A 53512-nucleotide genomic window follows, 5' to 3' on the forward strand; every position below is an offset into this window, starting at 1 on the left:
TTCAAGCTCTTCTCCGAAGGCATGCGCGTGCCCGAGGGCGAGGCCTACGCCGCCGTCGAGCACCCCAAGGGCGAGTTCGGCATCTACATCGTGAGCGACGGCGCCAACAAGCCCTACCGCCTGAAGATCCGTCCGCCCGGCTTCGCCCACCTGTCCGCGATGGACGAGATGGCCCGCGGCCACATGCTGGCCGACGCGGTGGCCATCATCGGAACCATGGACATCGTGTTCGGGGAAATCGACCGATGAAGATGGCCCACCCCCGAAGCGCCTGCGGCGCCTGCCCCCCGAGGGGGCGCCACCAGCGGCCCGGCAAGGCCGGATCCGCGGTGGCACTGGACAAAGCCACGGAGGCCCGAATTGGCACTATCTGACGTCACCCGCGCCCGCTTCGACCGCGAAGTGGCGAAGTACCCGCCGGACCAGAAGCAGTCCGCCGTGATGGCCTGCCTGGCCATCGTGCAGCAGGAGCAGGGCTTCGTGAGCCAGGAGGCCGAGCAGGACATCGCCGAGTACCTGGGCATGCCGCAGATCGCCGTGCACGAGGTCACGACCTTCTACAACATGTACAACCAGCGCAAGCCGGGCACCTACAAGCTGAACGTCTGCACCAACCTGCCTTGCCAGTTGCGCGACGGCCAGAAGGCGCTGCAGCACCTGGAAAAGAGGCTGGGCATCGCCATGGGCGAGACCACGCCCGACGGCCTGTTCACGCTGCAGCAAAGCGAGTGCCTGGGCGCCTGCGCCGACTCGCCGGTGATGCTGGTGAACGACCGCACGATGTGCAGTTTCATGAGCAACGACAAGCTGGACCAGCTGATCGAAGGCCTCAAGGGGGCGCAACGATGAACGCCGAGCAAGTGCTGGAGCAGTTCCAGGCCACCGGCGTGCAGACCTGCTTCCACGACCGCCACATCAATCCGCAGATCTACGCCGGCCTGGACGGCACCAACTGGCGCCTGAAGGACTACGAGGCGCGCGACGGCTACAAGGCGCTGCGCAAGATCCTGTCCGAAGGCCTGACGCAGGACCAGGTGATCGCCACCGTCAAGGAAAGCGCGCTGCGCGGCCGCGGCGGCGCCGGCTTCCCCACGGGTCTGAAGTGGAGCTTCATGCCCCGCCAGTTCCCGGGCCAGAAGTTCCTGGTGTGCAACTCCGACGAAGGCGAGCCGGGCACCTGCAAGGACCGCGACATCCTGCAGTTCAACCCGCACATCGTCATCGAGGGGATGATCATCGCCGCCTACGCGATGGGCATCACCGTGGGCTACAACTACATCCACGGCGAGATCTTCCAGACCTACGAGCGCTTCGAGGAAGCGCTGGAAGAGGCGCGTGCCGCCGGCTTCCTGGGCAACAACATCCTCGGCTCGAACTTCTCGTTCCAGCTGCACGCGTTCCACGGCTTCGGCGCCTACATCTGCGGCGAAGAGACCGCGCTGCTGGAGTCGCTGGAAGGCAAGAAGGGGCAGCCGCGCTTCAAGCCGCCGTTCCCCGCGAGCTTCGGCCTGTACGGCAAGCCCACGACCATCAACAACACCGAGACCTTCGCGGCGGTGCCCTGGATCATCCGCAACGGCGGCCAGGCCTACCTCGATTGCGGCAAGCCCAACAACGGCGGCACCAAGATCTTCTCGGTGTCCGGCGACGTGGAGCTGCCCGGCAACTACGAGATCCCGCTGGGCACGCCCTTCAGCAAGCTGCTGGAGTTGTGCGGCGGGGTGCGCGGCGGGCGCAAGCTCAAAGCGGTGATTCCGGGCGGCTCCTCCGCTCCGGTGCTGCCGGCCAACATCATGATGGAGTGCACGATGGACTACGACTCCATCGCCAAGGCGGGCTCCATGCTGGGCTCGGGTGCCGTCATCGTGATGGACGAGACGCGCGACATGGTCGAGAGCCTGCTGCGCCTGTCCTACTTCTACATGCACGAGTCCTGCGGGCAGTGCACGCCCTGCCGCGAAGGCACCGGCTGGATGTGGCGCGTGATCGACCGCATCCAGAACGGCCACGGCAAGCCGAACGACCTGGACCTGCTGAATTCGGTGGCCGACAACATCCAGGGCCGCACCATCTGCGCGCTGGGTGACGCCGCCGCCATGCCGGTGCGCGCCATGATCAAGCATTTCCGCCACGAGTTCGAGGCGAAGATCACGCGGCCCACGCTGCCCACGTCCGACGACAAGCAGCCGGTGCCGGCTGGAGCCCGAGGCTGACATGAACAAAAAGAGCGCGAACCTTGCCCTCACCCCGGCCCTCTCCCAGGGGGAGAGGGTGAGAACGGACGCGCGGAGCGCGTAGTTACATGATCGAAATCACCCTCGACGGACAGAAGGTGGAGGTCGCCGAAGGCAGCATGGTGATGCATGCGGCCGAAAAGGCGGGCACCTACATCCCCCACTTCTGCTACCACAAGAAGCTTTCCATCGCCGCCAACTGCCGCATGTGCCTGGTGGACGTGGAGAAGGCGCCCAAGCCCATGCCGGCCTGCGCCACGCCCGTGACCAACGGGATGATCGTGCGCACCAAGAGCGACAAGGCGGTCAAGGCGCAGCAGTCGGTGATGGAGTTCCTGCTGATCAACCATCCGCTGGACTGCCCGATCTGCGACCAGGGCGGCGAGTGCCAGTTGCAGGACCTGGCCGTGGGCTACGGCCCCGGCGCCTCGCGCTACGAGGAAGAAAAGCGCGTCGTCCTGCACAAGGACGTGGGGCCGCTGATCTCCATGGAGGAGATGAGCCGCTGCATCCACTGCACCCGCTGCGTGCGCTTCGGCCAGGAACTGGCCGGCGTGATGGAGCTGGGCATGATCCACCGCGGCGAGCACAGCGAGATCACCACCGTGCTGAACGACACGGTCGACTCCGAACTCTCCGGCAACATGATCGACCTGTGCCCGGTCGGCGCGCTCACGAGCAAGCCCTTCCGCTACAGCGCCCGCCCCTGGGAGCTGTCGCGCCGCAGGTCCGTGAGCCCGCACGATTCCACCGGCACCAACCTGATCGTGCAGGTCAAGAACAACCGCGTGATGCGCGTCCTCCCCTTCGAGAACAGCGACGTCAACGAGTGCTGGCTGGCCGACCGCGACCGCTTCTCCTACGAAGCGCTGAACACCAGCGAACGCCTGACCGCGCCCATGCTCAAGCAGGGCGGGCAGTGGAAGACGGTGGACTGGCAGACGGCCCTCGAATACATCGCACGCGGCATGGGCGACATCCGGCGTGACCACGGCGCCAACAGCGTCGGCGCTCTGGTCAGCCCGCACAGCACGGTGGAGGAACTGTTCCTGGCGCAGAAGCTCGTGCGCGCCCTGGGCAGCGAGAACGTCGACCACCGCCTGCGCCACGCCGAGTTCCTGCCCTCCGAGGGCGTGCGCTGGCTGGGCACCTCCATTGCCTCGCTGTCCACGCTGCAGCGCGCGCTGGTGATCGGCTCCAACCTGCGCAAGGACCATCCCCTGTTCGCGCTGCGCGTGCGCACCGCGGTGCGCAATGGCGCGCAGGTCTCGGTCGTCCACGACCGCGACGACGACTGGGCGATGACCCTCGCGGGCAAGTCCATCGTCCCGGCCGGCCAATGGGTGCAGGCCCTGGCGGACATCGCCACGGCGATCGGCAACGAGAAGGGCGAGAAGGCCCCGATGAACGGCAACGCCACGGACGGCGCCCGGGCGATCGCGAAATCGCTGCTGTCCGGCGAACGCAAGGCGATCCTGCTGGGCAACGCCGCCGCGCACCACCCGACGGCGTCCTCGCTGCTGGCGCTGGCGCAGTGGATCGGCGAGCAGACCGGCGCCACCGTGGGCTTCCTCACCGAAGCCGCGAACACCGTGGGCGCGCAGCTGGTGAAAGCCGTGCCGGGCGAAGGTGGCCTCAACGCCAGCCAGATGCTCACCGGCGGCCTGAAGGCGCTGTTCCTGTTCAACACCGAGCCCGAGTTCGACTCCGCCTACGGCGCCGGCGCGCGCGGGCTGGGGCAGGGTGGCGGCATGGTCGTCACGCTCAACGCGTTCAAGGCGAACCTGGACATCAGCGACGTGCTGCTGCCCATCACGCCCTGGACCGAGACGCCCGGCACCTTCGTCAATGCCGAAGGCCGCGTGCAGAGCTTCCACGCGGTGGTCAAGCCGCTGGGCGAAGCCCGTCCCGGCTGGAAGGTGCTGCGCGTCCTGGGCAACATGCTGGGCCTGCAGGGCTTCGAGTACGAGACCTCCACCGAGGTGCTCGCGGATGCCCGCGGCGACGCGGACAAGGACCAGCCGCTGGTGCAAGGCAACCTGCTGTCCAACAGGACGGCCAAGGCCGCCTGGCTGGGCGACACGGAGGCACGCCCGGTCGCCGCTTCGATCTACCAGCTCGATGGCATCGTGCGGCGGGCGCCCTCGCTGCAGCTCACGGCGGACGCGCGCGTGGCCCAGCGCCTCGCCGGCAACCCGGAGGTGGCGGCATGATCGACACCTTCTACGGCTTCGGCAACGGCCTGATCGCCGCGCCCTGGTGGACGCAGGCGGGCTGGCCCGTGCTGTGGACGCTCATCAAGATCGTCTGCCTGGTGCTGCCGCTGTTCGGTGCGGTGGCCTACCTGACACTGTGGGAGCGCAAGGCGATCGGGTTCACGCAGATCCGCCCGGGCCCCAACCGCATCGGCCCCTTCGGCCTGCTCACGCCCATCGCGGACGCCCTGAAGCTGCTGACCAAGGAGATCATCCTCCCGACGGTCGCGCACAAGGGCCTGTTCCTGCTCGGCCCCATCATGGCCATCATGCCGGCGCTCGCCGCCTGGGTGGTGATCCCCTTCGGTCCCGAGACGGCGCTGTCCAACATCAACGCCGGCCTGCTGTTCCTGATGGCGATCACCTCGCTGGAGGTGTACGGCATCATCATTGCCGGCTGGGCCTCCAACTCGAAGTACGCCTTCCTGGGCGCGCTGCGCGCTTCGGCCCAGATGGTCAGCTACGAGATCGCCATGGGCTTCTGCCTGGTGGTGGTGCTGATGGTCTCGGGCTCGCTGAACATGACCGAGATCGTGCTGCAGCAGGACCGCGGCTGGTTCGCCGACCGCGGCATCAACATCCTGTCCTGGAACTGGCTGCCGCTGCTGCCGATCTTCTTCGTGTACTTCATCTCCGGCCTGGCCGAGACCAACCGCCACCCCTTCGACGTGGTGGAAGGCGAGTCGGAAATCGTGGCCGGCCACATGATCGAGTACTCGGGCATGTCCTTCGCCATGTTCTTCCTGGCCGAGTACGCCAACATGTGGCTGGTGTCCATCCTCGCGGTGGTCATGTTCCTGGGTGGCTGGCTGCCCCCCATCGACGCACCGCTGCTGAACTGGATCCCGGGCTGGATCTGGCTGGGCATCAAGACCTTCGTCATGGTCACGATGTTCCTGTGGATCCGCTCGACGTTCCCGCGCTACCGCTACGACCAGATCATGCGCCTGGGCTGGAAGATCTTCATCCCGGTGACGCTGGTGTGGCTGGTGGTGATCGGCGCGTGGATGCAGACCCCCTACAACGTCTTCAAGTAAAGCCAAAGCCATGTTGTCATCCAACACATTGGCGACGAGGTCCTCCGCCTTCTCGCTGAAGGACTTCCTCGGCAGCTTCATGCTGCTGGAGCTGTTCAAGGGCCTGCGCATCACGGGCAAGTACTTCTTCGCCCGCAAGATCACCGTGCAGTTCCCGGACGAGAAGACGCCGCTGTCGCCGCGCTTCCGCGGCCTGCACGCCCTGCGCCGCTACGAGAACGGCGAGGAGCGCTGCATCGCCTGCAAGCTGTGCGAGGCCGTGTGCCCGGCGCTCGCCATCACCATCGAGAGCGAGCAGCGCGACGACGGCACGCGCCGCACGACCCGCTACGACATCGACCTGACCAAGTGCATCTTCTGCGGCTTCTGCGAGGAGAGCTGCCCGGTCGACTCGATCGTCGAGACGCACGTCCTCGAATACCACGGCGAAAAGCGCGGCGACCTGTACTTCACCAAGGACATGCTGCTGGCCGTGGGCGACCGCTACGAGGCCGAGATCGCCGCCAACCGGGCGGCCGACGCCCGCTACCGCTGAAGCCGGAGCACGAGAAAACAACCATGGACATCCGGACGGGCCTCTTCTATCTCTTTTCCGCGGTGCTGCTGTTCGCGGCCTTCCGCGTGATCACGGCGCGCAACCCCGTGTACGCGGCGCTGTACCTCGTGCTGACCTTCTTCCAGGCCGCCGGCATCTGGATGCTGCTGAAGGCCGAATTCCTGGCGATCTCGCTGGTGCTGGTCTACGTCGGCGCCGTGATGGTGCTGTTCCTGTTCGTGGTGATGATGCTGGACATCGACGTCGCGGCGCTGCGGGCGGGCTTCTGGAAGCACTTCCCGGTGGCCGCCAGCATCGGCGCGCTGATCGCGCTGGAGATGGCCGCGGTGCTGATGGGGGGCTTCCGGCCCACCGAGGAGCCGCGCGTCCTGCCGGCCGCTGCCGCCGCCGCGCAAGCCGGCGTCCAGTTCTCCAACACCAAGGAGCTGGGCAAGCTGCTGTACTCCGACTACGTGTACCCGCTGGAGATCGCCGCGGTGATCCTGGTGGTGGCCATCGTCGCGGCGATCGCGCTGACGCTGCGCCAGCGCAAGGACAGCAAGGCCATCGACCCCTCGCTGGCCGTGAAGGTCAGGGCGCGCGACCGCCTGCAGGTCGTGAAGGTGCCGCCGTCGCGCCCCGCCCAGCCCGAAGCCATTCCCGCGGCCGCCACGGAGACCAAGTCATGAGCCGCCAGCCCGCTCCCAAGGCGAATGCCGCAGTCTGCAAGACGGAGGTTCACTGATGCAGCTCACGCTCGGACACTTCCTGACCCTCGGCGCGATCCTGTTCGCGCTGTCGGTGGTCGGCATCTTCCTGAACCGCCGCAACCTGATCGTGCTGCTGATGGCCATCGAGCTGATGCTGCTGGCGGTCAACATGAACTTCGTGGCGTTCTCCTACTACCTGGGCGACATGCACGGCCAGGTGTTCGTGTTCTTCATCCTCACGGTCGCCGCCGCGGAGTCCGCGATCGGGCTGGCGATCCTGGTGCTGCTGTTCCGCAACAAGAACAACATCAACGTCGAAGAACTGAACGCGCTGAAAGGCTGAGACAAGACTGCCATTGCCCTTGGCATGCCGGGTCGGGCCCGGCATGGCAGGGGCGGGCAAGCCTCGGAAAAGAAACATGGCTACAACCCTCAACGCAGCGACCCTGCTCGCCGTCCCGCTCGCGCCGCTCGCCGGCGCGGTGATCGCGGGCATCTTCGGCACGACGCTGGGCGGCAACCTGATCGGCCGCCGCCTGTCGCACACGGTCACGATCCTGGGCGTGCTGATCGCCTTCATCCTGTCGGCGATGACGCTCAAGAGCGTGGCCGTCGACGGTGCGCGCTTCAACCAGACCCTCTACGAGTGGATGGTGGTCGGCGGCCTGAAGATGGAGGTCGGCTTCCTGGTCGACGGGCTCACGGCCATGATGATGTGCGTGGTGACCTTCGTCTCCCTGATGGTGCACATCTACACCATCGGCTACATGGAGGAAGACGCCGGCTACGACCGATTCTTCGCCTACATCTCGCTCTTCACCTTCTCCATGCTGATGCTGGTGATGAGCAACAACTTCCTGCAGCTGTTCTTCGGCTGGGAAGCGGTGGGCCTGGTCTCCTACCTGCTGATCGGGTTCTGGTTCACCAAGCCCACGGCCATCTTCGCCAACCTCAAGGCCTTCCTGGTCAACCGCGTCGGCGACTTCGGCTTCATCCTGGGCATCGGCCTCATCGCCGCCTACGCTGGCACGCTGAACTACGGGGAAACCTTCGCCAAGGCCGGCACGCTCGCCGGCATCGGCTTCGGCTACGGCACCGACTGGATGCTGATCACGGTGATCTGCATCTGCCTGTTCATCGGCGCCATGGGCAAGAGCGCCCAGTTCCCGCTGCACGTGTGGCTGCCCGATTCGATGGAGGGCCCGACGCCCATCTCCGCGCTGATCCACGCGGCGACCATGGTGACGGCCGGCATCTTCATGGTGGCACGCATGTCGCCGCTGTTCGAGCTGAGCGACACCGCGCTGTCCTTCATCCTGGTGATCGGCGCCATCACGGCGCTCTTCATGGGCTTCCTGGGCATCATCCAGAACGACATCAAGCGCGTGGTGGCGTATTCCACGCTGTCGCAGCTGGGCTACATGACCGTGGCGCTCGGTGCCTCCGCGTACAGCGTCGCCGTGTTCCACCTGATGACGCACGCCTTCTTCAAGGCGCTGCTGTTCCTGGCGGCGGGCTCGGTGATCATCGGCATGCACCACAACCAGGACATTCGCTGGATGGGCAACGTGCGCAAGTACATGCCCATCACCTGGATCACCTCGCTGCTCGGTTCGCTGGCGCTGATCGGCACGCCGCTGTTCGCGGGCTTCTACTCCAAGGACTCGATCATCGAGGCGGTGCACCTGAGCAAGCTGCCCGGCGCCGGCTTCGCCTACTTCGCCGTGATGGCGGGCGTGTTCGTCACGGCCTTCTATTCCTTCCGCATGTACTTCCTGGTCTTCCACGGCAAGGAACGCTTCGACCAGGTCCCGGCGCACGAGCACGACCCCGCCGAGGAGCCCGACCCGCACCATCACCAGGACGAGCACCACGCGCCGCACGAATCGCCCTGGGTGGTCACCGTGCCCCTGATCCTGCTGGCGATCCCCTCGGTGGTGATCGGCTTCCTCACCATCCAGCCCATGCTGTACGGCGAGTTCTTCAAGGACTCCATCTTCGTCAACCTGGAAAAGCATCCGGGCCTGGAGGAGATGGCCAGGGAATTCCATGGGCCGCTGGCCATGGCCGCCCATGGCCTCACGTCGCCGGTGTTCTGGCTGGCGCTCGCCGGCGTGGTGCTCGCCTGGTACATGTACATGAAGAACACGGCGCTGCCCGCGGCGATCCAGCGGCGCGTGCAGCCGGTGTACACGCTGCTGGACAACAAGTACTACATGGACTGGATCAACGAGAACGTCATCGCCCGCGCCGCGCGCGCGCTCGGCGTCGGCCTCTGGAAGGGGGGCGACCAGGGCCTGATCGAAGGCGTCTTCGTCAACGGCAGCGCCCGCGCCGTCGGCTGGTTCGCCGGCGTCATCCGCTGGGTGCAGTCCGGCTACATCTACCACTACGCGTTCGCGATGCTCGTGGGCGTGGTGGTGCTCATGACGTACTTCGTCAGCTGGCCGATGATCAGCGACTGGCTGAAGAAGTAAGGGAAGAACAACAATGAAAGTGGGACTCCTTTCCCTGGCCATCTGGACGCCGATCGTCTTCGGCGCCATCCTGCTGGCGCTCGGCCGCGACGACCAGGCGCGCACCGTGCGCTGGATCGCGCTGATCGGCGGCCTCATCAGCCTGCTGGTCACGCTGCCCCTGTACGGCCAGTTCGACACCGCCTCGTCGGCGATGCAGTTCGTGGAGAACCAGCCCTGGATCCCGGGCTTCAACATCAACTACCACCTGGGTCTGGACGGCATCTCCTTCTGGTTCGTGCTGCTCACCGCCTTCATCACGGTGGTGGTGATCATCTCCGCCTGGGAGGTGATCAACGAGCGCGTGAACCAGTACATGGGCGCGTTCCTGATCCTGTCGGGCCTGATGATCGGCGTGTTCTGCGCGCTCGACGCGGTGCTGTTCTACACGTTCTTCGAGGCCACGCTGATCCCGATGTACCTGATCATCGGCATCTGGGGCGGCCCGAACCGCATCTACGCGGCCTTCAAGTTCTTCCTGTACACGCTGCTCGGCTCGCTGCTGATGCTGGTCGCCCTGGTGTTCCTGTACACGAAGTCGGGCGGCAGCTTCGACATCCTCACCTGGCACAAGCTGCCGCTGTCCTCGCTGGCGCAGACGCTGCTGTTCTTCGGCTTCTTCGCCGCCTTCGCGGTGAAGGTCCCGATGTTCCCGGTGCATACCTGGCTGCCGGATGTGCACGTGGAAGCGCCCACCGGCGGCTCCGCCGTGCTGGCCGCGATCATGCTGAAGCTGGGTGCCTACGGCTTCCTGCGCTTTTCCATGCCGATCGCGCCGGATGCCTCGCGCGAATGGGCCTGGCTGATCATCGCGCTGTCGCTGATCGCCGTGATCTACGTGGGCCTGGTGGCGATGGTGCAGCAGGACATGAAGAAGCTGGTGGCCTATTCGTCGGTCGCCCACATGGGCTTCGTGACCCTGGGCTTCTTCATCTTCGACCACGTCGGCATCGCCGGCGGCCTGGTGCAGATGATCGCCCACGGCTTCGTCTCGGGGGCGATGTTCCTGTGCATCGGCGTGCTGTACGACCGCGTGCACTCGCGCCAGATCGCCGACTACGGCGGCGTGGTCAACACCATGCCGACCTTCGCGGCCTTCGCCATCCTGTTCGCCATGGCCAACTGCGGCCTGCCGGCCACCGCCGGATTCGTGGGCGAGTGGATGGTGATCCTGGCCGCGGTGAAGGCGAACTTCTGGCTGGGCCTGGCAGCGGCCACCGCGCTGATCTTCGGCGCCGCCTACACCTTGTGGATGGTCAAGCGCGTGTACCTGGGACCGGTCGCGAACGACCACGTGCGCACCCTGACCGACATCAACGCGCGCGAATTCGCGATGCTCGCCATCCTGGCCATCGCGGTGCTCTACATGGGGATCTATCCCAAGCCCTTCACCGACGTGATGAACGCCTCGGTGGCCAACTTCCTGAAGCACGTCGCCGTGTCCAAGCTGTGACCGTGCGCGGGAGAAACGAACGATGATCGACAACACGAGCCTCGCGGCCATCGCCCCGGAGATCATCCTCCTGGTCATGGCCTGCGTCATCGCCCTGGTGGACCTGGGCGTCACGACCAAGCTGCGCAACCTCACCTACTGGCTGACCATGCTGACGCTGGCGGCCACCGCCTTCGTCACCGGCGACCTCGCCTCCGGCGGCGGCACGACCTACGGCTTCGGCCACATGGTGGTGAGCGACGCCATGGGCAACTGGCTCAAGTGCTTCTCCAGCGTGGCCATGATGGTCTGCCTGGTCTACGGCCGGCCGTACGCGGGCGACCGCGACATGCTGCGCGGCGGCGAGATGTTCACGCTGGCCATGTTCGCGCTGCTGGGCATCTTCGTGATGATCTCCGGCAGCAACTTCCTGGTGATCTACCTGGGCCTGGAACTGCTCACGCTTTCCAGCTACGCCCTGGTGGCGCTGCGCCGCGACCACACGGTGGCGACCGAAGCGGCCATGAAGTACTTCGTGCTGGGCGCGATGGCCTCCGGCTTCCTGCTCTACGGCCTGTCCATGATCTACGGCGCCACCGGCTCGCTGGACGTCGGCACCGTCTTCAAGATCATCGGCTCCGGCCAGGTGAAGCACCAGGTGCTGGTGTTCGGCCTGGTGTTCATCGTCGCCGGCCTCGCCTTCAAGCTGGGCGCCGCGCCCTTCCACATGTGGATCCCGGACGTGTACCAGGGCGCGCCGACGGCCGTCACGCTGATGATAGGCACAGCGCCCGAGTTCGCCGCCTTCGCCATCGCCATCCGGCTGCTGGTCGAAGGCATGCTGCCGCTGGCGATCGACTGGCAGCAGATGCTGATCGTGCTCGCCGTGGCCTCGCTGTTCATCGGCAACCTGGCGGCGATCGCGCAGAACAACCTCAAGCGCATGCTGGCCTATTCGACGATCGGCCAGATGGGCTTCGTGCTGCTGGGCCTCGCCTCGGGTGTCGTAAACGGCGTCGCGACGCCGGAAGCCATGCGCACCGCCTACGGCGCGTCCATGTTCTACATCGTGACCTACGTGCTCACGACGCTGGCGAGCTTCGGCATCATCCTGCTGCTGGCGCGCGAAGGCTTCGAGAGCGAGGAGGTCTCGGACCTGGCCGGCCTCAACCAGCGCAGCCCGCTGTACGCCGGCATCATGTCGATCTGCCTGTTCTCGCTGGCCGGCGTGCCGCCGCTGGTGGGCTTCTACGCCAAGCTGGCCGTGCTGCAGGCGCTGCTGATGTCCGGAAGCGCCTTCTTCATCGGCCTGGCGGTGTTCGCGGTGCTGATGTCGCTGGTCGCGGCCTTCTACTACATCCGCGTGGTGAAGGTCATGTACTTCGACTCGCCCATCACCGCCACCACCGTGGCCGCGCCCGCCGACGTGCGCGTGGTGCTCACGGTCAACGGCGCGCTGGTGCTGATCCTGGGCATCCTGCCGGGTGGCCTGATGACGCTGTGCGCGCAGGCCATCGTCAAGATGCTCGGCACCTGAAGGCCGCCCGCAGCACGTGACGCAGACGGCCGCCATCTGGCTGGTGCTGGTGCTGGCCTTCGGCGCCGCGAACCTGCCCTTCCTCACCCTGCGCTTCTTCGGCATCGTGCCGCTCAAGCACGGCAAGACGCTGTGGGTGCGCCTGGGCGAACTGGTGCTGCTGTACCTGCTGGTGGGCGGCATCGGCCTGCTGCTGGAAAACCACCTCGGCCAGATCTCGCCGCAGCGCTGGGAGTTCTACGCCGTGACCGGCGCGCTGTTCCTCACGTTCGCCTTCCCCGGCTTCGTGTGGCGCTACCTCTACATGCGGAGACACTGAAGCGATGCCCACCGACGCCACCGACGACGCCCACCTGACCGAGCACACCACGGGCCGCGAGGAACTGCTCAAGGGCAACTTCCTGCACGTCGTGCGCGAGACGGTGCGCCTGCCCGATGGCGGCTCGGCCACGCGCGAGTACGTGCTGCACCCGGGCGCGGTGGCGGTGGTGCCTTTCCTGGACGATGGCCGCATCGTGCTGGAGCGCCAGTACCGGCACGCGACCCGGCAGGTGATGATCGAGATCCCGGCCGGCAAGCTGGACGCCGGCGAGGCACCGCTCGTCTGCGGCCAGCGCGAGCTGCTCGAGGAAACCGGCTACCTGGCCCGCGAGTGGGCCTATGCTTTCACCATGTACCCCACCGTCGCGTACTCCGACGAGGCGATCCACGTCTGGTTCGCGCGCGGGCTGGAGCACCGGGGCGCGCAGCTGGACCAGGGCGAGTTCCTCGAGGTCATCGCCGCCACGCCCGAGGAGTTCCTGAGCTGGTGCCGGGAAGGCAAGATCGTCGACTCCAAGACGCTGGCCGCCGCGGTGTGGATCCAGAATGTGGTGGCCGGCACCTGGAAACTCGACTGGCAGCCCCCATCTTCCCAGCCATGAAGGTCCTCAACCTCCAGTGCGGCCACGCCCACGGCTTCGAAGGCTGGTTCGCCTCCGAAGACGATTTCCAGGACCAGCTGTCCCGCGGGCTGGTGGAATGCCCCCTGTGCGGCGACACGGGCATCGCCAAGCTGCCCAGTGCCCCGCGCCTGAATTTCGGCGCGCCGCAGCCGGCCGCTGCCGCCGCCCCCGCGAAGCAGGATGTCGTCTCCGCGCCCACGGTGCAGATGCAGGCGGCCTGGATGCAGCTGGTGCGGCAGGTGATGGCCAACACCGAGGACGTCGGCGAACGCTTCGCGGAGGAAGCGCGCAAGATGCACTACGGTGAATCGGAGGAACGCGGCATCCGCGGCCAGGCGTCGATGGAAGAGACGCAGGCATTGCTGGAAGAGGGCATCGGCGTGCTGCCGCTGCCGATCCCCAAGGGATTGAAGGGGCCGCTGCAATAACAGCGCGGCGGTGGGGTTCGCTGCCGCCCTTCGCACGAAATATGCTGCGTTGCTGCCTTCATTCGGCATCGCAGGAGGCCCCCATGGCCCAATGGCGCAAGAGCTCACCGGGCGAGGTCTACTCCCAGGAAGAGATCCAGCAAAGGCTGCAGGCGGAGCTGCCCGCCTGGTACTTCGAGGACGGCTGGATCCGCCGCAAGTACAAGACCTCGGGCTGGAAGGCCACGCTGATGGTGGTCAACACCGTCGGCCACCTGGCCGAGGCGGCATGGCACCACCCCGACCTCAACGTCTCCTATGCCTTCGTCGTGGTCAAGCTGGTGAACCACGCCGCCAAGGGCGTGACCGAGAAGGACTTCGAGCTGGCGCGCAAGATCGAGGAGGTGGTGCTGTGGCAACCCGGCGCGCAGCCCGGCTCCGCGCTCGACGGCACGCCGGACGACCCGCGCTTCAAGTACCTCAAGTACGACTGAGCCGGTGCCGCAGCCTGGGCGCGGCCGGCAGGAAGTGCAGCACCAGCAGCAGCAGGGCCAGCGCCGCGGGCACGCCGTGCAGGTCCACCGGCACGCGCACCCGCTTGGCCAGGCGCGGCTCGCGCATGAGCCGGCCGAGCGCCGCCGGATCGCGCAGCGCCGCGTAGCCCAGGCCGGTGCGCGCGGAGAGCATGCGCAGGTGCGGCTCGCGCAGCTCGGAGAGGTGTTCGTGCGAGCGCGGCTGGCCCTCGCCCGCGGCGCGCTGCAGGACGTCGCCCGGGCGCCAGTAGCCGATGCGCTCGCCCTGCGCGTCGGTGCGCGGGATGGGCTGCGGCACGCTGCCGCCTATGCCCAGCAGCCAGCCGCGCACCTGCCCGGCCCGCACGTCGTCGAACTGGGGCAGGGCGTTCAGCGGGGGTGCCTCCTGGCCGTCGGTGAGGAACACCACCGCGGGCTGGGTGCCGAGGTCCTTGGCCGCGCGCAGCGCCCAGAACACGCCTTTGGCCACCTCGCTCGCGTTGCCCCAGCGGATGCGGCCGTCGATCTCGGCCAGGGTCGCCAGCAGGTCGTTGTAGTTCTCGCAGACCTCGATCGGCGACAGCAGCAGCAGGCTGCGGTATTCGGTGAAGGCCGCCCAGCCCACGCGCGAGCCGCAGGGCAGCTCGCGCAGCGCCCGCCGTGCCGACTCGCGCGCGAAGGCCAGGCGGCTGGCCGGCGCGCCGTCCAGTTGCACGTCCTCCACGTCCATGCTCTGCGTGATGTCGAAGACCACGATGGTCTCGCTGCGCTGCAGCGGCAGGGTCACGGCCGGCATCACCAGCGACACGAGCAGCAGCAGCGTCGCGGCGACGAGGGCGCCGGCTCCTCGCAACGGCACGGGCAGCGCGGGTCGCTTCATGGCAGGTCGCTGCGCGAAGCCGGCGCCGTGGTGATGGTGAGCTCGCGCCCCTGCGGCGGCTCGTTGTCCTCGGTCGCCTGCTCGTCGACCTCGGGGGCGAGCGACAGCGCGCGTTCGAGGTTGTAGCGTGCGTCCCAGTCGGCCGGGTCCGCCCGCAGCGCGTCGCGCAAGGCCTGCTTGGCGAGTTCCACGAGCGGCAGCGCCTCGACGGCGCGCGCCGGCCCGTTGCGCAGCGCCTGGCGCAGGTGCAGGTTGCCCAGGTTGTACAGGGCCGCCGTGCGCAGCGGCCCGCGCTCGCCCTGCACCAGCGCCTTGTGCGCGGCCAGCGCCGCTTCGTACGTCCCCGCCCTGGAGAGGGCCAGCGCGTGGGCGAAGCGCGCTTCGGCGAAGTCGCCGGGCGTGCCGGCCGGATCGGCCGCCTGCGCGATCGCTTCGTTGATGCGCAGCGCCTGCTGCAGCCGCAGCGCCTGCAGCAAGGCGGGCACGGCGAGCGCCACGCTCGCCAGCGCGAACGCGAGGTGCACCACGCGCCGCCTCACCGCCACGCCCCCAGGGTGACGGCGCGCAGCGCCAGCAGCAGCGCGCAGCAGGTGACGGCCACGGCCAGCGCGATGCGGCTGAAGTCGCGGCGCGGCACGCGTTCGCTGTAGTCGAGCGGAAAGTTCTGCTGCCGGCCGACGTCCGCGACCGCGCGCGCCAGGGCCGCGGGTTCCTCCGCCTCGTAGGAGCGGTAGCCGCCGGGCAGGGTCTGGAAGAAGCGGTGCAAGGCGATCTCCGGCACCGCCTCGCCGGCGTCGCCGGGCGTGTCCAGCTTCGGGCCGTTGACCGAGCGCAGGTAGATCCAGGCCAGCGCCACGCGGTTGCGCAGGGCCGCGGCGCGCAGGCGCTTCTTGGTTGCGTCGTCCAGGCGGGCGCCGCCGTCGGACACCAGCAGCACCATGCGGCTGCCGGTGTACGCGCGCTGGTCGAACTCGCCGATGGCGGCGGCCAGGGCCCGCCCAACGTCGGTGTCGGCCAGCCCGCGGCCGATGCCGCCCGCGGTGATCCCCGCCTGCACCACGGCGTCGTGCTGGGTGAAGCGCACGATGCGGATCGGGTTGGTGCTGAAGAACATGAGCGAGAAGCGGTCGTCCGGCCGCTCGGCGACGAACTTCGCCAGCAGCTCGCGCGCCGCCTTGCCCTTGGGCTCGCCGCGCGACTGCGCCTGGTAGCGCAGGTTCAGCGGGTCGATCGTGCGCCAGTCGGCCGGCACCATGCGCTCGTCCATGCTGCGGCTGCGGTCGATCAGCAGCACGATCTCGGCGCCGCGGCCGGTGCGCTGCACGACGGCCTCGGGCCGCGCCGGGCCCGCGATCGCCACCACGGTCGCGAGCACGGCCAGGGCGGCCAGCACGCGCGAGGCCCAGCCCAGGGCGGCGCCGGCGCGGTCGGCGGGCAGCCACGGCAGGTGCGAGAACACCAGCGTGTGCCGGCGCGCGGGCAGCAGCGGCAACAGGGCCAGCGGCAGCAGCAGCAGCACCCAGGGCTGCGAGAAGGCGAGCAGCGTGTTCATGGCGCGTGCCGCCTCTCCAGCCGGCGCAGGCTGCGGCACAGCGACCGCGGCGACACGGCATCGGCAGGCAGCCCGCCCCCGAAGAACAGCGCGCCGGACTGCGCATAGAAGCGCTCGATCTGCGGCTGCAGCGCCTGCAGGTGGGGCGCGCGCTCGAACAGCGCCGGCAAGGTGCCCGCGTGCACGACCCGGCCGGCGGTGCGGTCGAACGCGTGGTGCAGGGCGACGTGCGCGGCCAGCGGCGCCTGGGCCTGCCCGCGCAGCTCGCGCCAGGCGCGCGCGAAGGGCAAGGTCCTGCTGGCACGCCAGGCGTTCCATCCGGTGTAGGCCAGCCACGCGGCCAGGCTGGCCGCGAGCGCGCCCAGCCACGTCCACAGCCGGCGCCGCAGGCCCGCTGCGTCGATGAAGGGCGCGGGCCGGTCGGGGCGCAGCTGCAGCGCCTGGCCGCTGGCGGCCGGCGCGGTCAACGGGCCGACCGTGATGGTGGCCGCCGGTATGCGCAGCGCCGGCACGCCGGCCGGCCCCGCGAGCTGCCAGGCCGGCACCGTCACGGTGGCCAGCGTGCGCGGTGCGTTCACGACCTGGTACTCGAGTGCCAGCCACTGCCGTCCATCCTGGCCGCGTTCGACCAGCGCGGCACGGCGCTCCAGCCAGGCGCTGGCCCGTGCCGGTTCGGGCAGCGCAGACGGCGCGAATCCTTCGGGCAGCAGCACGCGCTGGGTGGCGAGGTCGCCCACCGTGTAGCCGAAGGGCCGCGGCTGTTCCACCACGGCGTCGCGCTGCTGTGCCTGCGCACCGGCACCAGCGAGCAGCGCCGCAAGCAGCAGGCCCGCCCGCCAAGGCCTCATGCTTGCACCTCGCACAGGTGATTCGTCAGCGCCTGGGCATCGAACGCGCCTTGCAGGTAGAAGGCGCGCAGTCCATGGGCGGCGAACAGCCGGTCCAGGGCAGCACGGCGCTGCTGCACCGCTTCGCGCCAGCGCGCGCGCAGCGCCGGGCGCAGCCACAGCGTGCGGCTGCGGCCGGTTTCCGCGTCGCGCAGCACCGCCAGGCCGTCGCCTGCGGGCGGCTCCACTTCGGCGGGGTCCCAGACCACCAGCGGCACGACGTGCGCGGGGGCCAGCAGGTCCAGCACGTCGTCCAGGCCCGCCAGGGGCCACTGGAAGTCGGACACCAGGAACACGATGCCGCTGCGTCCGCCCAGCAGCGCCGCCGCATCGCGCAGGCCTGCGATGTCGCCCGCGCCGCTCTCGCTGTGCAGCAGCAGCGACGCCAGCATCTCGCCCATGCCACGGTGCCGCCAGGCGGCGATGCGCAGGTCCGGGCGCTCGTGGTGGTCGAACGCCGCCATGCCGACGGCGTCCCCGACCCGGAAGGCGCTCTGGCCCAGTGCCTGCACGAAGCCGGCCACCACCTCCAGCTTGGACGGCGCGCCAAAGCGCATCGAGGCGGAGACATCGACCAGCAGGCGCACGGTCAGCGCGGCCTGCTGGCGGTTCACCCGCACCAGCCACTCGCAGCGCAGGTCGGCGATGCTGGCGCGCAGGTCCAGCCGGCGCGGATCCGGCCGGTCGTACAGCCGCAGGTGGGTGGCGAACTCCAGTCCCGCGCCGGGCGCGCTGCCTGCGTGGGTGCCGGTGCGCCAGCCGCCGACCCGATGCGGCGAGCGGTAGCGGAACTCCTGCACATCGGCCATGGCCTGCCAGGCGCTCAGCGGGGGGTCGGCACGCGCTGCAGCAGCTGCGCCGTCAGCGCCGCGGCGACCTGCGCATGGCGCATCTCGTACAGGGGCGAGAAGAACAGGCGGTGCCCCATCACGGCCGGAAACACCGAGGCCACGTCGTCGGGCAGCACGTGCGCGCGGCCGGCCAGCCAGGCGACGACGCGCGCCGCGCGCACCAGCGCCATGGTGCCGCGGGGGCTGGCGCCGGCCAGCATCAGCCGGTCCATCTCGACCCCTTCGATCTCCACGCCGGCGCGTTGCGGCGCCTGGGTGGCCGCCCACAGGTCCATCACGTAGCGCTGCAGCGCCTCGCTGGCCGTGACGCCGGCCTGGATCAGGGCGGCGACGTCGTTGAGCTCGCTGGCGGCGACGATCCCCGGCTCCACCCGCTCCAGCAAGGCGTCGGTGTCGTGGAAAGCCGGATCGAACACGATCGCATGGCGCGATGCCTCGTCCGCCGGAGCGGCCATGCGCAGCTCGAACATGAAGCGGTCGCGGGCCGCGGCAGGCAGCTCGAAGGTCTCCTCGCGCTCGAGCCGGTTGCGGTCGGCGAACACGGTCATGTGCGGGAAGCGGAACTCGCGGTTGAACGCGGACACGCTGCGCTCGGCCATCGCCCGCAGCAGCAGGGCCTGCACCTGCGGGCGGGCGCGGTTGATCTCGTTGAAGAAGAAGGTGTCCAGCGCGTCGCCGTGCCGCAGCAGCGGGCCCGGTTCGATGCGCGGCTTGCCCTGGTCGTCGACATAGGTGTGGTAGACCAGGTCGCCGGGCATCAGGTCCACCGTGCCTTCGACGCGCTCGAAGGCGCCGCCGATGGCGCGCGCGAAGGCCCGCAGCACGGTGGTCTTGCCCACGCCGACGTCCCCTTCGAGCAGCACGTGGCCGCGCGCGAACAAGGCCACGTTGATCATGCGCAGCGTGTCCGGCTGGCCGATGACGGCGCGGGCGACGCTGTCCTCGACGCGCAGGGCCCGCTCGCGCCAGCCCTGCAGCAGTTCGTCAGCGCGCCGCATCTTCGAGCATGCACTTCTTGCGCGCCTGCACCTGCAGCTGCCGGAACTTGCGGATCTGCAGCTGCAGCGCCTCCACGTCGCGGATGTAGGAGCCGCGCTCGCCGCCTATGCTGGCCGCCTTGCTGGCCGTGCTCATGTCCTCGTACTGCTCGAAGGGCAGGTCGGTCGCGATCGTGTCGATCACGCAGGAACACTTGTTCAGCATCTCGTAGTAGTGGCCGGGATGGTCGCGGATGCAGGACTCCACGTAGAGCACGCGCTCGGCCGTCGGGTAGTCGTGCGCGCGGGCAGGGGCGGGCAGCACCAGCGCCGCGGCGAGGATCCAGGGGAGGCGGTTCATGGCGGCGACTCCTCGAGGGTGAGCGTGCGGCGTGCCGTGCCGCCGGGTGCAGCCGCGCTCATCTGGTAGACGCCGCCCGGCACGGCATCGGAAAGCACGAACAGGTACTCGGTCGCGGCCTGCTCCGCGAAGCGGGCGCGATAGGGGTCGTCGAGGAAGGGCGCGATGCGCACCGTGCGCGCGGCGACCGTGCCCGTGCCCCAGCGGATCGGCGTGTCGGTGACGCTTGCGGTGTCGGCGAACGACTGCCGCATGCGGCGGCGGAAGTGCGCGGCCTGGCCTTGCGTGGTCCGCTGCAGGCGCCGCACCTCGCCCTCCAGGAAGTACAGCAGCACGGGGTTGGAGCGCGCGGCGGGAATGTCCGGCAGCTGCACCTTGCGCTCGCCGGAGAGGTACTCGCCCTGCACGTCGCAGCAACGTCCGCCGGCGCCGGCGCGCAGCGCCAGCACGGCGCGGTCGTTCACGCTCGCCTGCCCCTGCGCGTCCTCGACATACCGGTAGCGCAGTTCGCGCGGGCCGCCGACATTGGCCAGGTGCGCGTGCTGGAACACCAGGCGTTCCGCTTCCGAGGGAGCGCCGGGCGCGCTAGGTGCGCCGGGCGCGCCGGGTGCGGCGGGCGGCTGCTGCGCCGTGGCCAGGGGCAGCACCGCCGCGAGCAGGACTGCGCCGGCCTTCATGGCTATCTGCCGGCCGGCTCGGCCACCAGCGGCACGCCGTAGTCGCGCAGGATGGCGAGGATCTGCGCCTGGTTCTTCGCCAGCAGCCCTTCCACCTGCTGCTTCCAGTTCGGTTCGCCGTAGCGCACGCCCATGGCGATGGAGAATTCGAAGGGCAGGCCCGGCTCGGACTTCATGGGCACCAAGGCAAGTTCGGGCGAGCGCACCCGGCGGGCGAAGTAGCCGGCGATCGGCCCCCACACGATGGCCGCGTCGATCTTGCCCTGCGCCAGGTCGCGCTCGATCAGCTGGCCCGGGTACTGGTCGGGGTCGGGGCTCATGATCGGATAAGGCACGCCGCGGTCGACCAGGTCATGGCGCGCCAGCCACAGCGATGCGGGCGAGCGGTCGTAGACGCCGATGCGCAGCGCGCGCAGCTTGTCCGGCGGCAGCGCCAGCAGGTCGTCGGAGTTGCGCAGGACGTCCAGTCCCTTGCCCCTGGGGAACACGAGCGCGTAGGTGGAGCGGTAGTAGGGCCGCGTCGCCGCGACCTGGTCGAACTCCGCCGGCACTCCCAGCACCACGTCGCAGCGGTAGTCCTCGCCCGGCAGGCGGTAGCGCAGCGTGTTGCGGATGAAGGCCAGCCGGTTCGGGAAGGAGTAGTACGCCAGCGGCAGGCCCAGTTCCCTGGCGAACAGTTCGGCGATGCGGTTCTCGAAGCCCTCACCCTGCAGGTTGGAGAACGGCAGGTTGTTCGGGTCCTGGCAGACCTTGAAGGTCTTGCGCGGGGAATCGTCCGGCACGGCCTGGGCTTGCGCCGCGCCGGCCGCGCAGGCCAGCGCCGCGATCGCAAGGGCCAGGGCGGGCGTGGACCGGCGCATCATCCGCCGCCCGGCATGGGCTCGACCTTGGCGCGCGTGATGGCGCCGTCCGAGCGTCCCTTCAGGTAGGCGTACAGGGCGTCCAGGTTGTCCATGACCGTCTTGTTGGCGGCAAAGCCCACCATGCCCTTGTCCAGGCGGCCGTCCCGCACCGTCTTGACGAAGTCTTCCTTGCTCAGCGTCTTCAGGCTGGTCAGCAGCGACGGCCCCACCAGGCCTTCCTGGTTGGCGCCGTGGCAGCGGTCGCAGGCCGCGGCCCGCCAGGTCCGGAAGCCCGTCATCGTGACTTCGTCGACCTTGTAGCCGTCGACGACCTTGTAGGGTTTGGGGTCCTGGGCCCACGCGCCGCCCCCGGCCAGGGCCAGGGACAGCGCGGTGAACAACAGCCCGCGGGCCACGCGTGTCATCAGTTGGACGGCAGCGTGAAGACGGTGAGGGACCCGCCCAGTTCGGTGTACTGGTTCAGCTCGCGATAGCCGCCCACGGCACCGAGTCCGTCGGTGTCCTTTTCCAGCCCCGCGGCCATGCCGATGCCGGCCCAGCCGCCGATGCCGGAGAACACGCCCATGTACTGCTTGCCCTTGTGCTCGTACGTGAACACGTTGCCGATGATCCCCGAAGGCGTCTTGAACTTGAACAGCTCCTTGCTGATGTTCTTCGCGTCGACGCACTTCATGTAGCCCTCGAGCGTCCCGTAGCAGGACAGGCCGCCGGCGGTGTTGAGCGAGCCGCTCCATACGGAGAACTTCTCCGGCTTGCTCTGCACGATCTTGCCGGTGCCCGCGTCCCAGGCGATGTAGTTGCCCATGCCGCCGTGGCTGTTGGGGGCCGGGAACATCGACAGGGTGGCGCCCACGTAAGGCTGGCCTGCCGTGTATTCGACCTTGAACGGCTCGTAGTCCATGCAGACGTGGTTGGTCGGCACGTAGAACAGCTTGGTGTTCGGGTCGAACGAGGCCGGCTGCTGGTCCTTGCTGCCCAGCGCCGCCGGGCAGATGCCCTTGGTGTTGACGTCCGGCCCGCCCGCCGCCGTGGAGTACTTCTTCACCACCTGCGGCCGCCCGGTCTTCATGTCGACGTGGGTCGCCCAGTTCACCGCGGGGTCGAACTTCTCGGCGACCAGCAGCGCGCCGTTGGTGCGGTCCAGCGTATAGCCGAAGCCGTTGCGGTCGAAGTGCACCAGCGCCTTGGTCGGCTTGCCCTTGACGTCGATGTCCGCCAGGATCATCTCGTTGATGCCGTCGAAGTCCCACTCGTCATACGGCGTCATCTGGTACACCCACTTGGCCTGGCCGGTGTCCACGTCGCGCGCGAAGACCGTCATGGACCACTTGTTGTCGCCCGGACGCTGCGCCGGATTCCAGGTGGAGGGGTTGCCGGTGCCGTAGTACATCAGGTTGGTGGCCTTGTCGTAGCTGTACCAGCCCCAGGTGGTGCCGCCGCCGATCTTCCACTGGTCGCCCTGCCAGGTCTTGAGCGAGGAATCCTTGCCCACCGGCGCCAGGGCGCCGTTGGTCCAGGTCATGGTCTTCTCGGGGTCGATCAGCATCTCGGCGTCCGGGCCCGTGCTGTAGCCCTTCCACACCAGCTTGCCGTCGTTGATGTTGTACGCCGCCACGTAGCCGCGCACACCCCATTCGCCGCCGCTGATGCCGGTGATGACCTTGTCCTTGAAGACGTGGGGCGCGTTGGTGTTGACGGCGCCGACCTTGGGGTCGCCGTTCTTGACCGACCAGACGACCTTGCCGGTCTTGGCGTCGAGCGCCAGCAGCGTGCTGTCGGCCTGCTGCAGGAAGACCTTGTTCTCGGCATAGGCCAGGCCGCGGTTGACCGTGTCGCAGCACATCTGCGGGATCACCGCGGGATCCTGCTTCGGCTCGTATTTCCAGACGATCTTCTGGGTGTTGAGGTCGATCGCGAACACCTTGTTGGGGAACGGCGAGTGCAGGTACATCATGTCGCCGATCACCAGCGGCGAGCCCTCGTGGCCGCGCAGCACGCCGGTGGAGAAGGTCCACGCGACCTGCAGCTTGCCCACGTTGCCGGTGTTGATCTGCCGCAGCTTGCTGTAGCGCTGGTTGTACATGTCGCCGGCCTGCATGGCCCAGTTCCTGGAGTCGGCGATGTTCTTCTCCACGTCGGCATTGGGCTGTGCCAGTGCGGGCAGGAGGAGCAGGGAGGCGGCGACGCACTGCCGCCAGGGGACGCTGCGTGTCGATTGGCTCATGGTTGTCTCCTTGGTTGTGACGGACAGCGGATTCAGGCTGGCGCCTGGAACGGATGGGCGGCGGTGTACTTCTTCTCCACCACTTCGGCGGCACTCGGCTCGCGGTTGACGGCGCGCTTGATCGATTCCTTGGTGGCGCGGTAGTTGAATTCCTGGATCTTCTTGTCGTCGTCGGCCTGCCAGTGGATGAACACGCCCACGCAGATGAACAGGTCTTCGGCTTCCGCCAGCGGGATCGTGCCGTCCTCGACGCAGTCGGCGACGGCGAGCGCGACGCCGTGCTGGGCCGGGCCGAACATCTGCACGGCCTGCTTGGCGCCCTTGATGGTCACCTTGTTGAACATCACGGTGTGGGGCTTGGCCGGCAGGTTGGGCGCCACCACCGCCAGCAGGGACGTGAAGCCGTCCTTGTTGTTCGTCAGCGCGTGGGCGAAGGCGCTTTCCGCCGGCGAGCCGCGCGGTCCGATGATGAGGTCGATGTGGGCAACCTCGTTGCCCTCGCCGACAAGGGACTCTCCAACCAGCAGGCGGTCGATCTTGGCCATGTGTGCTCCTCCGGAAACGGATTGGCGTGGACGCGCGTGGCACGCGCCACGGGCAGCCGCCTGCTCTCATATTCCATGCCGGGTCCGCTCAGGGGAAACGCTTAAGGGGCAGCGACCAGCGCCGCCGCCAGGGCCACGGCGACGCTCAGGTCCGCGCTGGTGCCCGGATTGAGCCCTCTTGCCTTGAGGTCTTCGTCCCAGCGGGCGAAGGCGGGGTCCTCGTCGAGCACCTCGCCGCGCCGCGCCCGCGCGCGCCAGGGGGCCGCTTCCCGGATGACACACTGCGCCATCGCGCCACCGTGCTTTCGCACAATGTGTGAGTCGGGCAGGGCGGCGGCGAACTCCAGGAAGGCGGCCTGCATCGCGCGCGCGTCGGCTGCTTTCGCCTGGCGGGCGGCGACAAAGGCGGGCAGCCCCAGCTCGAACACGTCGCGGTAGGCGTGCTCGTACTGCCAGGCGATGCGGTCCCGGTGCGCGGCCAGCGCCATGGCCTCGCGCAGGCCCACGGTCGGTGTCGCCAGCACGTCCTGCTCGCTGGCGCGGCCAAGGCCGCCGGGGCGTGCCAGGGCGATGGCGCGGTAGGCGGAGCGGGCATCGGCCACGTCCAGCGCGCCCAGCACCGTCGCCAGGGACGCGCGCAGCGCGCCGCTGTCGCCGGCGCCGTCCGCGCGCTCGAACGCCGCCAGCAAGGGGGCGCACAGCAGCACGATGCCCAGGTTGGTGTTGCACTGCGCCGCGGCGCGGGTGGCGCGCACGGCGGCCTCGATCCGGTCGCCGACCCGCGCGCCGGGTGCGCTGATCGGCGCGGCCGCCGCCGCCGCGCTCGCCAGGAATTGCCCGGCGCGCATGGCGTGGCCCGGCGAGGCGAGGCTGACGTTGCCCGGCTTGCGCGCCTCCACGTCCAGCGCGCAGGCGCGCAGGAAGGCCAGCCGGCCGCGCTCCGCGCGCTCGGCTTGCAGCACCGGCACGCGTTTCATGCCTGCAGCCGCTGCCGGCCCCCGTCGCACCTGCGATCCAGCAGGTCGCCCACCAGCGCCCGCGCGATGTTGCCGGGCGTCACGCGCTGCAGCCCCTGCCACGCCGCCACGCCGTTGACCTCGATCACCTGCACGCCCTGCGCCGTGGGCAGCAGGTCGACGCCCGCGTAGTCCATGTCCAGGGCCCGCGCCGCCGCCTCGGCCAGCCGGGCGAGTTCCGGGCCGACGCCTGCGGCCAGCGACTGCGGCTCGCAGCGGGCGCCCTGCGCCACGTTGTGCACCCAGTGCGCGCTGACGCGCCGCATCGCCGCCAGCCCCGTGCCGCCCACCACCAGCACGCGGTAGTCGTGCCCCGGCTGCGCCAGCGCCGGCAGGAAGCGCTGCAGGTAGGCGAGCTGGCCGTAAGGGCCATCCAGCGCCGGCAGCGGCACGTGGCGGCCCTCGACCCAGCCCACGCGCTGCAGCCCCTGGCCTTGCGAGCCGAAGAGGGGCTTGAGCACCAGCGAGCGGCCGGCGGCGCTTTCGCGCGTGACCAGTTGCTGGGCGGCGGCGGCAGATTCCATCGCCCAGGTCGGCGGCGTCGCCACGCCCGCGGCATGCAGCAGCACGCTGGTCATCGACTTGTCGACGCTGCGCTCGATGGCGCGCGCGTCGTTGTAGACCGGCACGCCGAACTCCCGCAAGGCATGCAGGACGCCCAGGCGCTTGGTCACCTGCTCGAAGCTGCCACCGGCGATGCCGCGCACGAGCACGGCGTCCGGCAAGTCCTGCCCGTACCCCGGCAACACCAGCCCGTGCCAGGCCTGGGTGGTGTCGATCCGGCATTGCGCGAGGTCCAGGCAGCGGCCCACGCAGCCGCGTTCGCGCAGCGCCCGGAGGAGCTCGCGGGTGTGCCAGCCCGTCTCGTCGGTCATGATGGCCACGCGCAGGCCCGCGTTGCGCGCGATCATGGCGCGCCTTCCCCCTGCCACAGCTCGCGCAACAGCTCCATGTGCAGCCGGCCCGCGTGCCAGGTCCGCCCCGACCCCAGGTGGCTGACCCACACCTCGGCGGGGGCGAACAGCGCGCCGTCGAGCTTGTAGAAATCGTGGCCGGCTTCCGCGAACAGCGCGCCGAAGGACCGGCCGTGATCCCGCGAGTTTTGCGACGGCAGTTTCAGCGCCAGCTCGCGTGCCGCATCCGCCGCGCCGGCCACCGTCAGGTGCACTTGGCCGCCGTAGAGGATCGCGTCGTTGGTGCGGGCCATGCCTTCGAGCAGGTCGGCGCCGGGCGCCGGCAGCGGTGCGCAGGCGGAGCCTTCGACGATGTCCTGCAGGGGGAAGGCGAGTTCGTGCGCGCGGTGCAGGGCGACCTCGAGCACGCGCGCGACCACCTGCGTCGTGCCGGCCAGGCTGGCCGTGGGCGTGAGGATGATGGACAGGCCCGCAGGCGCCAGGGCGCAGTCGCGCAGCACCTTGGCCACCACCACCGGCGGCGGCGGCCGGTCCACCTCCAGCACGAGGACGCCGCTGTCATGGCCGTCGCGGTAGCCGATGTGCTCGAACAGGGGTTCGCGGCAGGCCAGCGCGCGCGCCGGGCCGGAGCCGAGCGCGAAGAACTTGCGGGCGCCGGTCTCCTCCTTGCTCGCGGCATGGCTCCAGCCGGCGTACTGGCTGGCCAGGCAGGCCAGCACCGGATGCGAACTGCGCACCTGCAGCCACACGGGCCAGCCTTCGCGCGGCAGCGGCGACAGGCGCGCGCTGCCCAGGCCGCCCATGCAGAGCTCGGCGATCTGCAGGCCCGCTTCGATGCTGCCGCGCACGGCAATGCCGGCGTCGACGACGGTCACGCCGGCCTCGTCGCGCGTCACCGCGATCCGCAGCCGCCCGGCCTCGCTCAGGAGCCGATCGAGCAGCGGCGCGGCCAGGGCGTTGACGCTGGGCAGGTCCGCGCTCATGCGTGGGCTTCCTCGGGCGCGGTGAGGCGGGCGCGGATGCCGGCGGCGCGCGCGGCCAGCGCGGTGCGCACGGCGTCCTCGCTGTGCGCCGCCGCACTGACGCTGCACACCGGCGCGCCGGCCGTGAACGTGGACCCCGGCGCGGGCAGGTCATGGCAGTGCGGCGAGCGCGCCAGGTCCGCCGCCAGCGCGGCGTCGACGTGGCAGGGCCGGTTGGCGAACACCGTCAGGCAGCCGCGCACCCCCGCGGGGTGCAAGGCCGCTTGCTCCGGCAGGCGGCCGCGCATGCCCTGCAGGTGCGCGTGCACCAGCCCGCCGGGCCAGGCGTCGTCGTGCAGCACCATCGTCGCCGAGGGGCGCGGATTGACCTCGAGCACGCAGGGCTGGTCGTCCTGCGCAAGGAAGTCCAGGCTGGCCAGCCCTTGCAGGTCGAAGGCCGGCACGAGGCGCTCCAGCGCCTCCTCGATCCGGTGCAGCAGCGCCTGCCGGCGGATGGGTCCGATGGCGCCCTGGTAGACGAAGGGGCGGCCCGCGACGGGCTGCACCAGCAGCCGGTTGAGCGCCACGACGCGCGCGTGCACGCCGTCGGCCACGAACAGCGCGGACATCGCCTCGCCGCCGTGCAGCCGCTGCCAGTAGAACCCGGGGCCGGCGCACGCTGCCGCATCGCGCCCCGCGCGGATGTGCCAGCCGCCCGATCCTCCGGCGTCCTTGGCCAGCCAGCCGGTCGCGTCGCCGGGTGCATGCAGCGACACCGCCGGATGCGGCAGTCCCAGGCGGTCCAGCATGTCGAAGAAGCAGGCCGGATCGCGCACGCGCCGGACCGCGTCGACCGGCATGCCCAGCAGCGGCAGGCCGGGGATGCGCAGGTCCAGCAGCTCGTGGCGGCCCTCGAAGCCGCTGCCCGCCACCCAGCCGAGCGCGCCGGGCTCGCGCGCGGCCCGCTGCAGGGCCTCGCCCAGCAAGCCGGGTTCGATCGCCAGCGTGGCCGCAGCGCCGAGGGGCCACCAGTGCGCGCTGGCGCGCCGCGTGTCGGCGTCGCCGAACACGTCCAGCGCGATGACACGCCAGCCCGCCCGCCGCGCCGATTCGGCCAGCGGCCGCACCCACAATCCCGCGACGACGAGTGTGCCCCCCATGCGGACCTTCAGCGGCTCTTCCCGGCCAGCACCTCCTGCGCCACCGCGAACGCGTCGGCAAAGCCGTAGGCCACGGGACGCTCCGCTTCGCGCATGCGCAGCAGCAGGGTGTGCTGCACCTGGTACTTCACGTTGCCGACCGCCAGTGCGCCGATTGCCAGCGCCGACGTGCCGGCCAGGGGCTTGCCGTCGTCCATCGCGCCGACGCCGGCCAGGCCCGCCGGCGGCACCGCATTGAGGTCGACCGCCACGCGCAGGCGGGTGGCCGCTTGGAGATCCGCCTCGCTCGCCACCTGCACGCCGGCGCCGGCGACGGCCATCACCACGTCGGCCTGCGACAAGGCGGTGCGCAGCGCGTCGCCGTCCGCGGTGGACACGCCCTCCAGCGCCACGCCGAAACGGGTGCCGGTGACGGAAGCGGCTTCCTGCGCGGCGACCGCTCCCCGGTGGCTGCCCAGCACCGCGAAGGCCCCGCGCCGCGCGCACAGGACCGCTGCGATGCGGCCCACCGGACCGGTGCCCCCGAGCAGCAGCACCTGCGTGCCTTCCAGCGCGCCGTTGCCCCCGAGCGCCGCTTCGCTGCACGCCACCATCGCGGCGGCCGTGGTGAACGCACCGCTCGGGTCCGCGCACACGGAGACCACGAAGGGCGGGAACATGGCCTTGCGCGCACGCTCCAGCATGTCCTCGGCCTGCAGCACGTCGCGCCCACCGATGAACAGCCCGGTGCGCAACGCCCCCTTGGGGCCGCGCGAGAAGATCGCATCCTGCACCAGCCCGGCGATGTTCTCCGCGGTGACGTGGGCGTACGGCATCAGCACCTGGTAGCCGGCGTCGGCCGCCATGTTGACGTCGAACGGGCTCACGCGCTCGCCCGGCGTGAACATGTGCAGGATGTATGGACGCTCCATGCCCTCAGCCTCCGGCGCGCGTGTCGCTGGACCAGGCCCCGTGGTTGCGCGCGGGAACCAGCAGGATCTCGAGGGCGGGGTCGAGCAGGCCGGCCGCCCGCGCATGCTCCAGCGAGGCGCGCGCCTGTTCCTCCGATGGCAGGAAGGCGAAGGCGGTCGGCCCCCAGGAGGATTGCCCTATGCCCGCCGTGGCGTAGCGGGCAATCCAGTGCAGCAGCCGCCCGGCCGCTTCGCTGGCGAAGGCGCGGCCGCCCTGCGCCGGCGCGAAATGCGCCCCCAGGACTTCCTGCATGCGGCTCACCCCCAGCGCGAACGGCGCGAACTCGGCGGCCGCCGCGCCGGGCAGGATGCGCATCAGCACCTGGTGGCAGACCTCCGCCGCGGCCTCGCGCGGCAAGGGCTCCAGTGCTGCCAGCGCGGACTTCTCGGCCGCGCCGCTCAGGCCCCGCACGCGCGGGTCGAGCACGAGCAGCACGCGCCAGGACGCGGGCATGGCGATGCGCGCCAGCACGGACGCCGCGGACCCGTCCGCCGCCGGCCCCGCGTCGAGCAGCAGGCCGCCTTGTTCGAAACTCGCGATGCCGATGCCCGACCGTGCACCGCGCCGCAGCAAGGCGGCGAGCTGGCGGTTGTCCAGGTCCAGGCCGAAGCAGTCCCGGAAGGCCCGCCCGACCGCCAGCGCCAGCTGCGTGCCGGACCCGAGACCGACATGCGAAGCCAGGCTGCTTTGCACGCGCAGCACCACCGGCTGCTGGCAGCCGCTCGCGTGGCGCAGCGTCGCGAGGTGCGCGCACGCCCGGTCCAGCGCCGCAATGTCGCGCGGGGACGCTTCGAAGCGGTCCGTCCCGGAGGGGGCCAGCTCGACGATGGTCTGCGGCCCGTCGATGGCCACGCCCAGGCTGCCCCAGGGGCGTCCCAGGCTGCCCGCCGGATCGAGGAAGCCCAGGTGCAGCCGCCCCGGGGCATGCACACGCACGCCTGCCGCGGCCGGCGCGCGCGCGGGCGCCGGCAGGTCGGTTGCGAGTGCGCCGCCCATCATGGTCACGTGCTGCCCGGCACCAGGCCGCGGCCTATGAGCCGCAGCGCGGCGCGTCCGGCGGCCGCCTGCGGCGTGGCGCGCCTGCGCTCGATCACCACGCCCACGGCCCCGGTGTCGTCGAACTTGCGCGGCTTGGCGATGCGCACGCGCACCCAATGGGCATGGAACTCGTCGATGGCGATGCCCGCCACCTGCTCGGCCAGCGCTTCCAGCAAGCGCACGCGGTGCTCGCGCAGCAGGCGCTGCAGGCGCTCGCGCAGCACGCCGTAATCCAGCGTGTCGCCGATCACGTCGGTGTCGCAGGCGCGCAGGCGCGGCACGCCCGCGCACAGGTCGATGGTGAGCGGCTGGGCTTGCTCAAGCTCGCCCGCATGGATGCCGATCACCGTGCGCCCGGTGAAGCCTTCGATGAACACGAGGTCCAGCGCCTCCGCGCCCGAGGTCCCGGGAAGACCCGGGGCGAGGGCAGGGTCCAGGGCTCGCAACATGGGTCCCTTTCACGTCGTGATGGGTTTGCGAAGCAACTTGCGGACCTGTCACAAATCCCTAATGCACAGCGCGACACTGTGTTCCACAATCGCTGCGCACTGTCGCGGACCCGTCCGCGGCGGGAGGAAGAGGGGACGACATGCCGATTTCCGATTCGCTCACGCACGCGCACCGTGTCCTCGACGTCGTGCGCGGGGGCATGCCGCAGGCCACCAGCGATGCCGTCGCGCATTCCTGGGTGCGCTGCGTCAACGAGCACGGCCTCGACCCGAGCCAGGCGCGCCGGCCGCCGGTGCTCGGTGGCATCGACCTGCCGACGCGCCAGCGCCGCATGGCCGCGGTCGTCGACTGCGCGCGCTACGAGATGACCACCTTGTACCAGCAGCTCGGCGATCCGCAGCTCGCCGTGGTGCTCACCGACATGGACGGCGTGATCCTGCACATGGTGACCTCGCGCGACTTCGAGCGGGTGGTCCAGCCGCTGGGCCTGGAGATCGGCGCCGTGTGGAGCGAAGCGGAGGTCGGCACCAACGGCATGGGCACCTGCGTGGTCGAGGCGGCGCCCGTGGTGGTGCAGCAGACGGACCACTTCCTGAGCCAGTACACGGGGCTGACCTGCTCGGCCGTCCCCATCCTCGACCCGGCGGGGCAGATGACGGCGGTGCTCGACGTGAGCAGCAGTTCCATGCAGCCGCAGAACCACCTGCTGGTGCTGCTGCACATGACGGCCCGCATGATCGAGAACCGGCTGATCGACCTGCGCTTTCGCGACGCCCACCCGATCCACTTCCACAGCCGGCCGGAGTTCGTCTACACCTTGCACGAAGGCAAGCTGGTCGTCGACGAAGGCGGCCGCATCCTGGCGGCGAACCACAGCGCCCTGGTGCAGCTGGGCACCACGCACAAGGAGCTGCACGGCGCCCGGCTCGAGCAGATCTTCCAGACCACCCTGGACGACATGCTGGAGCGCAGCCAGCGCGCGGCCCTGCATCCCATCGTGACCTACCGCGCCAACGCGGCGAACCGCTTCTTCGCGGTCGCGCGCCAGCCGGCACGGCAAGAGGACTTCAGCCGCAATGCTGCGCCGCCCCGGGTGCGCCTGGCCACGCCGCCCGGGGGCGCGGCCGCCATGCGGGGACGCGCCGCCGAAGCGCGCAGCCTGCCCGCCGCCACCTTCGGCGACCCGCGGCTGGTCGCGCACCTGGCCACGGCGCAGCGCGTCATCTCCGGCGGCACGCCGCTGCTGTTGCGGGCCGAGACCGGCGCGGGCAAGGAGGTGTTCGCCCGTGCCGTGCACAACTGCGGCAACCGCGCGCACGGGCCCTTCGTGGCCATCAACTGCGCCAGCCTGCCCGAGACGCTCATCGAAGCCGAGCTGTTCGGCTACCGCGCCGGCGCCTTCACCGGGGCGGAAAAGGGCGGCCGGCGCGGCAAGATCGTGCAGGCCGACGGCGGCACGCTGTTCCTCGACGAGATCGGCGACATGCCACTGCCGCTGCAGGCCCGCCTGCTGCGCGTGCTGGACGAGCGCATGGTCACGCCCCTGGGCACGGACGAAGCCCGGCCCGTGGACTTCCAGCTGATCAGCGCGAGCCACCGCAACCTGGCGGAAATGGTGGCGGAGGGCAGCTTCCGCGAGGATCTCTATTACCGCCTGGCCGGCATCGAGCTGCAGATCCCGCCGCTGCGCGAACGCACGGACCGCGCCGAGATCATCCGCAACCTGCTCGTGGAGGAGGGCCGGCCGGACGCGGCCCTGACGCCCGCGGCCTGGGATTTGCTGTTGCGCCATCCATGGCCTGGCAACCTGCGACAACTCCACCACGTGCTGCGCAGCGCGGTGGCGCTGGCGGCGGGGGCGCCGCTGGGCGTGGAGCACTTCCCCTCCTTGGCCGCGCCTGGCGCACTGGCGCCGGCCGGCGCGGCGGCGGTCCAGCCCGAGGCCACGCACCTGTCGCCGCAGCACGCCCAGGAGCGGCAGGCGCTGCTGAACGTGCTGGAGGCGCAGCGCTGGAACGTGAGCAACGTGGCGAAGTCCCTGGGCGTGAGTCGCAACACTCTGTACCGGCGGATGCACAAGCTGCGCATCCCGGTGACGCACAACGGTTGAGCGAAGCGCAGCGGGCCCCGGGCGCACGCTTCGCCTGGGCGTTCACCGGTTCCGGCCATTGCCTGCTCGAATCGCTGGCGCTGGCCCAGCGGCTGCCCGACGTCGACCTGTTCCTGTCCGGCGCGGCGGAAGAAGTCCTGCCCTTGTACGGCGTGCGGCTCGACGCCCTGCGCGAGCGCTTCCGCGTCTTCCGGGACAAGACCCGCAGCGCCGTGCCCGTGGGCGCGCTCTATTACGAGCAGTACCACACGGTGGTCGTGGCACCCGCCACCAGCAACACGGTGGCCAAGTGCGCCTTCGGGCTGAGCGACACGCTGCCCACCAACATGTTCGCGCAGGCCGGCAAGCTCGCCATCCCCAGCCTGGTGTTCGCCTGCGACACCGAGCCGGTGGTGCTCACCCGCGCGCCGCAGGACTGGGTGACGCTGCGCCCGCGCCGCATCGAGTTCGAGAACGTGGAGCGGCTGCGCGCCTTCGAGCACTGCCGGGTGGTCTGCTCGGTGGCCGAACTCGAGAGCGTCCTGGACGCGCGCCTGCGGGCGCTGGCCCTCGCATGGAAACCATCCTCTTCCTGACCGGCCGGCTGGCGGAGCCGGCGCTGCGCCGCGTGCTGGCGCAGATCGCGCCGGCGGCGCCGGAGGCGCCCTTCCGCTGGGAGGTGCGCGAGATCGGCTTGCAGGTCGCGGGGCTCATGACCGCCGACATGGTGCAGCGGCGCCTGCCGCTGCCGGTCGCGGCCGACCGCATCCTGCTGCCGGGGCGGTGCCGCGGCGACGTCGAGGCCTTGTCCGCGCACTTCGGCGTGCCCGTGCAGCGCGGGCCGGAGGAGCTCAAGGACCTGCCGCAGTTCTTCAGCCGGCAGGCGCGGCCGGTGGAACTGGACGCCTACGGGATCGCCATCTTCGCCGAGATCGTCGAGGCGCCGCTGCTGGACGTGGACGCGATCGTTGCGCGCGCGCTGGCCTATGCCGCGGACGGCGCCGATGTCATCGACCTCGGTGGCCTGCCCGACACGCCTTTCCCGCACCTGGAGGACAGCGTGCGCGCGCTCCAGGCCCAGGGGCTGCGCGTCAGCGTGGACTCCGTGGACACGGGCGAGCTGCTGCGCGGCGGCCGTGCGGGCGCGGACTACCTCCTGAGCCTGACGCTCGACACGCTGTGGATCGCCGAGGAGGTGGCGGCCACGCCGGTGCTCGTCGCGCGGACCCCGCAGGACGAAGCGTCCTTGTGGGCCGCCATCGACCGCATGGAGGCGCGCGGCCGGCCCTACCTGGCCGACACCATCCTCGACCCCATCCCCTACGGGCTGCTGGCCTCGCTGGTGCGCTACCACCGGTTGCGCGAGCGCTTCCCGCACGCCCCCATCCTCATGGGCGTTGGCAACCTCACGGAACTGGTCGAGGCCGACACGACCGGCATCAACGCCGTGCTGCTCGGCATTGCCGCCGAACTGGGCGCGAGCGCGGTGCTTACCACCCAAGTCAGTCCGCACACGCGGCGGGCCGTGCGCGAGGCGGACTGGGCGCGGCGCATCATGCACGCGGCGGTGTCGCAGCGCATGCTGCCCAAGGGCCTCAGCGACCAGCTGATGACCGTGCATGCGCGCCGGCCGTTTCCCGACGCGCCGGAGGAGATCGCCGCGGTGGCGAGCGCGGTGCGCGACCCCAACTTCCGCGTGCAGGTGTCGCAGCAGGGCGTGCACGTCTACAACCGGGAAGGCCTGCGCGTGGCGCAGGATCCCTTCGTGCTGTGGCCGCAGCTGCACCTGGAAAACGATGCGGGCCACGCCTTCTACATGGGCGTGGAAACCGCGCGGGCCCAGATCGCGTGGCAGCTGGGCAAGCGCTACGTGCAGGACCAGCCCCTGGACTGGGGCTGCGCGGTGGAAGGGCGGGTGCCATGAACGAGCGCATCTTCGAAACCGTGGTCACCACCTGCGCCCCCGATGGCGCCGTGCATGTCGCGCCCATGGGGGTGCGCTACGCCGGCGACGAGGTCGTGCTCAAGCCCTTCCGGCCCTCGCGGACGCTGGACAACGTGCTGGGCACGCGCGCGGCGGTGCTCAACCTGCTCACGGACGTGCGCGTGTTCGCGGGGTGCGTGACCGCGCGCAGGTCCTGGCCCACCGTACCCGTCGATGCGCAGGCCATTCCGGCCGTGCGGCTTGCCTGCGCCCATTCGCACGTGCTGCTGCGCCTGTCGGCGGTCGACGACGACGGCCAGCGGCCGACGCTGCGGCTCGCGCGCGTGCACGAGGTGCAGCACAGCGCCTTCGCCGGGTTCAACCGCGCCCAGGCGGCCGTGATCGAAGGGGCGGTGCTGGTCAGCCGCCTGCACCTGCTGCCACGCGAGAAGATCGACGGCGAGATGGCCTACCTGCAGATCGCCATCGACAAGACCGCCGGCCCGCCGGAACGCGAGGCCTGGGCCTGGCTGCAGGAAGCGGTTGCGCTGCACCAGGCGACGGCGAGCAAGGTGGCGTGATGGTGCGGCTGCTGGTCAGCGTACGCGAGGTCGACGAGGCGCTGGCCGCGGCGGAGGCCGGCGCGGACTTCATCGACCTGAAGGAGCCCTCCGATGGCGCGCTGGGAGCGCTGGATCCGCGCAGCATCGCGCAGATCGTGTCCGTGCTGCGCATGCGGCATCCGCGCGTGCGCATCAGTGCGACCGTGGGCGACCTGCCGCCCGGCGAGGCGCAGGAGATCCTGCGCCGGGTGCGGCGCGTGGCCTCCTGCGGGGTCGACTACGTGAAGGTGGGCCTGTGGTCCGAGCCCGCCGCGCCGGCGCACTCCGACGCGCTGGTGGACGCGCTGGCGCTCCAGGGCGCGGCCGTGGTGCCGGTGCTGGTCGTCGACCACGGCCTGGACGAGCGCCTCGTGCAGCGCGCACTGGCGCGCCGCAGCTTTGCGGCCATCATGGTCGACACGGCGGAGAAACGCCGCGGCAGCCTGCTGGGGCGCGTGGCGCCGGCGACGCTCGCGTCGTTCATCGCCGCCGTGCAGGCGCGCGGCATCATGGCCGGGCTGGCGGGGTCCTTGCGCGTCGACGATGCGCCCGGGCTGCTGGCGCTGCAGCCCGACTTCGCCGGCTTCCGCCGCGCGGTGACGCGGCACGGCCGCGCCGGCGTGCTGGACCCGCGCCTGGTGCGCCGGCTAAGACGCGCCCTTGCGGCGGGAACGCACGCTGCGCTGCCGGCCGGCGCGTGAACCCAGCACCGCGGCCAGCGCCACCGGCGGCGTGACCGCGTGGCCGCCCAGCAAGGCGTCGCGCACGCGCTCGACGGCGTCGCACTCGACCACCTCGATCGGGAAAGGCGCGTCCTGCGACCAGGACTCGAAGCGCGCATCCACCACGCCATCGGCGCCGAGCTGCGCGAGCGAGCTGCCCGCTTCGATCTTGCAGGCCTTGACCAGCACCAGCCGCTCGGCATTGAGCAGGCGGGCGAGCCACAGCGCCAGGCTGTCGCTCGTCACCTCCCAGCTGGTGAGCATGTCGGGCGCATCGCGCAACAACATCATCGGCAGCCACAGCGCCGGCTGGCCCGCATGCAGCGTGCGGCGGATGGCGGCCTCGTCGGCGGCCAGCGCCAGCCGCGGTTCGAGCGCGTGGAACAGGTGCGCCGTCTGCGCCATCGCGAGCACGGCCATGTTGTGCGCCGGCAGGTCGGCGAAGCCCCAGTTCTGCTGCGAGACGCGCACGGCGTCGGCGAACATGCCGCCGCCGGGGGCCACCGTGACGCGGCCGCCGCCCAGCTCGGCCAGCATGGCCAGCCAGCCCACCAGGCGCGGGTCGTGTGCGAGGCTGCCACCCAGCTTGACGATCCACATGCTCAGGCCCGGCCGCACGCCAGCAATGCCACCGACACCGCCGGCGCGCACACGTCCGCCCAGTCGGCCAGCGCGCGGTCCGCGGGCGGGGCGGGCAGCGCCACTTCGGCATAGTGCAGGAAGGGGCGCTGGTCGTGTTCGGCCAGCTGCGCCGCAAGGAAGCTGCCGCAGCCCGCGCCTATCACCGGCGCGTCCGGCGGCAGCCCCGCGCTGGCACAGACGCGGCCCAGGTTCCACTGGATCTCGCGGAACTGCGCGTCCTTCCACCAGCGCGCCAGCGCCAGCCATTCGGACGCGCTCGCGTCCGCCTCGTCGCAACCGAGCATGCGCGCCAGCCGCTGGCGGGTCGCGTGCTCGTCCTTGCCGCGGCCGTCGGCGGTGGCGGCCTGGTCGTGCGCGGGCGCCAGTTCGCCGGTGAGCCGGTAGACATCGGCCGTGGTGGCGAAGACCTCGTTCATCACGTTGAGCATGCGCTCGCGCCAGCGCACCCGCGGGCCGAGGGCGCACAGCGGCGTGCGCACGACGCCCTGGTAGACCAGCTCGCCGCTGGCCAGCCGCTCGGCATCGCTCACGCCTTGCGCGGCGACCCGTCCCGCGCGCAGCGCGACCAGGTCGGTGGTCGTGCTGCCGATGTCCACCAGCACCGCGTTGACCACGCGCGGCGCGAGGACCCGTGCCGTCGCGCACCAGTTGGCCGAGGCGATCCCGCGCCAGCGCCGGGCGGCATCGCGCGGGGCGCGCCAGTCGCCGGCGGCATCGAACAGCACCAGCGACGGGCCCAGCGATTCCGCCAGCCGGCCGGCGATGCGCGCCACGCCTTCTTCCCGGTCGCGGAACAGGTCGGCCAGTTCGCCGGTCATGGTGGCCGCGTGCGCGAGGCCGGCCTCCCAGGCCTGCGCCCAGCGCGCCCGGGCGAGGGCCAGCGCGGCGTCCAGGTGCTCCATGCCCTGCCAGAGCGGGCAGGGCCACTGCGCGATGTCGCGCAGCGCGCCGTCCTCCAGCAGGCAGGCCTTGAGGTGGGCGCCGCCTATGTCCCAGCCCACCTGGAGATGGGTGACCTCACGCGGCGACATGGGCGGCCGCCTCCTGCACGCCGGACACTCCGTGCGCGGCGAGGACGTCGGCCGCCAGGTTCCGATGGAGGATCGCGGAAAGCCCCGCGTAGGCGCAGGTCACGCGCGGATTGACTTCGATGACCACGGGTCCGTCCCTCTCGTTCCACACGACGTCGATGCCGACATAGCCGCGCAGGCCCGGCACGGCGGCGGCGACCTGGGTCGCCAGTGCCTGCAGGGGGCCCGCGCGCGGATCGGACGGTGCCAGGGCCGCGGCCTGCACGCCCAGGTCGTGCAGCCAGCCCTCGGCATCGATTTCCAGGCGCTGCCGGTTGAACGCCAGCACCCGTGCAAGAACCGGACCGACGACCATGGAAACGGACAGCGTTTCTCCGCTCACGAAGGGTTGCAGGACCGCGGCCTCGCCCGCGCCTCGACGCGCGCCCAGGTCGGCTTCGGCGGCCGCGCGCGTGGCGTGCCGGCGCGTGTGCAGGCTGCCGGCGCCGTCGTCGGGCTTGACGATCCAGGGGCCGCGGTGGCCGGGGGCGAGGGCCGGTGGCGCCAGGATGCCCGCACGCGCCAGGGCGGCGCAGGTCGCCTGCTTGCTGGCGGCCACGCGGATCGCCGCGGCGCTGCAGCCGATCCAGCGGCGGGCGCCGACGGCCTCGTGCAGGCGCAGGAGCAGCCCGCCGGTTTCGGGCGCGACGATCCAGCACAGGTCGTGCCGGCGCGACTCCCGGCGCAGGAAGGTCTCGGCCGTTTCGCCGGGCCGCATGGCCACGGTGCGCCCCGGCGGTGCGTGGCCTGCCTCTTGCTGTCCGACGGCCACCGTCAGGTCCACTCCGGCCAGGCGTGCGAGGTCGCCCGCGACGGCGTCGCGCATGTCCCTGCCGGCCGCGAGCATGTCGCCGTGGGCAGCGCTGCCGGGCTGCAGTGCCGCCGCCGTTTGCGGATCGTCCGCGCTCAGCGCTTCATAGAGGAGGATTCGCGCCATGCCCCATCCCGACGCTGCGAAGGTGCAGGTGCTGCCGGTCATCGACCTCCTGCACGGCCAGGTGGTGCGCGGCGTGCGCGGCGAGCGCCACGCCTACCGGCCCATCGTCTCGCGGCTGGTCGATGGCAGTGCGCCGTGCGCCGTCGCCCGCGCCTTGCGCAAGGTGGCGCCTCCGCCCGCCGGGCAGCAGGCCGTGCTCTATGTCGCCGACCTCGACGCCATCCAGGGCGGGGCCGTCCAGGCGACGGTGCTGCTCGAGCTGTTGCGCGACCAGCCGGACCTGTGCCTGTGGCTGGACGCTGGCTTCACCGGCCCCGCTGCGGTGCGCGCCCTGCGGCCCGCGCTCGGGTCCGCGGCGGCGCGCGTGCGGCCCGTGTACGGCAGCGAGTCGCTGGCCAGCGCTGCCGCCCTGGACGAGCTGGCGCGCGATCCCCAGGCCATCCTCTCGCTGGACTCGCGCCTGGAGCGGCCGATGGACCCGTCGGGAAGCTGGCAGCGCCCGCATGCCTGGCCGCGCACGGTGGTGGTGATGACGCTCGACCGCGTCGGCGCCGGCAGCGGTCCGGACCTCGAAACCTTCGCGCGCCTGCGCAGCCTGGCGCCCGACCGGGTGTGGATAGGCGCGGGCGGGGTGCGCGATGCAGCCGACCTGCGCGCTGCGGCGGCCGGCGGCGCGGCCGGCTGGCTGGTGGCCAGTGCGCTGCACGACGGTACCTTGAACGCGGCTTGACGGCTTCGGCCAGTGCATGGCCGGGGCGATTCAGGAAACGTGCCAGCGCGGCCGCGACACAGTGTTCCAGCCGGCCGGGACAGGATGCGCTTTCCGGCGGCTGGCATCTTGCCGTCCGGCTTGGCACACGGCTTGCGGCCGCCTCCTGCGTGGACGCCAACTGGACCTGCCCTTTCTGCTCCCTGCTGTGCGATGGCTTCGCGCTGGAAGGTGCACCGGAGGCGGCGATGCTGACCGGCAGCGACTGCCCGCGCGCGCGCGCCGGGCTGGCCGCGCACGCGACGCGCGCGGCAGCGCTGGCCTTCGTCGATGGGGTGGAAGTGGCGGCCGAGCAGGCGGAAGCCGAGGCGGCACGCCGGCTCGCGCGCTGGCGCCTGCCGCTCTTCGGCGGGCTGGCAACCGACATGGCCGGCGCCCGGGCGCTGTTCCGGCTCGCCGCACGCACCGGCGCGGTGTGCGACCACGCCGACGGCGAGGCCTCGATGCACGGCCTGCGCGCGCTGCAGGACCGCGGCCAGTTCCACACCACGCTGGCCGAAGTGCGTGCCCGCGCGGACCTCGTGGTCTGCGTCGGCACCCCGGCCCTCACGCGTTATCCCGAGTTCTTCCGGCGCTGCGGCCTGGACCGGGCGGACACGCCGTGCCGGCGACTGGTTTTCCTCGCGGCGCAGCCGCCCGCGGGCCTGCCGCTGCACGTGCGGACGGAACACATCCCCGGCTCGGGCGAACTGCTTGCGGACCTGCAGCAACTGGCTGCGCTGGTCGCCGAGGCGCCTTGCCGCGCGCCGGACCCCGGGCTCGCGGAGCTGGCGCGCGCGTTGCGCGAGGCGCGCTATGCGGTCCTGGTGTGGGAAGCCGCGACGCTTCCGGCCCACGGCGCGCTGGCCGTCGAGATGCTCCAGCGCATCGCGGCGACCCTGGACCGCCACACGCGCGCCGCGACCTTCGCGCTCGGCGGCTCCGATGGCGCCGCCACGGTGCAGCAGGTGTTCACGTGGATGTCGGGCCTGCCCTTGCGCACGCGCCAGGGCCCGCCAGGCGGGCACGATCCGGTGCGACTGGCCGGCCCGCGCCTGCTGGCCGACCGCGCGGTCGATGGCCTGCTGTGGGTCGCGAGCTGGGACCCGGCGGGCCTGCCGCCTGCAACGCACCTGCCGCGCATCGTGCTCGGCCCGCCCGCCATGGCGGCGCGACTGCTCGACGCAGGGGCCGCCCGCGACTGCATCTTCCTGCCCGTCGCCACGCCGGGCGTGAATTCCACGGGGCACCTGTTCCGCACCGACGGCGTCGTCGTGCCGCTTTCGGCAGCGCGCGACGACGGCCTGCCGGGGGTCGCCACCGTCGCCTCGCGGCTGCTGGCGCAGTTGGGGGAGGGCAGCGAATGACCACGCGGCGCTTGCGCGGCGGCCGTGTCTTCGATCCGGCGAACGCCGTCGACGGCGAAGTGCGCGACGTGGCCATGCGGGACGGGCGCATCGTCGAACTCGACCCGCGCGCACCGGCCGACGAGGAGCTCGACGCGAGCGGCTGCATCGTGCTGGCCGGCGGCATCGACCTGCACAGCCACATCGGCGGCGGCAAGGTGAACCTCGCGCGATTGCTGCTGCCCGGGCACCGCTGCACGCCCGGCACGCTGGAGACGGGCTTGCGCTACGCCGAGATGGGCTACACCTCGGTGTTCGAGCCGGCGATGGCCGCGAGCAACGCGCGCCATGCGCACATGGAAATGGGCGACGTGCCCATCGTCGACCACGGCGCGTACGTGATGCTCGGCAACGACGAGACCTTCCTCGAACTGCTTTCGCGGGGCACCGACCCGCAAGGGCTGCGCGACTACGTCGGCTGGGTGGTGCATGCGACCAAGGCGCTGGGCGTGAAGGTCGTCAACCCGGCCGGGATCTCCGCCTTCAAGTTCAACCAGCGCCGCCTCGACGTCGACGAGCGCCACGTCCACTGGCAGGTGAGTCCGCGCCAGGTGATCGCCGCGCTGGCGCGGGCGGTGCACGAACTGGGGCTCGCGCATCCGCTGCACATCCACGCCAGCAACCTCGGTGCGGCGGGCAACATCGCATCGACGCTGGCGACCATGGACGCGCTGGAGGGCTTGCCCGGCCACCTGACGCACGTGCAGTTCCACAGCTACGGCGCCGAAGGACCGAAGAAGTTCTCGTCGGCCGCGCGCCTGCTGGCCGAAGCGCTGGATGCCCATCCCAACTGCACGATCGACATCGGCCAGGTCCTGTTCGGTCAGACCGTCACCGCCTCGGCCGACACCATGCGCCAGCACGCCAACGTCGATTTCGCCAGCCCGCGCAAGGCCATCATCGCGGACATCGAATGCGACGGCGGCTGCGGCGTGCTGCCGTTCCGCTACCGGGAAGAGAGCTACGTCAACGCGCTGCAGTGGAGCATCGGCCTGGAGCTGTTCCTGCTGGTGCGGGACCCGTGGCGCGTGGTGCTGACCACGGACCACCCGAACGGTGCGCCTTTCACGAGCTATCCGCACCTGATGCGCCTGCTGATGGACAAGCCCTTCCGCGACGCGCAGCTGGATCGCCTGCATCCGGAGGTGGCCGCGCAGTCCGCGCTGCGGCAGATCACGCGCGAGCTGTCGCTGTACGAGATCGCGGTCATGACGCGCGCCGCGCCCGCGCGCCTGCTCGGCCTGCGCGAGCGCGGGCATCTCGGCGTGGGTGCCGCCGCCGACGTGGCCGTGTACCGCGAACAGGGCGATGCCGAAACGATGTTCTCCCGCGCCGCCTGGGTGTTCAAGGACGGCGAGACCGTGGTGCGCGACGGGAGCGTGGTCGCCACGCCCGTGGGCGCGACGCACTTCGCCGAGCCGGCCTTCGATGCCGGCGTGACGCGCATGCTGGACGCGCGCGGCGACAGCCCGCTGGGCGTGCACCGGCGCCACGCCGTGATCGGCCGCGACGAACTCTGCGCCTGCGGCAACGGCGGCCGCCTGTTCGCCTGGGCCTGCGCGCCGCGGAGCGTGTGATGCGCATCAACGGCATCGCGATCGACGACGGCTTCGCCGAGGCCTTTGCCATGAAGGCCACGCGGCTGGTCATCACCGCGCACGACCTCGCCTGGGCGCGGCACGCGGCCGTCAGCGCCACCGGCATGGCAACCTCGGTGATCGCCTGCGGCTGCGAGGCCGGCATCGAACGCGAACTGGCGCCGCAGGAAACGCCGGACGGCCGGCCGGGGGTCTCCATCCTGCTGTTCGCCGTGTCGGGCAAGGAGCTCGCCAGGCAGGTGGAGCGGCGCGTCGGCCAGTGCGTGATGACCTGCCCCACGACGGCGGTGTTCGCGGGGCTGGCGCAAGGCGAGCCGGCGCCGCTGGGGCGCAACCTGCGCTTTTTCGGCGACGGCTGGCAGTCGTCCAAGGTGATCGCGGGCGCGCGCTACTGGCGCGTGCCGGTCATGGACGGCGAGTTCGTCGCGCAGGAGTCCACGCCGGTCACCAAGGCGGTGGGCGGCGGCAACCTGCTGCTGCTGGCGCGGGACACCGAGGCGGCGCTGGCCGCTGCGACGGCCGCCGCGCAAGCCATGCGCGCCGTGCCTGGCGTGATCCTGCCCTTTCCCGGCGGCGTCGTGCGTTCGGGCTCCAAGGTGGGCAGCAAGTACGCCGCGGTGGTCGCATCCACCAACGACGCGTTCTGTCCGTCGCTCAGGCACCTGAGCCCGCGCAGCGACCTGCGGGAGGAGGAGCGCTCGGTGCTGGAGATCGTCATCGACGGCTTGCGCGAGGAGGACGTCGCCGCGGCGATGCGCGCAGGCATCGCGGCGGTGGTCGCGCGCGGCGCGCAGGCCGGCGTCACGCGCATTTCGGCGGGCAACTACGGCGGCAAGCTGGGGCCTTTCCATTTCCGCCTGCATGCCCTGGCCCCGCAAGGTGCCTCGCCATGAGGCACACGCTCCTGCTGCGGCGCCAGCCCGAGCTGCGCGTCGATGCGCGCGCCCTGGCGCCGGCTGCGTTGTGCGGCCTGGGGCGCGAGGAGGTCTTGCGCCTGGCGCTGCCGCACGGGCGCGACCGCGTGCCGCTGGGCGAATGGTTCGAGGTCGCCTCGGAGGCGGCGGACGACGCCGCGCCGCGGCTGCGCCTGGAAGGCGAGCTCGCGCGCTTCGACTGCATTGGCGCGAACCTGACCGCCGGCGCGCTGGAAGTGCACGGCAACGTGGGCGACGCCCTGGGCCTGGGCATGTCGGCGGGCGAGGTCCGCGTGCATGGCTCCGCGCGCGACCTGGCGGGTGCCGCCCTGCGCGGTGGCTGGCTGGAGGTGCTGGGCGACGTGGCGGACTTCGCCGCGGGCGCGCTGGCCGGCGAAATGGAGGGCATGCGCGGCGGCACCCTGGTCGTGCACGGACGCGCCGGCGCGCGCCTGGCCGACCGCATGCGGCGCGGCACCGTGGCGGTCCACGGCGACACCGGCGACTTCCTGGCCTCCCGCATGGTCGCGGGCACGGTCGCCATCGGCGGCCGCTGCGGCGCGCACGCCGGCTGGGGCATGCGGCGCGGGACGCTCGTGTTCGCCGGCGCCGCACCGCGCCCTGCGGCCACCTTCGTTCCCGTGGACAGCGACGCACGGGTGATCTGGCAACTGCTCGCACGCGACCTCGCGCGGCTGGGAGGATGCTTCGCAGACTTGCCGGCAAGCCCCGTGCAGCGCTGGCTGGGCGACCTCGCCGTGCAGGGCAAGGGCGAGTGGCTGCTGCGCGCCTAGGTTCAGGCGCCTTGCCGCAGCGACTCGCGCCGGTCCCGGAACACCAGCGGGTGCTCGGACGCAGCCGGCGTATCGGCTTCGGCCACCGCGCGCACGATGCTCTCGTGGTGGGGACTCTTGCGGCAAGCGGGGTCGGCCGCCTGCGCGTCATGGGCCACCAGCCAGGCCTGGCAGCGGCAGCCGCCCAGGTCCTGCTCGCGGAACTCGCAGCTGGCGCAGGGCTCCTTCATCCAGCCGGTGCCGCGGTAGCGGGCGAGGCCTTCCGAGGCGTACCAGATGTGCTCCAGGCCCTGCTCGCGCACGTTGGGAAATTCCAGGCCAGGCAGCATGCGCGCCGTGTGGCAGGGCAGGGCGACACCGTCCGGAGCGACGGTCATGAGGGTGCTTCCCCAGCCGTTGACGCAGCGCTTGACCGTGCCCTCGTGGTAGTCGGGTGCCACGAACAGGATGCGCATCGCATTGCCCAACCGCGCGCGCCAGGCGTCCGCGCATTCCTCGGCGCGCCGCAGCTGTTCATGCGTGGGCAGCAGCCGCGAGCGGTTCAGGAAGGCCCAGGAGTAGTACTGCGTGTTGGCCAGTTCCAGGTACTCGGCGCCCATCGCGTGCGCCATGGCGATGATGCGGTCCACGTGGTCGATGTTCATGCGGTGGATGACCACGTTCATCACCATCGGCCAGCCCTGTTCCTTGATCAGGGCGGCGACGCGGTTCTTCAGCTCGAAGGTCTTCGTGTGCGAGAGGAAGTCGTTCATCTCGCGCGTGGAGTCCTGGAAGGACAGTTGCACGTGGTCCAGGCCAGCCTGCCTGAGGGCCCGGGCGCGTTCGGCCGTCAGGCCCACGCCGGACGTGAGCAGGTTGCTGTAGAAGCCCAGGCGATGCGCTTCGGCGACGATCTCCTCCAGGTCGTCGCGCAGCAAGGGCTCGCCGCCGGACAGGCCCAGTTGCACCGCGCCCAGCGCGCGTGCTTCGCGCAACACGCGCAGCCAGTCCCGCGTGTCCAGTTCATCCTCGTGGCGCGCGAAGTCCAGCGGGTTGAAGCAGAACACGCAGTGCAGCGGGCAGCGGTAGGTCAGCTCGGCGAGCAGCCACAGCGGCGGTCCGGGGCGGGGCGCGGCGGGCATGTGTTCACTCCCAGGAGAGCCAGTTCTGGGCCGCGGCGAGTTCCATGAAGGAAAACACCTCGCGTTCCAGGCCGGTCGCGGAGAACGCCGCCTCCAGCTCGTTGACGATCTCGCCCGCGCTGCGTTCCCCGTCGCAGCGCTTGAGGATCTCGCCGGCGCTCTGGTTCAGCTTCACCATGCCCTCCGGATAGAGCAGCACATGGCTTTCCTGCGCCGGCTCCCACTGCAGCCGGAAGCCGTGGCCGATGCGCGGAATGCTCGCGGCGGTGAGGCTCATGACACACCGTACTTCTGCGCCAGGGCGTCGTTCATCGCCCACAGCACGTCCAGCTTGAAGCCGAGCACTTCCAGCGCGCGCCGCTGCAGCGCGGGCGTCGTGAAATGCGCCAGCGTGATCGCCAGCCCCTGTTCGACGTCGCGCCTGGCCTGGCCCACGCGCTGGCGGAAATAGTCCAGGCCCGTCGCCTCGATCCACGGATAGTGCTCGGGCCAGTTGGCCAGTCGCTGCTTGTGGATGTCCGGTGCGAACAGTTCCGACAGCGAGGAGCACACGGCCTCCTGCCAGGGCGCGCGGCGCGCGAAGTTCACGTAGGCGTCGACGGCGAAGCGCACGCCCGGCAGCACGTGGCGCAGGTCCAGCACCTCGCCGCGTTCCAGGCCGGTGGCTTGCGCCAGCCGCAGCCAGGCCTCGATGCCGCCCTCGTCCTTGCCGCCGGCCATCTCGAAGCCGTCGTGGTCCAGGATGCGCTGCACCCACATGCGGCGCACCTCGCGGTCCGGGCAGTTGGACAGGATGGCCGCGTCCTTGATCGGGATGGCGATCTGGTAATAGAAACGGTTGGCCACCCAGCCGCGGATCTGCTGCGGCGTCGCCCGCCCGGAATTGAGCATGCGGTTGAACGGGTGGTGGATGTGGTAGCGGCTGCCGAGTGCGCGCAGCTCCTGCTCGAAATGCGTCCGCGTCCACGGGGCGGCGGCGATGTCGTTCACAGCACGATCTCCATCCCGTCCTCGCACACCTCGATGCCGGCCTGCTCCAGCTGCGCCCGTTCGGGCGAGTCCTCGTCGAGGATGGGGTTGGTGTTGTTGATGTGGATGAGCAGGCGGCGCGTGCGCGCGGGCAGGCGCGACAGCCACGCGATCATCCCGTCCGGACCGGAAAGGGCCAGGTGGCCCATGCCGCGCGCGGTGTTGCGGGACAGCTCCAGCCGGATCATCTCGTCGTCGGTCCAGAAGGTGCCGTCCACCAGCACGGCGTCGGCGCCGGCCATGGCGTCGAACACCGCCGGGGTGATCTCCATCAGGCCGGGCGCATAGAAGGCCGAGACACCGCGCCGCCGCTCCCTGAGGATCACGCCGATGTTGTCGCCGGGCACGCCGTGCTGGCGGTGCGGCGAGTAGGGCGCCGCCTTGCCGGCCAGTGGCACCGCCTGCAGCGACAGCTCCGCCACCCCGTCGACCGTGAAGCTTTCGCCGGCCAGCGGGACGACCTGGTGCTGCACGCCGCAGTAGTGCTCCAGCACCGAGAACACCGGGTAGCCGCTGCGCAGGTCCTCGGCCACCGCCTCGGTGCACCAGACGGGCAATGGGGACGTGCGCTCGCGCAGCATGAGCAGGCCCGTGGCGTGGTCGATCTGTCCGTCCACCAGCACCACGCCCGCGATGGCGGTGTCACGCGCCTCGCGCGCGGGCTGCAGGGCGGCGCGGAAGCGGATCTGTTCCAGCACGTCGGGCGAGGCGTTGAACAGGATCCCGTCCGCCCCGGTGTCGGGGCGCACGAAGATCGAGGATTGGGTGCGCGGCCTGGCGCGAACGCTTCCGCCGCGCACGCCGGCGCAGTTGCGGCAGTTGCAGTTCCACTGCGGAAAGCCGCCGCCGGCGGCACTGCCGAGGACGGTGATGCGCATGCGCCCGCTTCAGCGGGCTGCCACGTACATCGTGATCTCGAAGCCGAAACGGAAGTCCTGGGCCTGCGGGGTTTGCCAGATCATGTGTTTTCTCCTGGGTGCGGACGAAAGGTCCGGGTGACATGGTCGCGGTGCGGCCCCTGCCCGGGTACCCCCCGGTCCATGAATCGGGCCTCATGATTTTCATGAAACGGTGGCGACAACCCGGCCGCGCGGCCCTACGATGCGCAGGGAAGGGGTCCTGCCCATGTCCCTGCGTTTGCAGATCAACCTCATCGTCGGCACGCTCACGCTCCTGTTCGTCGCGGTATTGGTCGCGCAGCAGGTCGGCGAGATGCGCAAGTCGGTCAACGAGGAGGTCGTCGCCGCCAACCGGGTGGCCGCGCAACTGCTGCGGCGCGCCGTCTGGGGGCACGCCGCGCAAGGGCCGCAGGCGCTGGCGGAATACCTCAAGGGCATGGGCCGCGTGCGGTCCAACGACATCACGCTGCGCGATGCGGGCGGCAAGGAGCTCTACCGGTCCCCGCCGTCGAGCTACAAGGCCGGCCGCGACGCGCCGGCCTGGTTCGAATCGCTGGTCTCCCCCCGCCTTCCGGTGCAGACGATCCAGTTCCCCGACGGCACCCTGGCCGTGCAGGCCAATGCCTCGCGCGCCGCCCTGGACGCGTGGGACGAGTTCGTGGTGCTCGTGGGGCAGGCGCTGCTGCTGCTGGTGCTGGCCAATGCCGCGGTCTTCCTGCTGGTGGGGCGGGCCGTGCGTCCCTTCGGGCAGATCGTGCGCGCCCTCAACGAGGTCGAGACCGGCCGCTTCGAGGTCGCGCTGCCGCGGCTGCAGGGGCGCGAGGCCGCGGCCATCGGCGAGGCCTTCAACCGCATGGCGAACATGCTGCGCGCCAACATTGCCAGCGAGCGCCGCGCCGCGATCGCCGAGCGCGAGCTGTCCGACAGCCGCGAGCTGGCGCACTGGGTGGCCGGCCAGGTCGAGCAGGAGCGGCGCAGCATCGCGCGCGAACTGCACGACGAACTGGGCCAGTCGGTCACCGCGATCCGCAGCATGGCCTCCTCCATCGCGCAGCGCATGCGCGGCATCGACGCGGATTCGGAGCGCGCGGCACGCCTGATCGCCGACGAATCTTCCCGGCTCTACGAGGCGATGCACGGCCTGATCCCCAGGCTCACGCCGCTCGTGCTCGACAACTTCGGCCTGCAGGAGGCGCTGGTCGACCTGGTGGAGCGCACCCGGCGCAGCCATCCCGACGTGTCCATCGAACTCGATGCGCAGCTCGGCGAGGCGCGGCCCTCCGCCGAGGTGGCGCTCACGCTCTACCGCGCCGCGCAGGAGGGCATCACCAACGCCTTGCGCCACGGCCATGCGCGCTCGCTGCGCCTGCAGCTGCGCTCGGGTGAGGACGGCATCTCGCTGCAGCTGCTGGACGACGGCAGCGGCCTGCCCGCCGACTGGCCGCAAGGCACGCGCCAGCGCGGCCTGCGCTGGCTGGCCGAGCGGGTCGCATCCGTGGGCGGCAGTTTCCGGGTCGAGCCGGCCGGAGCCGGCGGGGTGTGCCTGCGGGTGCGCGTGCCGCAGCAAGAAGCGGCGGAGGCGCAGGCGTGATCCGCGTCATGCTGGTGGACGACCACGCTCTGGTGCGCATGGGCTTTCGCATGCTGCTGGCCGACGCGCAGGTCGAGGTGGTGGCCGAGGCGGGGGACGGCGAGCAGGCCTGCCAGGACTATCCGCGCGTGAAACCCGACGTGGTCGTGATGGACCTGTCCATGCCCGGCATGGGCGGGCTGGAAGCGGTGCGCCGCCTGCTCGCGCAGGACCCGCGCGCCCGGGTGCTGGCGCTTTCGGCGCACGAGGACACGGCGCATCCGCGGCGCGTGCTGCGTGCGGGGGCCCTGGGCTACCTGGCCAAGCGCAGCGCTCCGGAGGCCCTGGCGACCGCCGTGCGCGCGGTGGCGCGCGGCGAGCGCTACGTCGATCCGCAGACGGCGCAAGCCCTCGCCGTGGCCGAGATCGAAGGGGCCGGCAGCCCCGCCGACGTCCTCAGCGAGCGTGAGTTTTCAGTCTTCGTCCAGCTCGCGCGTGGTGCGACGGTGGTGCAGGTGGCCGAGAACCTGAAGGTCTCGCCGAGCACGGTGGGCACCCACCTGTACCACGTCAAGCAGAAGCTGGGCGCCGGCAACCAGTCGGAGCTGACGCTGGTGGCCCTGCGCTGGGGACTGATCCAGACCTAGGGAGCACGCGCTCAGCGCTGGGCCGGATTGGCTTCGCCCGGTTCGCAGTGCACGTGCAGCATGGAAGCGCCGACCGGCAGGTAGGAGCCGTAGCGCAGGATGTATTCGCGCTGCACCGCATAGGCCTGGCGCTCCCACTTCACCGCCTGCTCGCAGGACGGGGCGATGCTGAACGCTGCGCCGGCTTTCAGCTCGTCGTCGCCGCGCGCCACGCCTTGCAGGTAGTGCACCATCTCGTGGACCACGATCGAGCTGGCGAACGTGTCCTGCGGATCCAGCTTCTCGTCGATGTAGAGATTCCTGCCGCCCGCGTACCAGCCGAGCACCTTGCAGGGTTGGCCGTTGCAGGCCTGCTCGACGAAGAATTCGTGCGGCTTCGGCACCACCACTGGCGGCTCGGTGGGAGCCGGGTATCCGGACAGGGTGACTGCCCAGGACAGCAGGGTCGCATAGAGATCGGTCATCGGCCCACTTTATCGGTCGCCTTCCGGACGAGTGGGCGCCTGGCTGTCAGCGCACCTGCCGCAGCGGCGCCGGACAAGGAGCCGACCGTGCATGGGCAGCCTCAACGCACTGCCTTGTCCAGGTGCTCGGCGCGGTCCAGGCCTTTCGCCTGCTCCAGCCCGTGCGCGCCGCGCAGGATGGTGCCGGTGAGGTCGGCCTCGGTGAAGTCGGCACCGGCGACGTCGGCGCCCGTGAGGTCCGCGCCCGCGAGCTTGGCGCGGAACAGGTTCGCGTCGCGCAGCCTGCTGTTGCGCAGGTTGGCGAAGGAAAGCAGGCAGCGGTTCAGGTCCGCCCGCTCGAAATTCACCCCCGAGAGGTTGGCGCCGGTGAGGTCGGTGCGCATCTGCCCCATGCCCTGGTTGCGGATGTCCACCCCGATGCGCGCCTGCCCGAGGTCGGCCCCACTCAGGTCGGCGCCCGGCAGGTCGGCGATGATGCGCGTGCCGCGCAGGTTGGCACCCTTGAAGACGGGCATCTTGCGCACCTCGCCGCCGAGGATCACGAGCGACAGCAGGCTCGCGTCGAGCAGCTGTGCGCCGGTGAAGTCCGTTCCCATCACCCAGGCGCCATTGAGGTTCGCGCCCGCCAGGTCGGCCCCGCGCAGGTCCGCCGACACCAGCTTGCTGGCGAACAGGTTCGTCTTGCGCAGGCTGGCACCCCGCAGGTCGAGGCCGCTCAGGTCGAGATCGGACAGGTCCTTGCCGTCGAACACCGCCCGCACGCCGGGCGCCTGCGCCAGCATGCGCGTGACGTCCTCGCGCGAGAGTTCGGCCGCTGCCGCGCCCGCGCCCAGCGCGATCAGCGCTGCTGCGAACCACCACCGGATCCGTCCTGCCAAGCGAGGCACCTGGTCACCCTCCGCGACGAGGCTACCACGCAGCCCGGCGTCGACCCGGCAAGACCATGTGCGCTGCTTGCGAATGCCCGCCGCGCACCCCCGCCTCACGTCATGAACTGCAAGCCCGCCAGCCTTGCATACACCCCGCCGTTGGCCATCAACGCGTCGTGCCGCCCCACCTCCACGATCCTGCCGTGGTCCAGCACCACGATGCGGTCGGCCTGCTGCACGGTGGCGAGGCGGTGCGCGATCACCAGCGTGGTGCGGTCTTTCATCGCCGACTCCAGCGCGGCCTGCACCATGCGCTCGCTCTCGGCGTCGAGCGCGCTGGTGGCTTCGTCCAGCAGCAGTAGCGGCGGGTTCTTCAGCATGGCGCGCGCGATGGCGATGCGCTGGCGTTGTCCGCCCGACAGGCGCACGCCCCGCTCGCCGAGGAAGGTGGCGTAGCCCTCGGGCAGGGCGCGGATGAAATCGTCAGCGAACGCCCCGCGTGCGGCTGCCTCGACCTCCGCGTCGCTGGCATCAGGGCGGCCATAGCGGATGTTCTCCTGCGCCGAGGCCGAGAAGATCACCGGCTCCTGCGGCACCAGCGCGATGCGCGTGCGCAGGTCCTGCAGCCGCAGCGCGGCGACCGGCGCGCCGTCGATCGCGAGGGTGCCGGCCTGCGGATCGTAGAAGCGCAGCAGCAGCTGGAACACCGTGGTTTTGCCGGCGCCGCTGGGGCCCACGAGCGCCACCGTCTCGCCGGGCGCCACGTCCAGCGAGAAGTCGGCCAGCGCGGGCGTCGCCGGGCGCGACGGATAGTGGAAGCGCACGGCGCTCATGCGCACGCTGCTGCCGGCCGCCACTGCGGGCGGCGAGATCGGCTGCGCGGGCGAGCGCACGGGCGAGTGCGCCGCCAGCAGTTCCATCAGGCGCTCGGTCGCGCCCGCGGCGCGCAGCAGGTCGCCGTACACCTCGCCCAGCACCGCCACCGCGCCGGCGAAGATGCCCACGTAGAGAGCGGCCTGTCCGAGCTGGCCCGCGGTGAGCTGGCCTTGCAGCACCGCCTGCGTGCCCTGGTAGAGGCCCCACAGCATCAGCGCCGCGTTGGCGATGATGACGAAGGCGACCAGCGCCGCGCGTGCACGCGTGCGCCGCACGCCCGTCTGGAAGGCGTTCTCGGTCGCCGCCGCGAAGCGCACCGCTTCGCGCGATTCGGCCGCGTAGCTCTGGACCACCGGGATCGCATTGAGCACCTCCGCCGCGATCGCGCTCGAGTCCGCCACCCGGTCCTGGCTGGCACGCGAGAGGCGGCGCACCCGCCGGCCGAACACCATCGCCGGCAACACGACCAGCAGCACCACCAGCAGCACCTGCGTCATCACCAGCGGATGGGTGACCACCAGCATCACCAGCGCGCCCACGCCCATCACCAGGTTGCGCAGGCCCATCGAGAAGGAGGAGCCGACCACCGTCTGCACCAGCGTCGTGTCGGTCGTGAGGCGCGAGAGCACCTCGCCGGTCTGCGTGCTTTCGAAGAAGGCCGGGCTCTGTTCCAGCACGTGCGCATAGACGGCGTTGCGCAGGTCCGCCGTCACCCGCTCGCCCAGCCAGCTGACCACGTAGAAGCGCCCGGCGGAGAAGAGGCCGAGGGCGACGGCCACGGCGAACAACTGCAGGAAATGGTTCCGCAACGCGAGCACGCGCTCTCCCGGCCCCGCCTCGATGCCCTGGTCGATCAGCGTGCGCAGGGCGATCGGGAAGAACAGCATCGCGGCGGCGGCCAGCAGCAGGAAGACGACGGCCAGCGCCATGCGGCCCCGGTAAGGGCGAAGAAAGGGCAGCAGGCCGGACAAGGACTGTGGCGAGCGGGGCGGGGCGGCGGGCATCGCGGCAGTGTAGTGAGGAGCCTGCGCGGCGAGGCCGCGGGCGCAGCCGCGGCACATTCACGCCGGCGCCGGCGTGCGGGCAGCCGGCCCGCGGCCCCTTGGCGTGGCTGACGCCTTGTCACGCACTCCCGGGCCGCAGGAGTACATTCGATGCTGCCATGGCCTCCCCGTCTTCCAAGAAACCACCCCGCAGCCACGACCTCGACCGGCCCTGGGAGGCGGGGGATTCGATTCCCGCGCCCGAGGCCCTGCACCAGGACGGCGACACGGCCTGGGCGATGTGGAATGAAGCGGCCAGGCAGCACGACCGGCCCTTCGCCGACACGGCGCCCATGACCCAGCCGCCGGGGATGAGTCCGGAGGAAGTGGGCTGGGCCGCGACGCGGCCTGCCGGCGGCGCCTTGCGCAAGCCCTTCGCCCGCAAGCCGGTGGAGCAGCCCTTGTTCACGCTGGAAAGCGCCATGCTGGTGGCCCGGCGCAACAACCGCGTGTGCCCGCGCCCGCAGCGCTGGGACGCCTTCATGCAACTGCTGCCCGTGAAGAAGACCCTGCGCGGCTTCCAGCAGCCGCCGGTGCCGCCCACCGGTGCCGCCTGGGCCGTCACGCCGCCGCTGACCAAGCGGCTGTGCTTCCGCGAGCAGATCGAATGGGCCGAGAGTGCCGGCGTCCTGGAAGCCGTGATGGCCTTCATGCAGTCCATGTCCGAGGACGAGTGGCTGCACATGGGCGAGGACTAGCAAGGAACCGCAAGCGCGCTGTCCAGCCGCTCGCAGTCTCCTGGTTGGCACTCCCATTGCCTGTGGCAGCATCGCGGTCCATGACCTCCGCTCCCTTGCCCGGCGACCTCCAGCAGGCCCTGGACCTGTTCCGCGCGCAATTCGCCGAGCAACTGCCGGCGCGCCTGGCCGAGGCCCGCGCCGCGCTGGACGCGTGGGGCGCGGCGCCGCAAGACGACGAGCGCCTGCGTGCGCTGCACCGCGTGCTGCACCGGCTGGCCGGATCGGCAGGGACCTTCGGCATGCCGGCTTTCGGCGAAGCGGCGCGTGCGATCGAACTGCAGCTCGAGGCCTTGCTGGAACGCCCCGCATGCGGACCCCAGGAGGTCGAGGCCATCGCCAGCCAGCTCGCGGCGATGGAGGGCGTGCGCGGATGAGCGCCAC

Annotated in this window: 60 protein-coding genes (2 of these 60 only partly in view); 30 read left to right on the plus strand and 30 right to left on the minus strand. The window is 70.9% G+C overall.

Going from position 1 to position 53512, the window contains the following annotated elements; genetic code table 11:
• The 15 genes from AC3EGR_RS15635 to AC3EGR_RS15705 all read left to right on the plus strand — a co-directional run.
• Positions 1-249, plus strand: the 3' portion of a protein-coding gene (locus tag AC3EGR_RS15635; protein WP_488547419.1) for an NADH-quinone oxidoreductase subunit D. Its footprint begins 1005 nt before the window's first position; only the last 249 of its 1254 coding nucleotides appear in the window; its start codon lies off the left edge, out of view; it ends in the stop codon at positions 247-249.
• A 111-nt stretch (positions 250-360) separates the two neighbouring features.
• A complete protein-coding gene (gene nuoE, locus AC3EGR_RS15640) occupies positions 361-849 on the plus strand; it encodes an NADH-quinone oxidoreductase subunit NuoE (RefSeq protein ID WP_488547420.1) in 489 nt (162 codons plus the stop codon).
• Complete coding sequence (gene nuoF / locus AC3EGR_RS15645; protein ID WP_488547421.1) at positions 846-2213, plus strand: NADH-quinone oxidoreductase subunit NuoF; 1368 nt, start codon at positions 846-848, stop codon at positions 2211-2213. Before nuoE ends, nuoF begins: the two co-directional genes overlap by 4 nt.
• An 89-nt stretch (positions 2214-2302) precedes the next feature.
• On the plus strand, positions 2303-4447 hold the full coding sequence (gene nuoG / locus AC3EGR_RS15650) for an NADH-quinone oxidoreductase subunit NuoG (protein WP_488547422.1): 2145 nt from the start codon (positions 2303-2305) through the stop codon (positions 4445-4447).
• On the plus strand, positions 4444-5526 hold the full coding sequence (gene nuoH / locus AC3EGR_RS15655; protein WP_488547423.1) for an NADH-quinone oxidoreductase subunit NuoH: 1083 nt from the start codon (positions 4444-4446) through the stop codon (positions 5524-5526). The genes nuoG and nuoH overlap by 4 nt, the downstream gene beginning before the upstream one ends.
• Positions 5527-5536: 10 nt before the next feature.
• Complete coding sequence (gene nuoI / locus AC3EGR_RS15660) at positions 5537-6061, plus strand: NADH-quinone oxidoreductase subunit NuoI (protein WP_488547424.1); 525 nt, start codon at positions 5537-5539, stop codon at positions 6059-6061.
• A gap of 23 nt (positions 6062-6084) precedes the next feature.
• Positions 6085-6750: an NADH-quinone oxidoreductase subunit J gene (locus tag AC3EGR_RS15665; RefSeq protein WP_488547425.1), complete on the plus strand. Its 666-nt coding sequence runs from the start codon at positions 6085-6087 to the stop codon at positions 6748-6750.
• Between the two features lie 55 nt (positions 6751-6805).
• On the plus strand, positions 6806-7114 hold the full coding sequence (gene nuoK / locus AC3EGR_RS15670; RefSeq protein WP_488547426.1) for an NADH-quinone oxidoreductase subunit NuoK: 309 nt from the start codon (positions 6806-6808) through the stop codon (positions 7112-7114).
• A 76-nt stretch (positions 7115-7190) separates the two neighbouring features.
• Complete coding sequence (gene nuoL, locus AC3EGR_RS15675) at positions 7191-9248, plus strand: NADH-quinone oxidoreductase subunit L (protein WP_488547427.1); 2058 nt, start codon at positions 7191-7193, stop codon at positions 9246-9248.
• Positions 9249-9267: 19 nt separating this feature from the next.
• Entirely contained in the window at positions 9268-10740 is a 1473-nt protein-coding gene (locus tag AC3EGR_RS15680; protein WP_488547490.1) for an NADH-quinone oxidoreductase subunit M, read from the plus strand.
• A 22-nt stretch (positions 10741-10762) separates the two neighbouring features.
• Positions 10763-12256 carry an NADH-quinone oxidoreductase subunit NuoN gene (nuoN, locus tag AC3EGR_RS15685; RefSeq protein ID WP_488547428.1) on the plus strand — a complete coding sequence of 498 codons (1494 nt, stop codon included), beginning with the start codon at positions 10763-10765 and terminating at the stop codon, positions 12254-12256.
• Between the two features lie 16 nt (positions 12257-12272).
• A complete protein-coding gene (locus tag AC3EGR_RS15690; protein WP_488547429.1) occupies positions 12273-12575 on the plus strand; it encodes a DUF2818 family protein in 303 nt (100 codons plus the stop codon).
• 4 nt (positions 12576-12579) lie between these two features.
• Positions 12580-13179, plus strand: a complete 600-nt coding sequence (locus tag AC3EGR_RS15695; RefSeq protein ID WP_488547430.1) for an NUDIX domain-containing protein — start codon at positions 12580-12582, stop codon at positions 13177-13179.
• Positions 13176-13628 carry a DUF1178 family protein gene (locus AC3EGR_RS15700; protein WP_488547431.1) on the plus strand — a complete coding sequence of 151 codons (453 nt, stop codon included), beginning with the start codon at positions 13176-13178 and terminating at the stop codon, positions 13626-13628. The genes AC3EGR_RS15695 and AC3EGR_RS15700 overlap by 4 nt, the downstream gene beginning before the upstream one ends.
• An 83-nt stretch (positions 13629-13711) precedes the next feature.
• Entirely contained in the window at positions 13712-14101 is a 390-nt protein-coding gene (locus AC3EGR_RS15705; RefSeq protein ID WP_488547432.1) for a 4a-hydroxytetrahydrobiopterin dehydratase, read from the plus strand.
• On the opposite strand, the gene AC3EGR_RS15710 is transcribed toward AC3EGR_RS15705, so the two are convergent.
• The 19 genes from AC3EGR_RS15710 to AC3EGR_RS15800 all read right to left on the minus strand — a co-directional run bounded on the left by AC3EGR_RS15710 (position 14088) and on the right by AC3EGR_RS15800 (position 30426).
• Positions 14088-14999, minus strand: coding sequence for a vWA domain-containing protein (locus AC3EGR_RS15710; RefSeq protein WP_488547433.1), 912 nt, complete (start codon positions 14997-14999; stop codon positions 14088-14090). The genes AC3EGR_RS15705 and AC3EGR_RS15710 overlap by 14 nt on opposite strands.
• On the minus strand, positions 14996-15523 hold the full coding sequence (locus tag AC3EGR_RS15715) for an MxaK protein (RefSeq protein WP_488547434.1): 528 nt from the start codon (positions 15521-15523) through the stop codon (positions 14996-14998). Before AC3EGR_RS15715 ends, AC3EGR_RS15710 begins: the two co-directional genes overlap by 4 nt.
• Before the next feature lie 11 nt (positions 15524-15534).
• A complete protein-coding gene (locus tag AC3EGR_RS15720) occupies positions 15535-16551 on the minus strand; it encodes a vWA domain-containing protein (RefSeq protein WP_488547435.1) in 1017 nt (338 codons plus the stop codon).
• Positions 16548-17399, minus strand: a complete 852-nt coding sequence (locus AC3EGR_RS15725) for a calcium incorporation protein MxaA (protein WP_488547436.1) — start codon at positions 17397-17399, stop codon at positions 16548-16550. The genes AC3EGR_RS15720 and AC3EGR_RS15725 overlap by 4 nt, the downstream gene beginning before the upstream one ends.
• Positions 17396-18247, minus strand: a complete 852-nt coding sequence (locus AC3EGR_RS15730; protein WP_488547437.1) for a DUF58 domain-containing protein — start codon at positions 18245-18247, stop codon at positions 17396-17398. Before AC3EGR_RS15730 ends, AC3EGR_RS15725 begins: the two co-directional genes overlap by 4 nt.
• A 14-nt stretch (positions 18248-18261) precedes the next feature.
• Positions 18262-19287, minus strand: coding sequence for an AAA family ATPase (locus AC3EGR_RS15735; protein WP_488547438.1), 1026 nt, complete (start codon positions 19285-19287; stop codon positions 18262-18264).
• Positions 19274-19627, minus strand: a complete 354-nt coding sequence (locus AC3EGR_RS15740; protein WP_488547439.1) for a hypothetical protein — start codon at positions 19625-19627, stop codon at positions 19274-19276. The genes AC3EGR_RS15735 and AC3EGR_RS15740 overlap by 14 nt, the downstream gene beginning before the upstream one ends.
• A complete protein-coding gene (locus AC3EGR_RS15745) occupies positions 19624-20304 on the minus strand; it encodes a hypothetical protein (protein WP_488547440.1) in 681 nt (226 codons plus the stop codon). Before AC3EGR_RS15745 ends, AC3EGR_RS15740 begins: the two co-directional genes overlap by 4 nt.
• A 2-nt stretch (positions 20305-20306) precedes the next feature.
• Positions 20307-21167, minus strand: coding sequence for a substrate-binding domain-containing protein (locus AC3EGR_RS15750; RefSeq protein WP_488547441.1), 861 nt, complete (start codon positions 21165-21167; stop codon positions 20307-20309).
• Positions 21164-21571: a c-type cytochrome gene (locus AC3EGR_RS15755; RefSeq protein WP_488547442.1), complete on the minus strand. Its 408-nt coding sequence runs from the start codon at positions 21569-21571 to the stop codon at positions 21164-21166. Before AC3EGR_RS15755 ends, AC3EGR_RS15750 begins: the two co-directional genes overlap by 4 nt.
• The gene (locus tag AC3EGR_RS15760) at positions 21571-23391 is read right to left on the minus strand and encodes a methanol/ethanol family PQQ-dependent dehydrogenase (protein ID WP_488547443.1); all 1821 of its coding nucleotides are present in this window, start codon (positions 23389-23391) and stop codon (positions 21571-21573) included. The genes AC3EGR_RS15755 and AC3EGR_RS15760 overlap by 1 nt, the downstream gene beginning before the upstream one ends.
• 32 nt (positions 23392-23423) lie before the next feature.
• On the minus strand, positions 23424-23936 hold the full coding sequence (gene fae / locus AC3EGR_RS15765) for a formaldehyde-activating enzyme (RefSeq protein ID WP_488547444.1): 513 nt from the start codon (positions 23934-23936) through the stop codon (positions 23424-23426).
• Positions 23937-24037: 101 nt separating this feature from the next.
• A complete protein-coding gene (locus AC3EGR_RS15770) occupies positions 24038-24913 on the minus strand; it encodes a triphosphoribosyl-dephospho-CoA synthase (protein ID WP_488547445.1) in 876 nt (291 codons plus the stop codon).
• Positions 24910-25863 carry an ATP-grasp domain-containing protein gene (locus tag AC3EGR_RS15775; RefSeq protein ID WP_488547446.1) on the minus strand — a complete coding sequence of 318 codons (954 nt, stop codon included), beginning with the start codon at positions 25861-25863 and terminating at the stop codon, positions 24910-24912. The genes AC3EGR_RS15770 and AC3EGR_RS15775 overlap by 4 nt, the downstream gene beginning before the upstream one ends.
• Positions 25860-26849 carry a methenyltetrahydromethanopterin cyclohydrolase gene (gene mch / locus AC3EGR_RS15780; RefSeq protein ID WP_488547447.1) on the minus strand — a complete coding sequence of 330 codons (990 nt, stop codon included), beginning with the start codon at positions 26847-26849 and terminating at the stop codon, positions 25860-25862. Before mch ends, AC3EGR_RS15775 begins: the two co-directional genes overlap by 4 nt.
• Positions 26846-27988, minus strand: a complete 1143-nt coding sequence (locus AC3EGR_RS15785) for an ATP-grasp domain-containing protein (protein WP_488547448.1) — start codon at positions 27986-27988, stop codon at positions 26846-26848. Before AC3EGR_RS15785 ends, mch begins: the two co-directional genes overlap by 4 nt.
• An 8-nt stretch (positions 27989-27996) precedes the next feature.
• The gene (locus tag AC3EGR_RS15790; protein WP_488547449.1) at positions 27997-28899 is read right to left on the minus strand and encodes an NAD(P)-dependent methylenetetrahydromethanopterin dehydrogenase; all 903 of its coding nucleotides are present in this window, start codon (positions 28897-28899) and stop codon (positions 27997-27999) included.
• A gap of 4 nt (positions 28900-28903) precedes the next feature.
• The gene (locus AC3EGR_RS15795; RefSeq protein ID WP_488547450.1) at positions 28904-29938 is read right to left on the minus strand and encodes a beta-ribofuranosylaminobenzene 5'-phosphate synthase family protein; all 1035 of its coding nucleotides are present in this window, start codon (positions 29936-29938) and stop codon (positions 28904-28906) included.
• Between the two features lie 2 nt (positions 29939-29940).
• Positions 29941-30426 carry a dihydroneopterin aldolase gene (locus tag AC3EGR_RS15800; protein ID WP_488547451.1) on the minus strand — a complete coding sequence of 162 codons (486 nt, stop codon included), beginning with the start codon at positions 30424-30426 and terminating at the stop codon, positions 29941-29943.
• A 140-nt stretch (positions 30427-30566) separates the two neighbouring features.
• On the opposite strand from AC3EGR_RS15800, the gene AC3EGR_RS15805 reads away from it, so the two are divergent.
• Genes AC3EGR_RS15805 through AC3EGR_RS15825 form a run of 5 tightly spaced genes read left to right on the plus strand, consistent with a single transcriptional unit; the run spans position 30567 to position 35743 of the window.
• On the plus strand, positions 30567-32537 hold the full coding sequence (locus AC3EGR_RS15805; RefSeq protein WP_488547452.1) for a sigma-54-dependent Fis family transcriptional regulator: 1971 nt from the start codon (positions 30567-30569) through the stop codon (positions 32535-32537).
• Entirely contained in the window at positions 32534-33112 is a 579-nt protein-coding gene (locus AC3EGR_RS15810) for a flavoprotein (protein WP_488547453.1), read from the plus strand. Before AC3EGR_RS15805 ends, AC3EGR_RS15810 begins: the two co-directional genes overlap by 4 nt.
• Positions 33091-34440 carry a DUF6513 domain-containing protein gene (locus AC3EGR_RS15815; RefSeq protein ID WP_488547454.1) on the plus strand — a complete coding sequence of 450 codons (1350 nt, stop codon included), beginning with the start codon at positions 33091-33093 and terminating at the stop codon, positions 34438-34440. The genes AC3EGR_RS15810 and AC3EGR_RS15815 overlap by 22 nt, the downstream gene beginning before the upstream one ends.
• A complete protein-coding gene (locus AC3EGR_RS15820; RefSeq protein ID WP_488547455.1) occupies positions 34437-35021 on the plus strand; it encodes a DUF447 domain-containing protein in 585 nt (194 codons plus the stop codon). Before AC3EGR_RS15815 ends, AC3EGR_RS15820 begins: the two co-directional genes overlap by 4 nt.
• Entirely contained in the window at positions 35021-35743 is a 723-nt protein-coding gene (locus tag AC3EGR_RS15825) for a (5-formylfuran-3-yl)methyl phosphate synthase (RefSeq protein ID WP_488547456.1), read from the plus strand. Before AC3EGR_RS15820 ends, AC3EGR_RS15825 begins: the two co-directional genes overlap by 1 nt.
• Here the strand turns inward: AC3EGR_RS15825 and AC3EGR_RS15830 are convergent.
• From AC3EGR_RS15830 to AC3EGR_RS15840, 3 genes are read right to left on the minus strand one after another with little or no spacing between them, the layout of a single operon-like run.
• The gene (locus tag AC3EGR_RS15830; RefSeq protein WP_488547457.1) at positions 35690-36364 is read right to left on the minus strand and encodes an amino acid kinase family protein; all 675 of its coding nucleotides are present in this window, start codon (positions 36362-36364) and stop codon (positions 35690-35692) included. The two genes, AC3EGR_RS15825 and AC3EGR_RS15830, sit on opposite strands and share 54 nt — an antisense overlap.
• Positions 36365-36366: 2 nt before the next feature.
• Positions 36367-37437 (minus strand): hydantoinase/oxoprolinase family protein, encoded by a 1071-nt coding sequence (locus AC3EGR_RS15835; RefSeq protein WP_488547458.1) that lies wholly within the window; start codon positions 37435-37437, stop codon positions 36367-36369.
• The gene (locus AC3EGR_RS15840; protein ID WP_488547459.1) at positions 37424-38413 is read right to left on the minus strand and encodes an ATP-grasp domain-containing protein; all 990 of its coding nucleotides are present in this window, start codon (positions 38411-38413) and stop codon (positions 37424-37426) included. The genes AC3EGR_RS15835 and AC3EGR_RS15840 overlap by 14 nt, the downstream gene beginning before the upstream one ends.
• Here AC3EGR_RS15840 and AC3EGR_RS15845 point away from each other — a divergent pair.
• The 5 genes from AC3EGR_RS15845 to AC3EGR_RS15865 all read left to right on the plus strand — a co-directional run bounded on the left by AC3EGR_RS15845 (position 38412) and on the right by AC3EGR_RS15865 (position 43873).
• A complete protein-coding gene (locus AC3EGR_RS15845; protein WP_488547460.1) occupies positions 38412-39143 on the plus strand; it encodes a HisA/HisF-related TIM barrel protein in 732 nt (243 codons plus the stop codon). The two genes, AC3EGR_RS15840 and AC3EGR_RS15845, sit on opposite strands and share 2 nt — an antisense overlap.
• A 149-nt stretch (positions 39144-39292) precedes the next feature.
• The gene (locus tag AC3EGR_RS15850; RefSeq protein ID WP_488547461.1) at positions 39293-40528 is read left to right on the plus strand and encodes a molybdopterin-binding domain-containing protein; all 1236 of its coding nucleotides are present in this window, start codon (positions 39293-39295) and stop codon (positions 40526-40528) included.
• A complete protein-coding gene (locus AC3EGR_RS15855) occupies positions 40525-42144 on the plus strand; it encodes a formylmethanofuran dehydrogenase subunit A (protein ID WP_488547462.1) in 1620 nt (539 codons plus the stop codon). The genes AC3EGR_RS15850 and AC3EGR_RS15855 overlap by 4 nt, the downstream gene beginning before the upstream one ends.
• Positions 42144-43058 (plus strand): formylmethanofuran--tetrahydromethanopterin N-formyltransferase, encoded by a 915-nt coding sequence (fhcD, locus tag AC3EGR_RS15860; protein ID WP_488547463.1) that lies wholly within the window; start codon positions 42144-42146, stop codon positions 43056-43058. Before AC3EGR_RS15855 ends, fhcD begins: the two co-directional genes overlap by 1 nt.
• Entirely contained in the window at positions 43055-43873 is an 819-nt protein-coding gene (locus AC3EGR_RS15865) for a formylmethanofuran dehydrogenase subunit C (RefSeq protein ID WP_488547464.1), read from the plus strand. Before fhcD ends, AC3EGR_RS15865 begins: the two co-directional genes overlap by 4 nt.
• Before the next feature lie 2 nt (positions 43874-43875).
• Here AC3EGR_RS15865 and pqqE read toward each other — a convergent pair whose 3' ends face one another.
• From pqqE to pqqA, 5 genes are read right to left on the minus strand one after another with little or no spacing between them, the layout of a single operon-like run.
• Positions 43876-44994, minus strand: coding sequence for a pyrroloquinoline quinone biosynthesis protein PqqE (gene pqqE, locus AC3EGR_RS15870; RefSeq protein ID WP_488547465.1), 1119 nt, complete (start codon positions 44992-44994; stop codon positions 43876-43878).
• 4 nt (positions 44995-44998) lie between these two features.
• Positions 44999-45271 (minus strand): pyrroloquinoline quinone biosynthesis peptide chaperone PqqD, encoded by a 273-nt coding sequence (gene pqqD, locus AC3EGR_RS15875; protein WP_488547466.1) that lies wholly within the window; start codon positions 45269-45271, stop codon positions 44999-45001.
• Entirely contained in the window at positions 45268-45984 is a 717-nt protein-coding gene (gene pqqC / locus AC3EGR_RS15880; protein WP_488547467.1) for a pyrroloquinoline-quinone synthase PqqC, read from the minus strand. Before pqqC ends, pqqD begins: the two co-directional genes overlap by 4 nt.
• Positions 45981-46901: a pyrroloquinoline quinone biosynthesis protein PqqB gene (gene pqqB, locus AC3EGR_RS15885; RefSeq protein ID WP_488547468.1), complete on the minus strand. Its 921-nt coding sequence runs from the start codon at positions 46899-46901 to the stop codon at positions 45981-45983. The genes pqqC and pqqB overlap by 4 nt, the downstream gene beginning before the upstream one ends.
• Before the next feature lie 9 nt (positions 46902-46910).
• Positions 46911-46985 (minus strand): pyrroloquinoline quinone precursor peptide PqqA, encoded by a 75-nt coding sequence (gene pqqA, locus AC3EGR_RS15890; RefSeq protein WP_488547491.1) that lies wholly within the window; start codon positions 46983-46985, stop codon positions 46911-46913.
• 163 nt (positions 46986-47148) lie between these two features.
• Between pqqA and AC3EGR_RS15895 the strand changes: the two genes are divergently transcribed.
• Both AC3EGR_RS15895 and AC3EGR_RS15900 read left to right on the plus strand, forming a co-directional pair.
• A complete protein-coding gene (locus AC3EGR_RS15895) occupies positions 47149-48513 on the plus strand; it encodes a histidine kinase (protein WP_488547469.1) in 1365 nt (454 codons plus the stop codon).
• A complete protein-coding gene (locus AC3EGR_RS15900; RefSeq protein ID WP_488547470.1) occupies positions 48510-49139 on the plus strand; it encodes a response regulator in 630 nt (209 codons plus the stop codon). Before AC3EGR_RS15895 ends, AC3EGR_RS15900 begins: the two co-directional genes overlap by 4 nt.
• Before the next feature lie 11 nt (positions 49140-49150).
• Here AC3EGR_RS15900 and AC3EGR_RS15905 read toward each other — a convergent pair whose 3' ends face one another.
• From AC3EGR_RS15905 to AC3EGR_RS15915, 3 genes are all read right to left on the minus strand, one after another.
• Positions 49151-49603 carry a hypothetical protein gene (locus AC3EGR_RS15905; RefSeq protein WP_488547471.1) on the minus strand — a complete coding sequence of 151 codons (453 nt, stop codon included), beginning with the start codon at positions 49601-49603 and terminating at the stop codon, positions 49151-49153.
• Positions 49604-49704: 101 nt separating this feature from the next.
• Positions 49705-50481, minus strand: coding sequence for a pentapeptide repeat-containing protein (locus AC3EGR_RS15910; protein WP_488547472.1), 777 nt, complete (start codon positions 50479-50481; stop codon positions 49705-49707).
• 104 nt (positions 50482-50585) lie between these two features.
• Entirely contained in the window at positions 50586-52352 is a 1767-nt protein-coding gene (locus AC3EGR_RS15915) for an ABC transporter transmembrane domain-containing protein (RefSeq protein WP_488547473.1), read from the minus strand.
• A 158-nt stretch (positions 52353-52510) separates the two neighbouring features.
• Here AC3EGR_RS15915 and AC3EGR_RS15920 point away from each other — a divergent pair, with 158 nt between their 5' ends.
• The 3 genes from AC3EGR_RS15920 to AC3EGR_RS15930 form a co-directional block, all read left to right on the plus strand.
• Positions 52511-53089 carry a hypothetical protein gene (locus AC3EGR_RS15920; protein ID WP_488547474.1) on the plus strand — a complete coding sequence of 193 codons (579 nt, stop codon included), beginning with the start codon at positions 52511-52513 and terminating at the stop codon, positions 53087-53089.
• A gap of 80 nt (positions 53090-53169) precedes the next feature.
• On the plus strand, positions 53170-53505 hold the full coding sequence (locus AC3EGR_RS15925; protein WP_488547475.1) for an Hpt domain-containing protein: 336 nt from the start codon (positions 53170-53172) through the stop codon (positions 53503-53505).
• Positions 53502-53512: the start of a response regulator gene (locus AC3EGR_RS15930; protein WP_488547476.1), read on the plus strand. The gene runs 397 nt beyond the window's last position; 11 of the gene's 408 nt are visible here — the first part of the coding sequence; the start codon lies at positions 53502-53504; its stop codon lies beyond the right edge, outside the window. Before AC3EGR_RS15925 ends, AC3EGR_RS15930 begins: the two co-directional genes overlap by 4 nt.

It is taken from the genome of Ramlibacter sp. G4-7 (assembly GCF_057784995.1).

Excerpts from the sequence above, each read along its gene's own strand:
- nuoF (WP_488547421.1), top strand. The coding sequence starts at position 846 with ATGAACGCCGAGCAAGTGCTGGAGCAGTTCCAGGCCACCGGCGTGCAG.
- nuoG (WP_488547422.1), top strand. The coding sequence starts at position 2,303 with ATGATCGAAATCACCCTCGACGGACAGAAGGTGGAGGTCGCCGAAGGC.
- nuoH (WP_488547423.1), top strand. The coding sequence starts at position 4,444 with ATGATCGACACCTTCTACGGCTTCGGCAACGGCCTGATCGCCGCGCCC.
- nuoI (WP_488547424.1), top strand. The coding sequence starts at position 5,537 with ATGTTGTCATCCAACACATTGGCGACGAGGTCCTCCGCCTTCTCGCTG.
- AC3EGR_RS15665 (WP_488547425.1), top strand. The coding sequence starts at position 6,085 with ATGGACATCCGGACGGGCCTCTTCTATCTCTTTTCCGCGGTGCTGCTG.
- nuoK (WP_488547426.1), top strand. The coding sequence starts at position 6,806 with ATGCAGCTCACGCTCGGACACTTCCTGACCCTCGGCGCGATCCTGTTC.
- nuoL (WP_488547427.1), top strand. The coding sequence starts at position 7,191 with ATGGCTACAACCCTCAACGCAGCGACCCTGCTCGCCGTCCCGCTCGCG.
- nuoN (WP_488547428.1), top strand. The coding sequence starts at position 10,763 with ATGATCGACAACACGAGCCTCGCGGCCATCGCCCCGGAGATCATCCTC.
- AC3EGR_RS15695 (WP_488547430.1), top strand. The coding sequence starts at position 12,580 with ATGCCCACCGACGCCACCGACGACGCCCACCTGACCGAGCACACCACG.
- AC3EGR_RS15700 (WP_488547431.1), top strand. The coding sequence starts at position 13,176 with ATGAAGGTCCTCAACCTCCAGTGCGGCCACGCCCACGGCTTCGAAGGC.
- AC3EGR_RS15705 (WP_488547432.1), top strand. The coding sequence starts at position 13,712 with ATGGCCCAATGGCGCAAGAGCTCACCGGGCGAGGTCTACTCCCAGGAA.
- AC3EGR_RS15710 (WP_488547433.1), bottom strand. The coding sequence starts at position 14,999 with ATGAAGCGACCCGCGCTGCCCGTGCCGTTGCGAGGAGCCGGCGCCCTC.
- AC3EGR_RS15720 (WP_488547435.1), bottom strand. The coding sequence starts at position 16,551 with ATGAACACGCTGCTCGCCTTCTCGCAGCCCTGGGTGCTGCTGCTGCTG.
- AC3EGR_RS15725 (WP_488547436.1), bottom strand. The coding sequence starts at position 17,399 with ATGAGGCCTTGGCGGGCGGGCCTGCTGCTTGCGGCGCTGCTCGCTGGT.
- AC3EGR_RS15730 (WP_488547437.1), bottom strand. The coding sequence starts at position 18,247 with ATGGCCGATGTGCAGGAGTTCCGCTACCGCTCGCCGCATCGGGTCGGC.
- AC3EGR_RS15735 (WP_488547438.1), bottom strand. The coding sequence starts at position 19,287 with ATGCGGCGCGCTGACGAACTGCTGCAGGGCTGGCGCGAGCGGGCCCTG.
- AC3EGR_RS15740 (WP_488547439.1), bottom strand. The coding sequence starts at position 19,627 with ATGAACCGCCTCCCCTGGATCCTCGCCGCGGCGCTGGTGCTGCCCGCC.
- AC3EGR_RS15745 (WP_488547440.1), bottom strand. The coding sequence starts at position 20,304 with ATGAAGGCCGGCGCAGTCCTGCTCGCGGCGGTGCTGCCCCTGGCCACG.
- AC3EGR_RS15750 (WP_488547441.1), bottom strand. The coding sequence starts at position 21,167 with ATGATGCGCCGGTCCACGCCCGCCCTGGCCCTTGCGATCGCGGCGCTG.
- AC3EGR_RS15755 (WP_488547442.1), bottom strand. The coding sequence starts at position 21,571 with ATGACACGCGTGGCCCGCGGGCTGTTGTTCACCGCGCTGTCCCTGGCC.
- AC3EGR_RS15760 (WP_488547443.1), bottom strand. The coding sequence starts at position 23,391 with ATGAGCCAATCGACACGCAGCGTCCCCTGGCGGCAGTGCGTCGCCGCC.
- fae (WP_488547444.1), bottom strand. The coding sequence starts at position 23,936 with ATGGCCAAGATCGACCGCCTGCTGGTTGGAGAGTCCCTTGTCGGCGAG.
- AC3EGR_RS15770 (WP_488547445.1), bottom strand. The coding sequence starts at position 24,913 with ATGAAACGCGTGCCGGTGCTGCAAGCCGAGCGCGCGGAGCGCGGCCGG.
- AC3EGR_RS15775 (WP_488547446.1), bottom strand. The coding sequence starts at position 25,863 with ATGATCGCGCGCAACGCGGGCCTGCGCGTGGCCATCATGACCGACGAG.
- mch (WP_488547447.1), bottom strand. The coding sequence starts at position 26,849 with ATGAGCGCGGACCTGCCCAGCGTCAACGCCCTGGCCGCGCCGCTGCTC.
- AC3EGR_RS15785 (WP_488547448.1), bottom strand. The coding sequence starts at position 27,988 with ATGGGGGGCACACTCGTCGTCGCGGGATTGTGGGTGCGGCCGCTGGCC.
- AC3EGR_RS15790 (WP_488547449.1), bottom strand. The coding sequence starts at position 28,899 with ATGGAGCGTCCATACATCCTGCACATGTTCACGCCGGGCGAGCGCGTG.
- AC3EGR_RS15795 (WP_488547450.1), bottom strand. The coding sequence starts at position 29,938 with ATGATGGGCGGCGCACTCGCAACCGACCTGCCGGCGCCCGCGCGCGCG.
- AC3EGR_RS15800 (WP_488547451.1), bottom strand. The coding sequence starts at position 30,426 with ATGTTGCGAGCCCTGGACCCTGCCCTCGCCCCGGGTCTTCCCGGGACC.
- AC3EGR_RS15805 (WP_488547452.1), top strand. The coding sequence starts at position 30,567 with ATGCCGATTTCCGATTCGCTCACGCACGCGCACCGTGTCCTCGACGTC.
- AC3EGR_RS15815 (WP_488547454.1), top strand. The coding sequence starts at position 33,091 with ATGGAAACCATCCTCTTCCTGACCGGCCGGCTGGCGGAGCCGGCGCTG.
- AC3EGR_RS15820 (WP_488547455.1), top strand. The coding sequence starts at position 34,437 with ATGAACGAGCGCATCTTCGAAACCGTGGTCACCACCTGCGCCCCCGAT.
- AC3EGR_RS15825 (WP_488547456.1), top strand. The coding sequence starts at position 35,021 with ATGGTGCGGCTGCTGGTCAGCGTACGCGAGGTCGACGAGGCGCTGGCC.
- AC3EGR_RS15830 (WP_488547457.1), bottom strand. The coding sequence starts at position 36,364 with ATGTGGATCGTCAAGCTGGGTGGCAGCCTCGCACACGACCCGCGCCTG.
- AC3EGR_RS15835 (WP_488547458.1), bottom strand. The coding sequence starts at position 37,437 with ATGTCGCCGCGTGAGGTCACCCATCTCCAGGTGGGCTGGGACATAGGC.
- AC3EGR_RS15845 (WP_488547460.1), top strand. The coding sequence starts at position 38,412 with ATGCCCCATCCCGACGCTGCGAAGGTGCAGGTGCTGCCGGTCATCGAC.
- AC3EGR_RS15840 (WP_488547459.1), bottom strand. The coding sequence starts at position 38,413 with ATGGCGCGAATCCTCCTCTATGAAGCGCTGAGCGCGGACGATCCGCAA.
- AC3EGR_RS15855 (WP_488547462.1), top strand. The coding sequence starts at position 40,525 with ATGACCACGCGGCGCTTGCGCGGCGGCCGTGTCTTCGATCCGGCGAAC.
- fhcD (WP_488547463.1), top strand. The coding sequence starts at position 42,144 with ATGCGCATCAACGGCATCGCGATCGACGACGGCTTCGCCGAGGCCTTT.
- AC3EGR_RS15865 (WP_488547464.1), top strand. The coding sequence starts at position 43,055 with ATGAGGCACACGCTCCTGCTGCGGCGCCAGCCCGAGCTGCGCGTCGAT.
- pqqE (WP_488547465.1), bottom strand. The coding sequence starts at position 44,994 with ATGCCCGCCGCGCCCCGCCCCGGACCGCCGCTGTGGCTGCTCGCCGAG.
- pqqD (WP_488547466.1), bottom strand. The coding sequence starts at position 45,271 with ATGAGCCTCACCGCCGCGAGCATTCCGCGCATCGGCCACGGCTTCCGG.
- pqqB (WP_488547468.1), bottom strand. The coding sequence starts at position 46,901 with ATGCGCATCACCGTCCTCGGCAGTGCCGCCGGCGGCGGCTTTCCGCAG.
- AC3EGR_RS15895 (WP_488547469.1), top strand. The coding sequence starts at position 47,149 with ATGTCCCTGCGTTTGCAGATCAACCTCATCGTCGGCACGCTCACGCTC.
- AC3EGR_RS15905 (WP_488547471.1), bottom strand. The coding sequence starts at position 49,603 with ATGACCGATCTCTATGCGACCCTGCTGTCCTGGGCAGTCACCCTGTCC.
- AC3EGR_RS15915 (WP_488547473.1), bottom strand. The coding sequence starts at position 52,352 with ATGCCCGCCGCCCCGCCCCGCTCGCCACAGTCCTTGTCCGGCCTGCTG.
- AC3EGR_RS15920 (WP_488547474.1), top strand. The coding sequence starts at position 52,511 with ATGGCCTCCCCGTCTTCCAAGAAACCACCCCGCAGCCACGACCTCGAC.
- AC3EGR_RS15925 (WP_488547475.1), top strand. The coding sequence starts at position 53,170 with ATGACCTCCGCTCCCTTGCCCGGCGACCTCCAGCAGGCCCTGGACCTG.